General features: G+C 64.8%; 53 protein-coding genes, 1 tRNA gene and 3 pseudogenes. 27 read left to right on the forward strand and 30 right to left on the reverse strand.

Annotated features, from left to right (window positions below; all coding sequences use genetic code 11):
- Positions 1-699: 699 nt before the first annotated feature.
- Both GGR62_RS02185 and GGR62_RS02190 read right to left on the reverse strand, forming a co-directional pair.
- Complete coding sequence (locus GGR62_RS02185) at positions 700-1,599, reverse strand: TniB family NTP-binding protein (RefSeq protein ID WP_039509599.1); 900 nt, start codon at positions 1,597-1,599, stop codon at positions 700-702.
- Positions 1,596-3,500, reverse strand: coding sequence for a Mu transposase C-terminal domain-containing protein (locus tag GGR62_RS02190; RefSeq protein ID WP_184406365.1), 1,905 nt, complete (start codon positions 3,498-3,500; stop codon positions 1,596-1,598). The genes GGR62_RS02185 and GGR62_RS02190 overlap by 4 nt, the downstream gene beginning before the upstream one ends.
- Positions 3,501-4,288: 788 nt before the next feature.
- Between GGR62_RS02190 and GGR62_RS02200 the strand changes: the two are divergent.
- Together GGR62_RS02200 and GGR62_RS02205 are read left to right on the forward strand one after the other, a co-directional pair.
- A pseudogene (locus tag GGR62_RS02200) lies at positions 4,289-4,978 on the forward strand (ATP-binding protein); the annotation flags it as partial.
- A 299-nt stretch (positions 4,979-5,277) separates the two neighbouring features.
- Positions 5,278-5,784 (forward strand): lipocalin family protein, encoded by a 507-nt coding sequence (locus GGR62_RS02205; protein ID WP_221228997.1) that lies wholly within the window; start codon positions 5,278-5,280, stop codon positions 5,782-5,784.
- A 279-nt stretch (positions 5,785-6,063) separates the two neighbouring features.
- On the opposite strand, the gene GGR62_RS02210 is transcribed toward GGR62_RS02205, so the two are convergent.
- Positions 6,064-6,240, reverse strand: coding sequence for a hypothetical protein (locus GGR62_RS02210; protein ID WP_006449000.1), 177 nt, complete (start codon positions 6,238-6,240; stop codon positions 6,064-6,066).
- Positions 6,241-6,636: 396 nt separating this feature from the next.
- Here GGR62_RS02210 and GGR62_RS21035 point away from each other — a divergent pair.
- Positions 6,637-7,103: pseudogene (locus GGR62_RS21035) on the forward strand (CSS-motif domain-containing protein); the annotation flags it as partial.
- A 171-nt stretch (positions 7,104-7,274) separates the two neighbouring features.
- Here the strand turns inward: GGR62_RS21035 and GGR62_RS02220 are convergent.
- Together GGR62_RS02220 and GGR62_RS02225 are read right to left on the reverse strand one after the other, a co-directional pair.
- Positions 7,275-8,396 carry an acyl-CoA desaturase gene (locus GGR62_RS02220; protein ID WP_184406367.1) on the reverse strand — a complete coding sequence of 374 codons (1,122 nt, stop codon included), beginning with the start codon at positions 8,394-8,396 and terminating at the stop codon, positions 7,275-7,277.
- Between the two features lie 9 nt (positions 8,397-8,405).
- A complete protein-coding gene (locus GGR62_RS02225) occupies positions 8,406-9,482 on the reverse strand; it encodes a ferredoxin reductase (protein WP_184406368.1) in 1,077 nt (358 codons plus the stop codon).
- A gap of 93 nt (positions 9,483-9,575) precedes the next feature.
- On the opposite strand from GGR62_RS02225, the gene fabR reads away from it, so the two are divergent.
- The 6 genes from fabR (at position 9,576) to GGR62_RS02255 (ending at position 14,662) form a co-directional block, all read left to right on the forward strand.
- Positions 9,576-10,223 carry an HTH-type transcriptional repressor FabR gene (fabR, locus tag GGR62_RS02230; protein ID WP_184406369.1) on the forward strand — a complete coding sequence of 216 codons (648 nt, stop codon included), beginning with the start codon at positions 9,576-9,578 and terminating at the stop codon, positions 10,221-10,223.
- A 430-nt stretch (positions 10,224-10,653) separates the two neighbouring features.
- Positions 10,654-11,466 (forward strand): hypothetical protein, encoded by an 813-nt coding sequence (locus tag GGR62_RS02235; protein ID WP_184406370.1) that lies wholly within the window; start codon positions 10,654-10,656, stop codon positions 11,464-11,466.
- An 820-nt stretch (positions 11,467-12,286) separates the two neighbouring features.
- Positions 12,287-12,568 (forward strand): hypothetical protein, encoded by a 282-nt coding sequence (locus tag GGR62_RS02240; RefSeq protein ID WP_016902660.1) that lies wholly within the window; start codon positions 12,287-12,289, stop codon positions 12,566-12,568.
- Between the two features lie 43 nt (positions 12,569-12,611).
- On the forward strand, positions 12,612-12,878 hold the full coding sequence (locus GGR62_RS02245) for a hypothetical protein (RefSeq protein WP_184406371.1): 267 nt from the start codon (positions 12,612-12,614) through the stop codon (positions 12,876-12,878).
- Positions 12,879-12,974: 96 nt separating this feature from the next.
- Positions 12,975-13,568, forward strand: coding sequence for a DUF4142 domain-containing protein (locus tag GGR62_RS02250; protein ID WP_184406372.1), 594 nt, complete (start codon positions 12,975-12,977; stop codon positions 13,566-13,568).
- Positions 13,569-13,774: 206 nt separating this feature from the next.
- The gene (locus GGR62_RS02255; protein ID WP_184406373.1) at positions 13,775-14,662 is read left to right on the forward strand and encodes a TIGR01777 family oxidoreductase; all 888 of its coding nucleotides are present in this window, start codon (positions 13,775-13,777) and stop codon (positions 14,660-14,662) included.
- Between the two features lie 285 nt (positions 14,663-14,947).
- On the opposite strand, the gene GGR62_RS02260 is transcribed toward GGR62_RS02255, so the two are convergent.
- Positions 14,948-15,766, reverse strand: coding sequence for a histidine biosynthesis protein HisIE (locus tag GGR62_RS02260; protein ID WP_184406374.1), 819 nt, complete (start codon positions 15,764-15,766; stop codon positions 14,948-14,950).
- A 241-nt stretch (positions 15,767-16,007) separates the two neighbouring features.
- Here GGR62_RS02260 and GGR62_RS02265 point away from each other — a divergent pair, with 241 nt between their 5' ends.
- From GGR62_RS02265 to GGR62_RS02295, 7 genes are all read left to right on the forward strand, one after another.
- Positions 16,008-17,444 (forward strand): Do family serine endopeptidase, encoded by a 1,437-nt coding sequence (locus GGR62_RS02265; RefSeq protein ID WP_184406375.1) that lies wholly within the window; start codon positions 16,008-16,010, stop codon positions 17,442-17,444.
- Between the two features lie 115 nt (positions 17,445-17,559).
- The gene (locus tag GGR62_RS02270) at positions 17,560-17,922 is read left to right on the forward strand and encodes a hypothetical protein (RefSeq protein WP_184406376.1); all 363 of its coding nucleotides are present in this window, start codon (positions 17,560-17,562) and stop codon (positions 17,920-17,922) included.
- 3 nt (positions 17,923-17,925) lie between these two features.
- Entirely contained in the window at positions 17,926-18,411 is a 486-nt protein-coding gene (locus GGR62_RS02275) for a phage holin family protein (protein WP_184406377.1), read from the forward strand.
- The gene (locus tag GGR62_RS02280) at positions 18,408-18,791 is read left to right on the forward strand and encodes a hypothetical protein (protein WP_184406378.1); all 384 of its coding nucleotides are present in this window, start codon (positions 18,408-18,410) and stop codon (positions 18,789-18,791) included. Before GGR62_RS02275 ends, GGR62_RS02280 begins: the two co-directional genes overlap by 4 nt.
- A gap of 174 nt (positions 18,792-18,965) precedes the next feature.
- Positions 18,966-20,072, forward strand: coding sequence for an AI-2E family transporter (locus GGR62_RS02285; protein WP_184406379.1), 1,107 nt, complete (start codon positions 18,966-18,968; stop codon positions 20,070-20,072).
- 100 nt (positions 20,073-20,172) lie between these two features.
- Entirely contained in the window at positions 20,173-20,910 is a 738-nt protein-coding gene (locus GGR62_RS02290) for an HAD-IA family hydrolase (RefSeq protein ID WP_184406380.1), read from the forward strand.
- Positions 20,911-20,953: 43 nt separating this feature from the next.
- Complete coding sequence (locus GGR62_RS02295) at positions 20,954-22,324, forward strand: leucyl aminopeptidase family protein (protein ID WP_184406381.1); 1,371 nt, start codon at positions 20,954-20,956, stop codon at positions 22,322-22,324.
- Positions 22,325-22,494: 170 nt separating this feature from the next.
- Here GGR62_RS02295 and GGR62_RS21040 read toward each other — a convergent pair.
- A pseudogene (locus tag GGR62_RS21040) lies at positions 22,495-22,654 on the reverse strand (RNA polymerase sigma factor); the annotation flags it as partial.
- A 285-nt stretch (positions 22,655-22,939) separates the two neighbouring features.
- Here GGR62_RS21040 and GGR62_RS02300 point away from each other — a divergent pair.
- Together GGR62_RS02300 and GGR62_RS02305 are read left to right on the forward strand one after the other, a co-directional pair.
- Complete coding sequence (locus GGR62_RS02300; RefSeq protein WP_184406382.1) at positions 22,940-24,034, forward strand: catalase family peroxidase; 1,095 nt, start codon at positions 22,940-22,942, stop codon at positions 24,032-24,034.
- Positions 24,031-24,564, forward strand: coding sequence for a cytochrome b (locus tag GGR62_RS02305; protein WP_184406383.1), 534 nt, complete (start codon positions 24,031-24,033; stop codon positions 24,562-24,564). The genes GGR62_RS02300 and GGR62_RS02305 overlap by 4 nt, the downstream gene beginning before the upstream one ends.
- 176 nt (positions 24,565-24,740) lie before the next feature.
- Here GGR62_RS02305 and GGR62_RS02310 read toward each other — a convergent pair whose 3' ends face one another.
- The 4 genes from GGR62_RS02310 to GGR62_RS02325 form a co-directional block, all read right to left on the reverse strand.
- Positions 24,741-25,346 carry a ThuA domain-containing protein gene (locus GGR62_RS02310; RefSeq protein ID WP_184406384.1) on the reverse strand — a complete coding sequence of 202 codons (606 nt, stop codon included), beginning with the start codon at positions 25,344-25,346 and terminating at the stop codon, positions 24,741-24,743.
- A 9-nt stretch (positions 25,347-25,355) separates the two neighbouring features.
- Entirely contained in the window at positions 25,356-25,514 is a 159-nt protein-coding gene (locus tag GGR62_RS02315) for a hypothetical protein (protein ID WP_184406385.1), read from the reverse strand.
- A gap of 189 nt (positions 25,515-25,703) precedes the next feature.
- A complete protein-coding gene (locus GGR62_RS02320; protein WP_184406386.1) occupies positions 25,704-26,306 on the reverse strand; it encodes a response regulator transcription factor in 603 nt (200 codons plus the stop codon).
- 91 nt (positions 26,307-26,397) lie between these two features.
- Positions 26,398-27,585, reverse strand: a complete 1,188-nt coding sequence (locus GGR62_RS02325) for a sensor histidine kinase (RefSeq protein WP_184406387.1) — start codon at positions 27,583-27,585, stop codon at positions 26,398-26,400.
- Positions 27,586-28,007: 422 nt separating this feature from the next.
- Here GGR62_RS02325 and GGR62_RS02330 point away from each other — a divergent pair, with 422 nt between their 5' ends.
- The 5 genes from GGR62_RS02330 to GGR62_RS02350 all read left to right on the forward strand — a co-directional run bounded on the left by GGR62_RS02330 (position 28,008) and on the right by GGR62_RS02350 (position 34,171).
- Positions 28,008-29,255 carry an efflux RND transporter periplasmic adaptor subunit gene (locus tag GGR62_RS02330; RefSeq protein ID WP_184406388.1) on the forward strand — a complete coding sequence of 416 codons (1,248 nt, stop codon included), beginning with the start codon at positions 28,008-28,010 and terminating at the stop codon, positions 29,253-29,255.
- Between the two features lie 436 nt (positions 29,256-29,691).
- Entirely contained in the window at positions 29,692-30,381 is a 690-nt protein-coding gene (locus tag GGR62_RS02335) for an ABC transporter ATP-binding protein (RefSeq protein WP_184406389.1), read from the forward strand.
- Between the two features lie 12 nt (positions 30,382-30,393).
- On the forward strand, positions 30,394-31,554 hold the full coding sequence (locus GGR62_RS02340) for an ABC transporter permease (RefSeq protein WP_184406390.1): 1,161 nt from the start codon (positions 30,394-30,396) through the stop codon (positions 31,552-31,554).
- A 13-nt stretch (positions 31,555-31,567) separates the two neighbouring features.
- Positions 31,568-32,884 carry an ABC transporter permease gene (locus GGR62_RS02345; protein ID WP_184406391.1) on the forward strand — a complete coding sequence of 439 codons (1,317 nt, stop codon included), beginning with the start codon at positions 31,568-31,570 and terminating at the stop codon, positions 32,882-32,884.
- A 171-nt stretch (positions 32,885-33,055) separates the two neighbouring features.
- A complete protein-coding gene (locus GGR62_RS02350; RefSeq protein WP_184406392.1) occupies positions 33,056-34,171 on the forward strand; it encodes an alpha/beta fold hydrolase in 1,116 nt (371 codons plus the stop codon).
- A gap of 100 nt (positions 34,172-34,271) precedes the next feature.
- Here GGR62_RS02350 and rarD read toward each other — a convergent pair whose 3' ends face one another.
- Complete coding sequence (rarD, locus tag GGR62_RS02355; protein WP_184406393.1) at positions 34,272-35,183, reverse strand: EamA family transporter RarD; 912 nt, start codon at positions 35,181-35,183, stop codon at positions 34,272-34,274.
- Positions 35,180-36,076 (reverse strand): drug/metabolite exporter YedA, encoded by an 897-nt coding sequence (yedA, locus tag GGR62_RS02360; protein WP_184406394.1) that lies wholly within the window; start codon positions 36,074-36,076, stop codon positions 35,180-35,182. Before yedA ends, rarD begins: the two co-directional genes overlap by 4 nt.
- Before the next feature lie 87 nt (positions 36,077-36,163).
- On the opposite strand from yedA, the gene GGR62_RS02365 reads away from it, so the two are divergent.
- Complete coding sequence (locus GGR62_RS02365; protein WP_184406395.1) at positions 36,164-36,580, forward strand: Rap1a/Tai family immunity protein; 417 nt, start codon at positions 36,164-36,166, stop codon at positions 36,578-36,580.
- Positions 36,581-36,706: 126 nt separating this feature from the next.
- Here the strand turns inward: GGR62_RS02365 and GGR62_RS02370 are convergent, their stop codons facing one another.
- The 6 genes from GGR62_RS02370 to rocF form a co-directional block, all read right to left on the reverse strand.
- Positions 36,707-38,401 carry a M28 family metallopeptidase gene (locus GGR62_RS02370; protein ID WP_184406608.1) on the reverse strand — a complete coding sequence of 565 codons (1,695 nt, stop codon included), beginning with the start codon at positions 38,399-38,401 and terminating at the stop codon, positions 36,707-36,709.
- A 371-nt stretch (positions 38,402-38,772) separates the two neighbouring features.
- Positions 38,773-39,717 (reverse strand): MBL fold metallo-hydrolase, encoded by a 945-nt coding sequence (locus tag GGR62_RS02375; RefSeq protein WP_184406396.1) that lies wholly within the window; start codon positions 39,715-39,717, stop codon positions 38,773-38,775.
- Between the two features lie 335 nt (positions 39,718-40,052).
- On the reverse strand, positions 40,053-41,342 hold the full coding sequence (locus GGR62_RS02380) for a tryptophan--tRNA ligase (RefSeq protein ID WP_184406397.1): 1,290 nt from the start codon (positions 41,340-41,342) through the stop codon (positions 40,053-40,055).
- Positions 41,343-41,691: 349 nt separating this feature from the next.
- Complete coding sequence (locus GGR62_RS02385) at positions 41,692-41,826, reverse strand: entericidin A/B family lipoprotein (RefSeq protein ID WP_065466806.1); 135 nt, start codon at positions 41,824-41,826, stop codon at positions 41,692-41,694.
- Between the two features lie 78 nt (positions 41,827-41,904).
- The gene (locus GGR62_RS02390) at positions 41,905-42,057 is read right to left on the reverse strand and encodes an entericidin A/B family lipoprotein (protein WP_006451340.1); all 153 of its coding nucleotides are present in this window, start codon (positions 42,055-42,057) and stop codon (positions 41,905-41,907) included.
- 112 nt (positions 42,058-42,169) lie between these two features.
- A complete protein-coding gene (gene rocF, locus GGR62_RS02395) occupies positions 42,170-43,090 on the reverse strand; it encodes an arginase (protein WP_260287078.1) in 921 nt (306 codons plus the stop codon).
- Positions 43,091-43,715: 625 nt separating this feature from the next.
- On the opposite strand from rocF, the gene tmk reads away from it, so the two are divergent.
- Complete coding sequence (gene tmk, locus GGR62_RS02400) at positions 43,716-44,384, forward strand: dTMP kinase (protein ID WP_184406399.1); 669 nt, start codon at positions 43,716-43,718, stop codon at positions 44,382-44,384.
- Positions 44,385-44,915: 531 nt separating this feature from the next.
- On the opposite strand, the gene GGR62_RS02405 is transcribed toward tmk, so the two are convergent.
- From GGR62_RS02405 to birA, 4 genes are all read right to left on the reverse strand, one after another.
- A tRNA-Thr gene (locus GGR62_RS02405) sits at positions 44,916-44,991 on the reverse strand.
- A 32-nt stretch (positions 44,992-45,023) separates the two neighbouring features.
- Complete coding sequence (locus GGR62_RS02410) at positions 45,024-45,914, reverse strand: SPOR domain-containing protein (protein ID WP_184406400.1); 891 nt, start codon at positions 45,912-45,914, stop codon at positions 45,024-45,026.
- A 9-nt stretch (positions 45,915-45,923) separates the two neighbouring features.
- Positions 45,924-46,652, reverse strand: coding sequence for a type III pantothenate kinase (locus GGR62_RS02415; protein WP_184406401.1), 729 nt, complete (start codon positions 46,650-46,652; stop codon positions 45,924-45,926).
- Entirely contained in the window at positions 46,649-47,653 is a 1,005-nt protein-coding gene (birA, locus tag GGR62_RS02420) for a bifunctional biotin--[acetyl-CoA-carboxylase] ligase/biotin operon repressor BirA (RefSeq protein WP_221228998.1), read from the reverse strand. Before birA ends, GGR62_RS02415 begins: the two co-directional genes overlap by 4 nt.
- A 359-nt stretch (positions 47,654-48,012) precedes the next feature.
- Here birA and GGR62_RS02425 point away from each other — a divergent pair, with 359 nt between their 5' ends.
- Together GGR62_RS02425 and GGR62_RS02430 are read left to right on the forward strand one after the other, a co-directional pair.
- On the forward strand, positions 48,013-48,291 hold the full coding sequence (locus GGR62_RS02425) for a hypothetical protein (RefSeq protein ID WP_184406403.1): 279 nt from the start codon (positions 48,013-48,015) through the stop codon (positions 48,289-48,291).
- An 8-nt stretch (positions 48,292-48,299) separates the two neighbouring features.
- Positions 48,300-49,055 (forward strand): M90 family metallopeptidase, encoded by a 756-nt coding sequence (locus GGR62_RS02430; protein WP_184406404.1) that lies wholly within the window; start codon positions 48,300-48,302, stop codon positions 49,053-49,055.
- Positions 49,056-49,189: 134 nt separating this feature from the next.
- Here the strand turns inward: GGR62_RS02430 and GGR62_RS02435 are convergent, their stop codons facing one another.
- The 7 genes from GGR62_RS02435 to GGR62_RS02465 all read right to left on the reverse strand — a co-directional run bounded on the left by GGR62_RS02435 (position 49,190) and on the right by GGR62_RS02465 (position 56,666).
- On the reverse strand, positions 49,190-50,374 hold the full coding sequence (locus GGR62_RS02435; protein WP_184406405.1) for a DUF1501 domain-containing protein: 1,185 nt from the start codon (positions 50,372-50,374) through the stop codon (positions 49,190-49,192).
- Positions 50,375-50,418: 44 nt separating this feature from the next.
- Positions 50,419-51,927: a DUF1800 domain-containing protein gene (locus GGR62_RS02440; RefSeq protein ID WP_326520232.1), complete on the reverse strand. Its 1,509-nt coding sequence runs from the start codon at positions 51,925-51,927 to the stop codon at positions 50,419-50,421.
- Between the two features lie 204 nt (positions 51,928-52,131).
- Complete coding sequence (locus tag GGR62_RS02445) at positions 52,132-53,502, reverse strand: ATP-binding protein (protein WP_184406609.1); 1,371 nt, start codon at positions 53,500-53,502, stop codon at positions 52,132-52,134.
- Between the two features lie 74 nt (positions 53,503-53,576).
- Positions 53,577-54,260 carry a response regulator transcription factor gene (locus GGR62_RS02450; protein WP_002808458.1) on the reverse strand — a complete coding sequence of 228 codons (684 nt, stop codon included), beginning with the start codon at positions 54,258-54,260 and terminating at the stop codon, positions 53,577-53,579.
- A gap of 71 nt (positions 54,261-54,331) precedes the next feature.
- Positions 54,332-54,643, reverse strand: coding sequence for a hypothetical protein (locus GGR62_RS02455; RefSeq protein ID WP_221229009.1), 312 nt, complete (start codon positions 54,641-54,643; stop codon positions 54,332-54,334).
- A 340-nt stretch (positions 54,644-54,983) separates the two neighbouring features.
- Complete coding sequence (gene dusA / locus GGR62_RS02460) at positions 54,984-55,991, reverse strand: tRNA dihydrouridine(20/20a) synthase DusA (protein ID WP_184406408.1); 1,008 nt, start codon at positions 55,989-55,991, stop codon at positions 54,984-54,986.
- 453 nt (positions 55,992-56,444) lie between these two features.
- Entirely contained in the window at positions 56,445-56,666 is a 222-nt protein-coding gene (locus tag GGR62_RS02465) for a hypothetical protein (protein WP_184406409.1), read from the reverse strand.
- Positions 56,667-57,152: the final 486 nt, after the last annotated feature.

Raw genomic sequence — 57,152 nt, forward strand, 5'->3', positions numbered from 1 at the left:
TGTACAGCCCACGGGACAAAGCACGGAGACCATTGAATATCTCCAAAGGAGCATTAGGCGTCCCGTACCAATTCACCCAACGGCTGCCCAAGGCTCGCTCAAGTCGGCGCTGAAATTGCACCTCTGCTTGGGTCGCATGAAGGCCTACACCAGCAAGCCTGTTGCCGCAGTGGCTACATAACAACCCACGCTGTGGGTGTGAGCTGATTCGGTGCAAAATGATAGGCGAACCGCACCTCCTACAAGCATCATGTAGGACGACTTGATGTATCGAACAAACGGTCATCCATGCAAACCTCCACTTAAGCTGGAGCCATGGCTTTTCGGTGGATAGACACACCGGGCAGTACTGCTGACCGAAAGCTTTTCTCTTTCTACTCCTGATGCCAATCGGAAGCACCCATGCAAGCTCACCCCGATCACGATGTTCTTTGAACATCCGCCCCGTAGCGCTCGCAATCACACTGGCTTGGAGCCGTTCGATAGGCTCACCAGTCGCGTTCGCAGCGGCGAGTAACATAGTAGTGTCGGCAAACCGATCAATGTCGCGATTCCACGATGCGCGCTCGCCGAGAGCCTGCCGGCAGAAGCTATGGTCGCCGACACCATTGGCCTGAGCACTTCGGTGTAGCCAAGACGAGAAGCTCTCCCCTTCGTGGAGTCTGGGGTGAGCGCGCCAACTAGCGCCACCCCACGTCATCATGCTTTCGCTGGCCGGCGCTGCTGCCGGCGTTGCGATGGAGGAATGTAATCAAGTGAGCGAAGTAACTGCTCATCGACGCACTCTTTTCCTGTCGCTATCGCCTCTTCCACTGCCTTAGATAGCAAAATATTCATCTCACCAAGCAAACCTTCGCTGAGTTCCAGGATGAGCGCAGCAACGCGCTTGTCTTGCAAAGGTGACTTTTCCCGTAGCGGGAGTGTTGCTTGAAATGCCGCCATTAGGCGGCGGAATTCCATATCGAGTCGCCAGATCGGCATCCACACAGGGTGCAGCCTGTTGGCTAGCTGCTCATCCTTGGAGATCGCCACGTGGGCTTCAGCGGTACCAATGGCGACGATGGGCACCTGCAATGTGTTGCTGAGATGCTTGATGACTTCAAGTACCAGGCGCCTTCGATCGTTTCTCGTGCTGAGGACAGCCTGGAACTCATCAAAAATCAGCATTCGGGTTCCGACGATCTTGAGCGCGGTCTGGACCTGGCGTGCTTTTACGCTGATGGGATCCTTTGTGCGAAATGGCTGCATGAGCTGCAGAAGGATTTCGTCATAGATTCGTGTCTCATCAGGATTTGGTGGCATTTCGATCCGAAGGACAGGCACGCGTACCGCATCTCCTTCCAAGTTCGGATCGATTGGATGTCTGCTCATGAACTCCAAACCGAGCGAGGTCTTTCCGCTATTGGATTCTCCAAGCAGCAAGATGCCTGGCATGCGATGTGTCGGGGGATGATCAAGTAAGGTTTCCATCCGCTGCAGGATCGTTTCAGCAGCGGCATAGTTAAACCACTTGCTTCCCTGCATTTGCCGTAGACGCATCGCAGGCGACTGATCCATCACCGCGCGAACTTCCGGCAGAAGATGCTCTAGGTCGCTCATCTTTTCAACTTGATCTCATAGGGTGACAGCTCACCTGACTCGTCGCCCCACTCCTCTTCAGCAGGCAAAGGCAAGACTTTGCGGGCTTGGGCACCGGACTGTGCTTCTTCAATCGATCGACGCCGGCCGCGCTCGCGCTGCTTTTGCATTGCCATACGGGCTTTCACGGTGCTTGCCTGAGCATCTTCTTTGAGCTTCGTCAGCCGCTCATAGGTCTCGAAGATCAGGTCCTCATCCACCTCCGCGCGACCTTCTCGCTTGAGCTGCACACGGATCTCGCGCAGTTCCCATAGCGTCATGTGCGGCCATGCCAAATTCCTGTAGGGCACCGCGTAGTACTGATCAGTATCCGGATCGAGAAACCAAACCACACTGATATCCCGAGGATCCCGCCGCACTAGAAAACTCAATGGCTTCTTGGTCTTGGCGTCTCGCCGTCCGACCCATGGGTCCAAAACAGGATCGTAGTAACGGATCCCGTCGATCGCGAGGCCGTAGGCTTGCACCGTGCGCTTCAGCACAGGCATAAAGTCGAGGCGCAGTCTTTTGGGGTCCGCAATTGGCGCAGGTAGACCTCGCGCAGGTGTCGTACCGTCACCTAGCACACCAGCCTCAAACTGCTTAATTGGTGGCCGTTTGAGGCTTGAATGGACCGCTTGGTGATAGATGCCACAGATGTATTCGGCGACGTACCGTTCGCACTCAGCGAAGGTCATGATGGCCTCTTCGTGTGGCTTGTACTTGCCTCGCGCGGCAACGTTGGCAAATGTTGTGCCCGGGATTGTTTGGATCTCGGCATTGGTTGTGCCAATTAGGCGCTCGATGTGACCTCCCCAGTGCGGGGTCGCCACCATTCGCCACTCCAGACGGAAGCCGTAGGCAGCCGAAGCGCGACTGATCATCTCACCATGGAATTCCTTGCCGTTGTCGGCGTGCACCGTGTCTGGGCGGCCATAGATAGGCCACGGCGATGGGATTCCCATTTTCGCCAACCAGCCTTCTTTATTGAGCATGCCATGCACCAAGCACATGCCGACCGACACTTCACTGGGCTTGTCGAGCGACAGATGAAAGCCGGCGACGCAACGGGAGTACACGTCTATAGCTACCGTCAGCCAAGGGCGTCCGATATGGCGGCGGTACACGTCGTCGACGATGACCACGTCCATTGGCGTGTGATCAATTTGCCAGACCGCATTAGGCCAATCCGCACCCTCAAAGCGCCCCGGGCGTGCGTCGAATCGGTCCTGGGCTGCTTTGCGACCCATGCGCTTTTCGACAACCTGCTTCTCAGCCAGACTGGCGATACGCCTTCGCAAAGTACTTTCGTTAGGTGGCTCCAGATCCATGCGTCGACACCGCATGCGGACGTCCTGCATCAACCGAGATGGCTTCAGCCGTTGCTGGGTTAAGAACAACTCCTGGATGCTCTGAGCAAGGACGGCCTCGACTTCAGGGCGCAGCCTGCTCTTGCCCCGCCCTCCGTTCGAGGCCTGAGGGGCGAGCGCGCTGATACTGCCTTCACGTCGCCAACGTTTGAGCCACCGATAGACCGTGACCACATCTACGCCCAGGTGGCTGCCAGCCTCAGCAACTAATGTCTTGCTTGGCCTGTTCATGTTGATCAACGGTGCAAGCACGGCCGCACGGCGCTGAGCTTCTGCCCAGGCCTCTTCGCTCAGCTTTTCAAAGCCGGAGCTCTCGACAGATGGCTCGTCAGCCCCATCGTCCCCTCGGCGCATTTCTTCAAGCAACCGACCGACCTCCAAGCGCACAAGTCTCCCGTCGTCCGCCTCTCCCAGCACAGTTCCAAGGTCGACAAAGTGGCGTAGCCGGTACTCGGCGCCATCGAGACGGACCGTTGATCCGACCGTCAAAGGAGTCAGCAGGTTAGCAGTCACACCAAATCACCGAAGTCATTGTCAGCTTGCTTGTGAGATCAGCCGCGATAGTCCTATCCGCAACCAAACGCCAGAGCGTCGTTACAAGTCTTCCGCGAACCCACGGATCCGAGGAACATGCCTCAAGGAGGCTGGCTGGCGTGGCCTCTCCTAGCACTTCAATGGCGTGCAGCAGCTGGAGAGCATCTTGGCTATTGGGCGGATCGCTCAGGTAGGGGAGCAGGAATTTCGCGTTGAACAGAGATTGGGTCCGAATGCGATCCTCGGTGATGAGGCGGAATTGCCAGCCGCGCTCGCGAGCGTATCGAGTCGCCGCACGGTACCGAGGACGCAATTCCTCCCATTTGCGGCGGAGCTCCTCCCGATACTTCACTTCGTAGAGGACCGTTCGACCGCCTGCTAGGGAGCGGTCGTGGCCCAGCCAGTGCACGAGCACATCTGGCACATACGGACGCCCGCCGGGAACGGGAATCCGCACGGGCTGTGGATCCCACCCCGCCACGTCATTGCTGAACTCTAACAGCGCGAAGAAATCCCGCTCCAACGAGGATTCGAAGCGTGCTGACGCCCCTTCGGACAGCTTCCGGCTAGGGATCAGACCGGTAAGTGCACGGCGGCCTAGGCCAATTTTTCGAGCGGGCGGCAAGCGTCTTGGGAACCCAGTGGCGTCACTTGGATCGAATTCGAAGCTAGTGTCACCAACTTTGCCAGTGGGTTGCAATACCTTCGCTCGCATCTTGCAGCCCAAGCCTTTGAGAGTGGGCTGTACGGTTGCAAAGACTCTGCCAATTGTCATCGGTGGTGGCACGCATCCGCGCCCGGGCGAGATTTCATTGGCGCACAACGGTGTGCTGTTTTTGGACGAATTGCCCGAGTGGCAACGGCAGACTTTGGAAGTGTTGCGCGAGCCCCTGGAATCGGGCCTGGTCACGATCTCGCGCGCAGCGCGCAGCGTGGATTTCCCCGCACGATTCCAATTGGTGGCCGCGATGAATCCATGCCCGTGCGGATGGGCCGGCGATGCCAGCGGACGTTGCCGTTGCAGCAGCGACAGCATCCGCCGCTATCGTAGCCGCATCTCCGGCCCGTTGCTGGACCGGATCGACCTGCATGTCGAAGTGCCGCGGTTGCCGCCGCAGGCACTGCGCAGCGGCAACCTCGGCGAAGCCAGCGCCAGCGTGCGAGAACGCGTGGTTACAGCACGCGAACGGCAACTGGCGCGCGCCAGCGCGCCCAACGCGCAACTGGACCAGGCGCAGACCGATCGGCACTGCCGCCTGCAGGACGACGACCAGGTGCTGCTGGAACGCGCGATCGAACACCTGCAGCTGTCCGCACGCTCGATGCATCGCATCCTGCGTGTGGCACGCACCATCGCCGATCTCGACGACAGCGCCATCATTGCCACGCGCCATCTCACCGAAGCGATCGGCTACCGCAAGCTGGATCGTGCGTTGAGTGCAGCAAGCGTGGCATAGCAGCGCTGATCCGCTGGCATGAGTCCCTTGATATTCCCGCAATGGCGCAGCGATTGACGCCACTTTTTCAACACGCCAAGCAATGACGACCGCCGAAAACGCCCTGGTCCAACGGTCGCTGACGCTACGTGCTCGTGGCCAGACCGTGCAGCATTGTGCGCCAGCGCTTTCGGCCACCATCAATGCGCCGCATCAGCCCTTCGGCCACCTATCGCATTCACCCGCGCTCACCACCTCCCGACATCCATTTCATGGCGATGCACGTACAACATCGGCCTCTCCACTGCACCGAGACCGCCATGAGCCGAGCCGACCTCATCACCGTTCCATCGCTGGATTTGCAGCGCTATCTCGGCACCTGGTACGAGATCGCGCGGCTGCCGATCCGTTTCGAAGATGCGGATTGCACCGATGTATCGGCGCACTATTCGCTGCAGGACGACGGCACGGTCCGCGTGCAGAACCGCTGCCTGACTGCCGACGGCGCGTTGGAAGAAGCGGTTGGTGAGGCACGCGCCATCGACGACAGCAACGCGCGACTGGAGGTCACCTTCCTACCCGAAGGTCTGCGCTGGATTCCCTTCACCAAGGGCGATTACTGGGTGATGCGCATCGATGCCGACTACACCGCCGCGCTGGTCGGCGGCCCGGACCGCAAGTATCTATGGCTGCTGGCGCGGCTCCCACACCTGGACGAAAACATCACGCAGGCGTATCTGGCGCATGCGCGCGAGCAGGGCTTCGATCTGGCTGCGCTGATCCACACGCCACACACCGGGCGACTGACCGAGCAGCCACTTCCCTGACTGCTGCGTAGCGCTGGCAGAGCGGCCAGCGACCTCCATGGCGTGAACCCGCACCCTCGAGCAGCGGCGGTGAGGGGACCGCTCACTCGACGGACTCAGCTTTTGACTGCGTACAACAACGCTCGAAGTCAACATCTCGGTGGTCCTGCGCCTCGAAATGATTGGCGTGTGCTGATGGATCAACTGCAGAGCGGATGATGGCACCTCAGGTGTAAGGCCCCTGGCCGCCCACCCTCGCCTGTCTGATAGTCGACGACTGGCGACCGGCTTGCAGCCAGCTCAACCGTTGAGCGTGCTCAGATCCTTGGCCGCAGCCTGCGCACCTTCCAGGCTGTCGAAGGCCACACCGGTGTCGCCGACCACGTATTTGGTCAGCTCGCCATCGCGCGTGGTTTCCTGCATCTTGAAGATCGGCACGGCATCGGTGCCGCCGACGCGTTCTTTCTGCGTTGTCATGGGTGATTCCTCCAGTGAAAGCGCCATGCGTGGGACCGGATTGTCCCGTTACCCGCATGCGGAAGCGCCGACGTTTCGACCCTAGCGCGCGGTCGCGTGCAACCGCGTGAATCCACCGACACGTCGGACGCCCCGCAACGTGGATGATCCTCCACCACCGCCTGGCCGCCAGACGCACGCAAGGCGTCCACGCGGCGTACATCCGCGACGTGCAGCCTGGGCAGCCATGTCTCTGGTCTTTTTCCTGCCCGCGCAGCCTCGCCGTGCGGGCAACCCGGTGGCTGCGCGCCGCCGGCGCATGCTGCGCTCGTACCCGGCCAGCGCTCATTGCGCAGGGTGCCTTGCGTGAACCGGCCTCCCGCAGATGCGGCGCTGACGTGCAGCGTCAACGCTGCCATCAGTGTGACCGTGCTGCTGGTGGTGGCATGCGCAACCCTGCCGATCTGCCTGTCCTACGACCTGGCCTGGCGCCTGTCGCTGGACCGCGAACACAGCAAGCTCAGCCAATTGGCGCGCTGTCGCTGCGGCGCACCGAAACGGCCCTGGACGAAGCCCTTGGCGCGCTGCTCACCATGGCCACCCTGCAACTGCCGGCGTGCTCGACTGCGCACCTGACGCAGATGCGCGCTGGTATTGACCAACCAGTCCATCGCGGAGCTGGGCGATTTCCAGCAGCACCGGCTGCTCTGCACGTCCTGGGGCAACTGCCCGAACGCATTCCGCAACGTGCGCCGGACTTCATGGTCAGACGCGGCATGGTGGTGACCACGCGACGACACCCGCGTGCCAACCCGCAACAACCGTTGATGGTCTTGCAGCTGGGCAGTTACAGCACAGTGATCAACCCGAACACGCTGACCGACACCAGGCCCAGCGGTGGCCGGTGCAAGCAAACGGCATGCGCGAATCGCCGCCGACGTGCTCGCCACTGCCGCAAGCACCGACGACACTCGCGTCCGTTCGTGCGCCACGTCGTGTTGCGACCTGATCGAACTGACACAACAAAAAAGGGCCGCCAACGGCGACCCTTTCAATCAGGCGCTTTGCAGCACGCCTTCGCGCTGGCGCACCGGCTTGGGCCGGCTCGGGAAGGCATGCCGCACGATCCGCCACATCACCTGGCCGAACTGACGCGGCAACGAACCGGTGTTGTAGTGCTGACCGTAGCGCGCACAGACTTGCTTCACTTCCACCGCAATCTGCGCGTAACGGTTGGCCGGCAGGTCCGGGTAGAAGTGATGCTCGATCTGGTGGCTCAGATTGCCCGACAGCACGTTCATCAGCTTGCCGCCGGTCAGATTCGACGAGCCACGCAGCTGACGCAGATACCAATGGCCGCGCGATTCGTTGCGGATCGACTCCTTCGGGAACACTTCCGCATCGGCGGTGAAGTGGCCGCAGAAGATGATCACGAAGGTCCAGATGCTGCGCAGCACGTTGGCGGTGAGATTGCCCAGCAGCACGGTCAGGAAGAACGGGCCGGCCAGCAACGGGAACACGATGTAGTCCTTGAGCATCTGGCGGCCCATCTTGCGGCCGACCGGCAGGAATGAGGCACGCAATTCGGCCGCCTTCATCTTGCCGGCGAACCAACGGCCCAGGCGCAGGTCCTGGATCGCCACGCCCCATTCGAACAGCAGCGCGAACACCACCGCGATGAACGGCTGCAGCAGGTAGAACGGGCGCCAGCGCTGCTCGGGGAAGATCCGCAGCAGGCCATAGCCGATGTCGTCGTCCATGCCGCGCACGTTGGTGTAGGTGTGGTGCTTGAAGTTATGCGTCTTGCGCCAGTTGTCGCCGGTGGCGACGATGTCCCACTCGTAGGTGTTGCCGTTGAGCTGCGGGTCGCCCATCCAGTCGTACTGGCCGTGCATCACGTTGTGGCCCAGCTCCATGTTTTCCAGGATCTTGGACAGCGTCAGCAGCACCACGCCGGCGATCCACGCGGGAATCAGCACGCTGTGCACGAATGCGCCCAGGAACAGCAGCGCACGGCCAGCCACGCCGGTCCAGCGCACGGCGGCCACGATGCGGCGGATGTAGCGCGCGTCGTCGGCGCCGACCTGGGTCTGCACGCGGGCGCGGATGGCATCGAGCTCGTCGCCGAAGGACTGCAGTTCGGCGGCGGACAGGGCACGGTTATGGACTCGGCTCATGGAGATTCCTTACAGATCCAGGATCAGGTCAGTGCTCGGGGCACTGATGCACAGGCGGACCTGTGCGGTGGGTTCGTTGCTGCGCTCACCGGTCAACAGGTGGCGCGTGGTGCCGGACTGGCGGGCGCAGGCGCAGCTGTTGCAGATGCCCATGCGGCAGCCGTGCTTCGGGCGCAGCCCTTGCGCTTCCAGCCCTTCCAACAGCGACTGGCCGCGCGGCAAGGTGAGCGTACGGCCGCTACGTGACAGCTGGACCTGGACGTCGCCGGCTTCGCCGTCGTCCAGCGTCGGCACGCTGAAGGCTTCGGCCTGGAATGCGGCCACGCGACCCTGCAGACGCTCGCGTGCGGCCTGCACAAAACCGCCCGGACCGCACGCCATCACCTGCCGGCGTTGAAGGTCGGCGATGTGCTCCAGCGCATAGGTATCGATACGTGGGGCCGGGGTGTCGCCTTCGCGGGTGGTCAGCACACGTACGCGCAGGCGCGGATGTGCGGCAGCCATCGCCTCGAATTCGTCGACAAAACAGGCTTCGTCGCGCTGGCGCACCCAGTACAGCAGGTCCACGTCCATCGGCATGCCGGCTCGCGCGGCGGCCTGCAGCAGTGCCCGCATCGGGGTGATGCCCGAGCCGGCAGCCAGCAGCAACAGCGGGGTCGGGGTGGTCGGCAGCAGCATGTCGCCGAACGCCGGATCCAGCGACACCACCGTTCCAATGACCGCGTCGCTTGCCAGATAGCGGCTGACCAGCCCGCCCTCGATCGCCTTGACGGTGATCGCCAGGCGACCATCGGCCAGCACGGTGGGGCTGTAGCTGCGCAACAGACGGCGGCCGTCGATCTCCACGCCCAGGCTCACGTGCTGGCCGGCCTGCAAGCCCTGCCAGTGCCCGTTGGGCTGCAACACCAGGGTCACCGCGTCGCGGCTGGCCGGCGTACGCGCGACCAGGCGGGCCATCGGCCGCTCCAGCGTCCACAACGGATTGATCCGGGTCGCCCAGAAATCGAACAACTGCGGCGACACCAGCCGGCGCGCCAGACGCGTCGGCAACGGGGACTTGGACTTGGGAGGAGATGCCAGCTTCATGGATTGCACTATACGCATGCATGCACATCCGTGTATACAGTTGTATATCGGCCAGAAGGGCTATGATTCAGGCCCACGCCCGGCGCTTGCCCCATGACCTTCATCGCCCTGCCTTCCCACGACGCGCCGCCGTCACGCAAGCCGGCGATTTCACGCGAGGATCTGATTGCCGCGGCGCTGTCGTTGATCGGCCCGCACCGCAGCCTGTCCACACTCAGCCTGCGCGAAGTGGCACGCGAAGCCGGCATCGCGCCGAACAGCTTCTACCGCCAGTTCCGCGACATGGACGAGTTGGCGGTGGCCTTGATCGATCTGGCCGGACGCTCGTTGCGCACCATCATCGGCCAGGCCCGCCAGCGCGCCACCTCCACCGATCGCAGCGTCATTCGCGTATCGGTCGAAGCCTTCATGGAACAACTGCGCGCCGACGACAAGCTGCTGCACGTGTTGCTGCGCGAAGGTGCGGTGGGCTCGGATGCCTTCAAGCAAGCGGTGGAACGCGAGCTCAGCTATTTCGAAGACGAGCTGCGCGTGGACCTCATCCGCCTGGCGGCCGCCGACAACGCCAAGCTGCACGCACCGGCGCTGGTGTCCAAGGCGATCACCCGGCTGGTGTTTGCGATGGGCGCAGTGGCGATGGATTCGCCGCCGGAAAAGGACCCCGAACTGGTCGAGCAGATCTCGCAGATGCTGCGCATGATCCTGACCGGCGCGCGCACGTTGGGCACGCACGGCGATTGAGCTTGCCGGTGCATGACTGCGCCAGAGACCCACACCTCAACGCGTGCCTTGTTCGACAGGTGGCCCGTGGTTCGACACGTGACTGATGCCACGCAGCGCGTGCATCGCGCCTCACTGCCGGCAATGCCATCCGCAATCCCGCCACTGCGCGTTCGCGCCGCGTTGCGCGTGGAGGCATCGCTGCGTACATCCTTAGGTCACGCAATGCTGCGTCGAGGATGTGCTTCAACGGCGAGATGACGTTCGTGCAATCGTGCTTGTATGCAGCGAGACACCGCTGACAGCCTCATCCGAGCTGCGAAATGCACAGTTCAGTCTTATCGCGATGACGCTCACATCCCAGCACACCCGTTTCACTCCTGCCTGCCCACTGTGGTCCCACGCTCGCGATCTGTCTCGACAGACGCACCTACAGGCACACGGAGACGACATGACCACTCACGACAGCAACCTCGACAAGCAAGAACGCAACGCCGAAGCAAAGGAGTTGAATCGTGATCCGATCACCGGCGCGCCCGGTTCGCATCCGGTCGGAGTCAGTGTCGGCGGCATCACCGGTGGCGCGGCAGCCGGCGCGATCGCCGGCACGGTGTTCGGTCCGCTTGGCACGTTGATCGGTGCAGCCGTTGGCGTGGTTGCCGGCGCGGCAGCGGGCAAAGGCGTCGCCGAGCGCCTGGACCCGACGGTGGAAACCGAATACTGGCGCCAGGAGCACCAGAACCGCCCGTACTACAAGGAAGGCACCGATTACGATCGCGATTACGCCACCGTCTACGGATTTGGCTTGCAGGCGCGCGAAACGCGCCCGACCAGCACCTGGGAAGAGACCGAAGCGACGTTGGCCGGCGAGTGGCCGCGCAACCGTGGTCAATCGCGCCTTGAATGGGAAGAAGCACGGTTGGCGGCCCGCGATGCCTGGGAACGCGCCGATCGCACGCACAGCGTCTATCGCGAGGGTGACACCCACTACGAAGGCCGTTTCGACAGCGCCAGTTATCGTGATGCCGAATATTCCTACGACGACTATCGCCCCGCTTATCGCTATGGCATGCAGGCGCGGCAACAACATGCCGGCCGCCAGTGGGACGACCATCTGGAACGCGACCTGGGCGATGGCTGGGACCGTTTCAAGTCCAACTCGCGTCTAAGCTGGGAGAAAGCCAAGCATGCGGTACGCGAGGCCTTCGATTCGGAGCGTCCCGATGCAGCCACACGTCGCAATCCCACCGATCCACGCGTGTAATCGCAGTCGCGTAGCACATGCCTGCGCGGTTGGCGGGTAGAAAAAAGAACGGGCCGCTGGGCCCGTTTTTTTTCGTTATTGCGTCTATCACTGCCCAGCGTTCAAATCAGAGCGGCAGCCGATCGAGGTGACATCCCAACGGCGATCGATGCGCTATCTGCATCTTGGCCAAGCCCGCATGTTTATTCATTCGATCGAAGCGCGGACCTGCGCATCGATGACGCTGCGCACGCAACCCCATCTCGTTTCAATGCCAGATTATTTCAAGACCAGATAGACCGCGAACACGATGACCAGCACGGCAATCAGACTGATTGCCACCCGTCCCCCACGCAGTTCTACCAAAGCATGCCACCACACACGCGCTTCGGGTGTTCCACTGGCGTGCTGCTGCTTACGACTATCTTCGCTATCCCGCATCCTGAGTACTCTCTCCTTCACGTCATCACACAGCTTAAGGATCCGACGTTACACAAGTGTGGAGCGGTTCAGAATGTTATGTAAATTTCGCTAAAACACGCAGCTTTTTGGCCGTTGCATCACTGCATCCACGTCATTGCGTACTGCACCCACACAAGGCGTCCATGCCTGCACCGGCATCATGCCAACTCTGTTCGGGAAGATTGGTACGCGGCTGGATCTCACACTGCACGACCGCGATGGCAAGTGCATGCGTAGCGTGTAGAGGCGGAAAACAAATCTGACCAATTAAGCGTGCACGTCGGAAATCCGGCATCACGGTCGGGTTCGATGACCATGCGTTGACGGGTAGATGGTTACTCTGCACATCAAGTTTGTTTAGCCCGGAACACCTCACGTCATGAGCAGAGATCCCTCCGTTATCGATGTACAAGCCGAAATCGCGCATTGGCAGGCGCGGCATGCCCAGGGAAATCTTGGCGCAGGCAAGTTCAGCGAATTGTCCCCGGTGGTGAAGATGGCCTGCGACATCTATCTGCAGGCACCGCGTTCGAGTGACCAAGAGCGTTTGCGCCTGTTCCGAGATCGTCTGGAGCATCACTTCATTTCATCCAGTACCCAGTCCAACTACGAACAGTTGGCAACCGATTGCTGGCAGCGCCTGGGTACGCGCAATAGTTGAGCACGTATCGTCGAGCAAGACCTGTCATTCATTGGAGAACGCCATGAAAACCCCGTATCAAGTGCAGCAGGAGCTGGAACGATTGGAGCGGCTGGTGCCGCACATCATCAGCGACCAGGGCGACCGTGCGGAGGACATCCTGGGCTTCCATGTGGCCAGTCTGCTCGGCAGCGCGCCGGCCAGCGAACATGCGGTGATTCGCGAACGCACTGCACGCATGGCGCGCGTATGCCGCACCGCGCAGGACAAACTCCGCACGCCGGCAAGTCTGCGCGGCGCCGGTCCGCTTTCCCAGGCACAGTTTGCTTGAGCTGTCGGTTTTGAATCGACGCACCACCGGAGCCGCATCGCGGCTCCTTTGCATTTCACCCTTGGCACTACCAGCCGAATTCTTTCCGGGACCTCCATGAAATCCTTTCTCGCTGCGACCTCGTTGTTGACCATGCTGACCCTCACCGCCTGCGATCGCCCCGGTGGCGATGCATCGCGCACCGCACCGTCCGTGTCGCCGGAGCCGACCGCCGCACCGGTCAGCGGCACCGGCGCAGCCGAGCTGGCAAAGGGCGACGGCGGCGCATTGGGCGTGCTGGCAGCAATCGACGAAAACGAGATTGCGCTGGCCAAGCAGGCCATTGCGCAGGATCTGGGCGGTGCCACGGCCGAATTCGCCCAGCAGATGCTGCACGACCACGAAGCCAACCTCGAAAAGACCAAGGCACTCGGTGCCAAGGACAGTTCGCGCGCCGATGCGATGCGCGCCAAGGGCAAGGCGGCGGTGGAGGCGTTGGCGAAGACGCTGACCCTGCCAGACGGCAAGGATGCATACCGCAATGGGTTTCTGAGCACGATGGTCAGCGACCATGGCGACACCCTCAAGATCATCGATTCCGAATTGCTGCCTGCGGCGGAAAGCGCACCGGTCAAGCAGCATCTGGAAGAAACCCGACGCGTGGTGTCGGCGCACTTCGAGCGTGCCCACGCGGTATCGTCGTCGCGCTAAGCGCCCCACCCGCTTCTGCAGTACGCAAACGCGCCGGCTCGTCCGGCGCGTTTGCGTTTGGGCGGGCGCTGGGCGAAGACGTCCGCACCACCCCTTCTTGTAGCGGCGTTCTTGTAGCGGCGTTGGCGGCACGCCGGAGCGGCTTCACTGTGCTTGGGTCGACACTGGCCTATGGTGCCGCATCGCGTCAGCCCAGGAGGTCTTCCATGCGTTTGCTCATCACCGGCGGCACCGGCTTCATCGGTCAGGCGTTGTGCCCGGCACTGCTGCATGCCGGCCATCACGTCACTGTACTGAGCCGCGACCCCCGTCGTGCCAGCCGCCGCCTGCCTGGCATCAGCGCGGTGGAGACACTGGATGGCGTGCAGGCTGATGCGGTCATCAACCTGGCCGGCGAGCCATTGGCTGCCGGCCGCTGGACCGACGCACGCAAGCAGCGCTTCCGCGCGTCGCGCCTGGGCATCACCGGGCAACTGCACGCCTGGATCGCACAGCAGCCGCCCGAGCAGCGCCCGTCGGTGCTGATCTCCGGTTCGGCGGTGGGCTATTACGGCGAACGCGGCGATGCGCCGCTGACCGAAGCCGATGGCGCCGGCAACGATTTCTCCGCACTGCTCTGCCGCGACTGGGAAGCCGAGGCAGACACGATCGCCGCATTGGGCCTGCGCGTGAGCCGGGTTCGCACCGGCATCGTGCTGGACCGCGATGGCGGTGCGCTGGCACGCATGCTGCCCGCGTTCCGCTTCGGCGGTGGCGGGCCGTTCGGCGATGGCCGGCACTGGATGAGCTGGATCCACCGCGCCGACATGGTCGCGCTGTTGCTGTGGTTGCTGCAGCACGGCCAGGCTGGCGCCTACAACGCCACCGCACCGAACCCGGTCACCAACGCCGAGTTCGCGCGCACGCTGGCCAAGGTGTTGCATCGCCCGGCCCTGCTGCCGCTACCGGCCGGCGTGCTGCGGCTGGGCTTCGGCGAAATGGCCGATCTGTTGCTGATCAGTCAGCGCGTACTGCCGCAACGTGCGCTCGATGCCGGCTTCCGCTTCCAGTACGTGCAGTTGGAGGCCGCGCTGCGCGCAATCCTGCAGCGCTGAGCCAATCGGGCACGTTGTCCAAGTGCCTGGCCACGAACTGAAGAAGCACGAGACAGGCCTGTATGCACCTCGCCTTGCGGGCAAGGCACGGAGGCCGTCCAGCGATGGACCAGCGCAGCCTGCGACCGAGCAAGGCGCGCAACGCTGACGGCACTTGAGGCGAGATGTTGCGTGATGGATCGCAGGGTTAGCGATCGATCACGACAAGGGCCGATGCTGTTTGCACAGCATCGGCCCTGATTCACGTCATTGCGGTGTATCAGCTTCGCCGTGTGGCGTTCAGCATCAGCGGGTCACGCGCTTGGCAGCTTTCTTGCCCACTGCCTTACGTGCGGCGGTGGTCTTGGCCACTGCGCGGGTTGCCGGGGTCTTGGTGACCTTCGCCGCCTTCTTCAACGTGGTCTTGGTCACCGCCTTCTTGAGCGGAGCCTTCTTCACTGCGGCCTGCTTGGTTGCAGTCTGCTTGGCCACCGGCGCTTTCTTGGCTGCGGGCTTGGCCAACGTCTTGGCAGTCGACTTGCCGATTGCCGCCGACTTCCCTGCCGATTTCTTCGCTGCCGACCGCGCGCCGACCGCGGCCACCGCCGTCTTGCGCGCTGCGCTCTTGGCGGCCGTCTTGGCACTCAGCGCAGCGGCTTCGGCCTTGGCGTTGGCCTTGGCGGTTTCCAGCTTCTGCTTGGCATTGACCTTGGTGCTGGCCAACTTTTTCTTGGCCGCATCGGTGGTGCTGCTCAGTTTCTGCTTGGCCGCCTCTTTGGTCGTCGTCAGCTTCTGCTTGGCGGCCTCCTTGGTGGCGATCAGCTTGTCCTTGGCGGCCTCTTTGCTCGACACCAACGAGCGCTTGGTCCTGGCCACAGTGCCTTTCACCGCCGTGGCGGCTTCGCCGGCCTTCTTGACGACACGCTTTTCAACCTTCACCACTGCCTTGCGGGCCGTTGCCACACGGGTCTTGACCTCGCCCGCCGCCGCGTCCGCTGCCTCCTTGACGCTGGCAACCGCGTCGCTGGCGGTGCTGGCAATGTTTTCGCCCAACTCGGTGGCCGTGCTCTTGACGCTATCGACGGCGTCGGACAGGGTTGCCGTCACACCATTGCCGTTGCTCATAGACCCTCCTTAAGGGCATCAATCTGGAAAGCGGGCGATGCACGACGGCATTCGGAATGCTGAACAGGCATCGGATCACGCGGACGCTACGCCGGGCCCAAGCAGCTGTCAACGCAACACCGGCAAGGCATGCGCAGCGCTTTCACCAGCAGTTAAATTGTACGCAGGCACTCTCGTTCAGCTTGATTTACGCAGTCAGACGCCCTATCCCTTTTCCACCGCGTAACCCGGACTCCGTTGCATGCGACCGCTCCCCACCTTGCTGACACTTTCACTGGCCGCCGCCTTCGGCGGATTTGCCGCCACCGGCATCAACGCCTGGCTGGACAACCGTGCCGAGGCCACCCCCACCAGCACGGCGGCGTCCAGTTTGCCCGCTGCGGCGGCATTGCCGGCCGCGGTCGGCGGCCAGCCGGTGCCGTCATTGGCGCCGATGCTGCAACAAGCAATGCCTGCGGTGGTGAGTGTCAACACCAAACAGGTGGTGCGTGTGCGCAACCCGTTCTTCAACGACCCGATTTTGCGCCGGCTGTTTCCGCAGGTGCCGCAAGACCGCATCAACGAGTCGTTGGGCTCGGGCGTGATCATCGATGCGCAAAAAGGCTACGTGCTGACCAACCACCACGTCATCGAAAATGCCGACGATGTGCAGGTGACGCTCGGCGACGGGCGCACGGTGAAGGCAGAGTTCATCGGCTCCGATGCCGATACCGATATCGCCCTGATCCGCATCAAGGCCGACAAGCTCACCGATATCAAACTGGCCGACAGCAATGCGCTGCGGGTAGGCGATTTTGTAGTGGCCATCGGCAACCCGTTCGGCTTCACCCAGACGGTCACTTCCGGCATCGTCTCTGCGGTGGGCCGCAGCGGTATTCGCGGCTTGGGCTACCAGAACTTCATCCAGACCGATGCCTCGATCAACCCGGGCAACTCCGGCGGCGCGCTGGTCAATCTGCAGGGCCAGTTGGTGGGCATCAATACAGCCAGCTTCAACCCACAGGGCAGCATGGCCGGCAATATCGGGTTGGGCCTGGCGATTCCGTCCAACCTGGCGCGCAACGTGGTCGAGCAGTTGGTGACCAAGGGCGTGGTGGTGCGCGGCACGCTTGGCCTGGAAGCGCAGAATCTCACGCAGCAGATGCTGCAGGGCCTGGGCGTGGATTCGTTGCGCGGGGCGTTGGTAACGCGCGTGCTACCAGGTTCCGCTGCGGCCGCGGCCGGAGTGCAGCCCGGCGATGTGGTGGTGGCGGCCAACGATCAACGCGTGGACAGTGCCGAAGCGCTACACAACTACGAAGGCCTGCAGGCGGTCGGCAGCGCAGTGACGCTGGATATCCGTCGCGACGGCAAACCGCTCAAGCTCAAGGCAACCTTGAAAGAACAGGATCGCGCCGTCACCGGCGACATGCTGGACCCGCGCCTGGGTGGCGCCACCTTCGTCGATCTGCCCGAATCGCTGCGCCAGTCCGGCATCACCGGGGTGATGGTCAGCGAGGTCAAACGTGGTGGTCGCGCCGCCGCCAATGGGCTGGTGTCCGGCGATGTGATCGTGGCCAGCAGTGTCGGCGACTTTGCGGATCTGGCCAGCTGGCGCGCCAACTTCCAACGCAAGCCGCAGCAATTGGTGGTGCGCATCCTGCGTGGCAACGCGCAGTACGACGCGTTGATGCGTTGATCTGAGGTACACCCGGACACTCCAGCCCTAACACCCCCTACACCCTGCCGATGCTATTGCTACTACACGACCGCACGCTGTGGCGGCTGCCCTCAACGACCGTAGGAGATATCGCATGAGCCCCACCAATACCGAACAGCTGAAAGACAACCTGAGCGAAGCCGGCACCCATCTGAAGTCGGCTGCCAGTGCTGCAGGCGAGGCCGTCAAGGGTGCCACCAGCGCGGCAGGCGATGAACTCAAACTCGGTCGCGCAAACGTCAAGGCCGAATTGTCCGATACCGCGCTTGCCGGCATGGCCGCAGCCGAGTTCGGCGGCGCTGCTGCCAAGGAGCAGATGGACGTGCTGGTCAGCAAGGGCAACGACCTGCTGGAAAGCGCGACCGACCTGATCCGCGAGCGTCCGCTTGCTGCATTCGGCGCAGCATTTGCCGCCGGCTGGATCATTGCCAAGCTGGCACGCAGCAACGACCACTAAGTCGTGAGCGATCAGGCCTCTACAACTGCTGATTCCGGCGCGCCTGATGCGCGTCCGGAAACGCCAGGACTGGAAGAAAGCGTGCGTGCGGTCGGTGCAGCCGGCAGCGCGACGCTGAGTTCGGCCAAGGACACCAGCCGCGCATTGCGTCGGCTGGTGTCTGCCGATCTGCAGTTGGCACGCAGCGCCTTCGGACGCGGCCTGGCATGGGCATGCGTGGCCGTCGTGTTCGGTGCATCAACATGGTTATTGTTGGCTGGCGCAATCATCGCATTGCTGCAGCGTGCCGGCCTGTCGTGGTTCCAGGCGTTGTTTTTTACTGCCGTGGCCAGTCTGCTGGTCACAGGGATCGCTGCGTGGCGGGTGTTCTTTTACTTCGATCACACCGGTTTCAACGCCACCCGTCGTCAACTGGTCAAACTGGGCCTCTTTGACGATGGCAGCGACGACGATGCGGCTGCCTCGTCAACCAGTGGAGCACGCCCATGAAGTTCGGCACCTTGCGTCAACGCGTCGAACGCGCCGAATTGCTGGTGGAAGGACGCGCCCAAGACACGCGCCTGCATTGGAATGACCTGCGCCAGACCTGGCGCGCAGGATGGTCGCCGGTGCGGATCGTGATGGTTGGCTTCGGTCTGGGTTTCGTCACCGGCCGCAACGAACCGCAGGCGGCACTCGGCAGCATCGCCGGCAAGTTGGGCGGTATTCCGAAAATTCTGCAGATGGTCAGCACGATCTCTGCCCTCTTCACTGCGCACCGTGCGCAGGAAGCCTCCGAGCAGGCCGAACGTGCTGCCGACAATGCCGAAGAGGTGGCCGCCGATCCTCCGATGACGGTCGTCCAGGTGCCCACCGATCGCGCGGCGTGATTCGCAGCGCCCCCCGGGGTTCTGATTATCACCAGGCTGGCCGGCGTGCAGTCGCGCCCGTTACCTGGTCTCATTGGTGCTGACATAGCGCGCACAGTCTCTGTGCGCGCTGTTGACGCATTGCGCCGATAATGGCGTACCGCTGGCAGCACGCCAGCCGCATCCTGGCCACGCATGTCTCTTCCCGTCGATTCACTGGATGCTGCCGTTGCGGCAGATTCGCTTCCGCCGCCCCCCGCTCCACGTCCACGCGCCCCGGTGTCGATGGTCGTGCTGGCCACGCTGGCGGTCGGCTATACCTTGTGGGCGGCGCAGACGATCATCTTGCCGATCATGCTGGCGGCATTCTTCGCGCTGATCGGCAATCCGATCCTGCGTGGCCTGCGCAAGCTGTATATCCCCCGCTTCCTGGGCGCATTGCTGGTGCTGTGCCTGGGGCTCTTCGGCACCGTGACGCTCGCCACGCAGCTGGCCGGGCCGGCGGCGGAGTGGGTGCAACAGGCGCCACAGCAGATGCGGTTGATTGCGCGTGACGTGCGTAATTTCACCAAGCCGATGATGCAGGCCAATCAGGCCGCGGAAAATTTCGCACGAGCGGCAGGTGGCGAAGGCCAACGCAGCGTGCAGGTCGTGCGTACGCAGATGGACGATCCCTATAAGGCGTTGGTGCGCACGCCCAAGCTCGCCGCATCGGTGCTGGCGGTGGTGCTGTTGACGTTCTTCTTCATGGTCTACGGCGAAAGCCTGCAACGGCATGCGATTGCGTTGCTACCCAATCGACAGCAGCAGCGCTTTACCACCGAAATCATGTTGGATATCGAGCGCGAGGTGTCGCGTTACGTGCTGACCATCAGCGTCATCAACACGCTGGTCGGGCTGGTGTTCGCAGGCATCTTGTATGCACTGCGCATTCCGCTACCCGAAGCGTTGTTGTGGGGCACGGTGGTGGCATTGCTCAACTTCGCACCGTATGTGGGCCCGTTGATCGGCGTGATGTTGATGTTGCTGATGGGCTTTGTGGAATTCCGCACCACCTTGTCGTCGATGCTGCCGGCGATCCTGTATCTGGCGTTGCATACGATCGAAGGTCAGGTGGTGACGCCGATCGTGCTGGGCCGACGCATGGCGATCTCGCCGTTGATGCTGATCCTGGCGCTGATGCTGTTCGGCTGGCTGTGGGGCATGGTCGGCCTGCTGCTGGCAGTGCCGCTGCTGGTCTGCATCAAGATGGTGCTGAGCCGGGTGGAGGGGATGCAGCGCTGGGCGCGGTTGCTTGAGTAACCGGGAATCGGGAGTTGGGAATCGGGAATCGCAAGAGCAGTGGCTGCGCTCTACCCATTCTCGATTCCCGACTCCCCATTCCCGGCATTACAATCTGGCGATGAGCTTCCACATCAGCGCCATCACCCTCGACCTCGACGATACGTTGTGGCCCTTTGCGCCGATCGGCGCACGGATCGATCAGGTGCTATACGACTGGATGCGCGAGCACAGTCCGGTCACCGCCGAGCGGTTCCCGGTGGAGGCGATGCGCGAACTGCGCGAGCGCAGCTTTGCCGACAACCCCCACCTGCATCACGACCTGAGCGCACTGCGCCGATTGACGCTGGAAATGGCGCTGCGCGAAAGCGGGGGCGATCTGACCTTGCTGGAGCCTGCGTATGAAGTCTTCTACGCCGCGCGCAACCAGGTGGAGTGCTATCCGGATGCGCTCGACGCGCTGGCACGCATCGCCGCGCATGTGCCGGTGGCGGCGCTCAGCAACGGCAATGCGGATCTGCACCGCATCGGGTTGATGCATCATTTTGCGTTTCAGCTGGGCTCGCGCGAACACGGCAGCGCCAAGCCGGATGCGAGCATCTTCCTGGCCGCATGCGCGCGTCTGCAGGTGCCGCCGGCGCAGGTGCTGCATGTGGGCGACCACGTGCGCATGGACGTGCTTGGCGCGCTGGATGCCGGCCTGCGTGCGTGCTGGATCAATCGTGAAGGCGCGCAGTGGTCGCATCCGACCCAGCAACCGGATCTGGAATTCGACTCCATGACCGGGCTGGCCGATTGGCTGGACGCCCAGCAGCCGCACCCGGACGCCGCACACGCTGGCATCCGCCTTCCGGCCTGAGCCACTTTTTGCTCGGCGCATGGCGCCGCCTCCGAGGATTTCCATGTCGCAGCTCACCGGTTTCATCGATCCCCACGCCGCAGCCCTGCCGCTGCATGTGCTCGACCGCGAAGGCTTTGCACATTGGTGCGCCGAGCAGCCCACCCGCGTGCTGTCGTGGGCACAGGCGCAACGTTTCGATGCCGCGCCGGGCAGCGTGCTGTTGCTGCCGGGCGAACACGGGCTGGCCGGCGCGGTGCTTGGCGTCGGCGACCGCGCCGATGCCTATGCCTACGCACATGCGCCGATGGCGCTGCCACCGGCCAGCCGCTGGACGCTGGCCAGTGCGCTGAGCGAGACCGAACAGGCGCTGCTCCACCTGGGCTGGGGCCTGGGCGCCTACCGCTTCTCGCGCTACCGCAAGGTGCCGCGCGCACCGGCCGAACTGGCGGCCACACCGACGCCGCACACACGCGCCTTGATCGAGGCCTGCATCCGCGTGCGCGACTGGGTCAATACGCCAACCGAAGACATGGGCCCGCAGCAGCTGGAAGACGCCACGCGTGCACTGGCGCAACCGCATGGCGCGCAGGTCGAGGCGATAGTCGGCGAGCAGTTGCTGGCGCAGAACTTCCCCACCATCCACGCGGTGGGGCGTGCCTCGCATCGCGCCCCGCGCCTGATCGCGCTGCGCTGGGGCGCGGCCGAGCATCCGCATCTGGTGCTGGTCGGCAAGGGCGTGTGCTTCGACACCGGTGGGCTGGATCTGAAACCGGCCGACGGCATGCGCAACATGAAAAAGGACATGGGCGGCGCGGCACATGCATTGGCACTGGCCGGCCTGGTGATGGCGCAACAGTTGCCGGTGCGGCTGACCTTGCTGATTCCTGCAGTCGAAAACGCGGTCGGTCCGGACGCATTCCGCCCCGGCGAAGTGATCACCACCCGCGCCGGTGTGAGCGTGGAAGTGGACAACACCGATGCCGAAGGCCGGCTGGTGCTGTGCGATGCGCTGAGTTACGCCACCGAACAGCGTCCCGATCTGATCCTGGATTTCGCCACACTCACCGGCGCTGCGCGCATTGCGTTGGGCCCGGACCTGCCGGCGCTGTTCGCCAATGACGATGCCCTGGCCGAGGCCTGGCTCAACGCCGGTGAGCAGACCCGCGACCCGGTCTGGCGCATGCCGCTATGGCGCCCTTACTTGCGCTATCTCAACAGCCATGTGGCCGACATGGCCAACGCCGGCTCGCGCATGGCCGGTGCAGTGACCGCCGCGCTGTATCTGGAGCGCTTTGTCGCACCGGGCCAGCTGTGGGCGCATCTGGACGTGTACGCCTGGAACGACAGCGACCGCCCCGGCCGCCCGGCCGGCGGCGAAGCACTGGCGCTGCGCTCGGCCTTTGCGATGCTGCAGCAGCGCTACGGCAACTGAGCTCCGCTCCCGACGTGGCGCGCCCGCCTGCAACTGCGCTTGATGTGGTGCACGTATGCGCGAACCGGAGTGGCCGATGAACCATGACGCGCCATGGTCGGGCAACGCACCCCGGATCGCCGTGCTCACCGCACGCCACGCCCACCCCGCACTGAGTGCAGGCGTTCGAATGCCTGGGCGGTATGCCGGCGAATACATCGGCACCGCAACGCGCGTTCCAGCAAGGCCCGCACCAGATCGTCAGCGCGTGTGGGCTCGCCGTTGAGCACGCGAAGCGGCGCAGCGCCGGCACGGCATGCTGCGCAACCGCTCGCCGCCCAGCGCATCCATCGGTAGGTTTTGGTGATGGCATCACACCGTAAACGCGCGGGAGCGTGGACTATTCCCAGCACTGGTCCGCGCGGGGCGTTTTTTGGCGATCACGGGAATTAAAAGCGGCGGACAACACGTGGCCGGCGGTCGTCAGGTGGATGCGGATGGCGCGCTCGTAAACGCAATGTCCGCGTGCCGCGCCCCGCCCGACGGCAGCGCAGTCGTGTCTGTTAGCCGCTCACAGCCACCGGCACCGCGTCTCACTGCACCGATCACTCACCGCACCGACTACTGGAGCCAGCCATGACCTTGCCACCTCCCCCGCCGCCGCAGCGCGGAAGCGTTCGCGTGGCGCCACTGCTGGGCATTGCCGCGATTGCTGGTGGCCTCGCGGTTGCGTTCGCCTGGACTGCTGGCTGGATCGGTGGCGACCGGCTCACCGCCGCGCGCATGACCGACACCATCGAAGCCAGCGGGCCGCCGCATCCGGGCTTTCGCCGCGCGCATACCAAAGGCGTGTGTGTGAGCGGGGAATTCAAGGCCAGCGGCAAGGCCACCTGGCTGTCCTCGGCACGCATCTTCAGCCAGGCCAGCACGCCGGTGCTCGGGCGCATGTCGATCGGCGGCGGCGACCCGCATGGCGCCGACGGTGCGGCACGGGTGCGCAGCATGGCGCTGTTGTTGCGCAGCGACGATGGCCAGGAATGGCGGACCGCGATGAATAGTTTCCCATTCTTCGTGGTGGCCACGCCAGCCGGCTTCCAGGCATTGAATGTGGCGTCCAGGCCGGACCCGGCCACCGGCAAGCCCGACCCGGCCAAGCTGGCCGCGTTCGGCAAGCAGTATCCGGAAGCGGCCAAGTTCCAGCAGTGGGCCAAGACCGCGCCATGGTCGGATAGCTGGGCCAATACGCAATACAACGGAGTGAACGCCTTTCGTGCAATTGCGGCCGATGGACGTGAGCGCTACATCCGCTGGTCGATGCGTCCGCATACCCCGTTCAAGGAACTGAGCGCCGAGCAGCGCGCACAAGCCGATGGTGATTTTCTCGCCACCGATCTGGACACGCGCCTGGCGCAGGGACCACTGCGCTGGGACCTGGTGCTGACCGTCGCCGAGCCGGGCGATGCGGTCGACGATCCGTCGCAGCCATGGCCGCAGAGCCGCAAGCAGATCGTGGCCGGCACCGTCTCGATCGATCATGCCGAGCCGCAGGCCAGCGGCCCGTGCCGCGACCTCAATTACGACCCGCTGATCCTGCCCAAGGGCATCGCTGCATCGAACGACCCGATCCTGGCGGCGCGGTCGTCGGTGTATTCGCAATCGTTCAACCGGCGCGAGCATGAGATCGCCAACGGCACAGGCAGCGCCGCCACCGGCCAGGGAGCACACCGATGAGCAGCCACACCCACTTCAATCTGCCCGCACGCGTGCTGCATTGGCTGATGGCCGCGATGATCCTGACCATGCTGTTCGTCGGCGTGGGCATGGTGGCCTCGGTCACGCAACGGCCGTGGTTGATCGATCTGCATCGCCCGCTGGGCATCGCGATCCTGATCCTTGCGGTGCTGCGGTTGATCAACCGCCTGCGCAACAAGCCACCGCCGCTGCCAGCCGATCTGCCGACATGGCAAAAGGCTGCCGCGATCGCCTCCCACTGGTTGTTGTATGCATTGATGCTTGGCATGCCGCTGATCGGCTGGGCGATGCTGTCGGCCGGCGGTTATCCGATCGTGCTGTGGCCCGGCGCGCAATTGCCGTCCATCGCGCCGCACGATCCCGCGCTGTATGCGTGGCTGCGTAGCGCGCATGGCTGGTTGGCGTATCTGCTATTCGCCACGGTGCTGGGGCATTTGAGCGCAGCGCTGTTTCACGCCTGGGTGCGTCGGGATGGTGTGTTTTCCAGCATGGCGCGTGGGGAGCGGTAAGCGCGCTCACCTCTACTACCCCTCTCCCGCAGGCAGGAGAGGGGAACAACCACCGCGCTGCGTGCAAGCGGCACGGAAGTTTCCTTCTCCTGTTTGCGGGGAAGGTGCGTGAAGGGCCGATGGAGCAACACCATCGCGCATCCCTCAGCAACTCCACGTCATCGCGTGTCAATCACTCAAGGTGCGCGCTGTCGCTGGCCTGCAGGCACGGTCTCTCCCACGCCGCGCCCAGTGGCTGCCCAGTAAATACCGCCATCTAGATGATCTAGATAACGCGGATCGTTATAGGCCTCTGCCAGATGACCCAGTGCAGTGGCAAACACGCGGCCACCTTCGAAGTGGCGGTACCACGCCACCGGATGCTGCTTGCCCATCCCCCTGGCGACCTGGCCGGGCGAGATCAGCATGGGGCGTCCACCGTCAGCAGCGTGACCAGAGCGTCGCTGTAGGGCGGATCGTACTCGTACCATTCGTCGGTCCATACCCAACGCCTTGGAGGCCGGAGGTGGCGGGGAGTTGGCGTCCACCACATCCACCATCGCGGTCTGCCTATAGGGATGGGTGCGGAACGAGCGGCCGATCAGATGGTCGTACCACTCCCACTCGCCACGCTTGATCGCAAACGCCTTGTGCACTGCGACCACGCCGCCGCCGTTGCGCACGTACTGCTGAAACTTGGCGCGCCGGGTCGGTTCCAGATCGGTGGCCGGCGTGTTGAGCAGCACGATCGCTGCGTATTGCGACAGATCGCCATCGAAGGCCTTGGCATTCCATGCCCACACCCGTTCGAACTAATGCTTGCGTGCCATCGCTTCGAATTGCGGCTTGGCCACCGGCATATAGTCGTGGTGATACTGGTTGGGAATGGCCGCCACCAGGATCTTGAATTGCTCGGCAGACGCGTTGAACGCGTAGGCCAGCAGCAGGCCCAACAGCCGCAGAGGTTTCATGCAGTTCGCTCGCGGTCAGCACCCGCTCGGCAGTGTACCGGCATGCGCATGGCATGCTTTAAAGGTGATTTGGAATAGCTGTCGGTTGCAGCAGTCAACGTTAACCGCGCGGCTTTTCTTGCAAATGCCATTCTAAGGATGCGTGCGCCGACACCGCCGCCGACACCGCAACGTGTCATCGTCACCGGTTTACAACCAGCCTTTCTGCCGCGCCAGCCGATACGCTTCGATGCGATTGGCCACACCTAATTTGCCGATGCATTCGGACAGATAGTTGCGCACGGTGCCGTGCGAGAGCTGCAGTTGCTGGGCGATCTCGCTGGCCGAGCGGCCCTCGCCGGCCAGCCGCAGCACGGTGCGCTCGCGTTCGCTCAAGGGGTCGGCTTCCACCCAGGCATCCAGCGCCAGTTGCGGGTCGATCACCCGCCCGCCGCGTTGCACCTGACGCAACGCGCTGACCAGTTGTTCGGCCGGCGCGTCCTTGAGCAGATACGCAGCCACGCCAGCATCCAGCGCGCGGCGCAGGAAGCCCGGACGGGCGAAGGTGGTGACGATCATCACCCGCACCGGCAGCGCCTGGCGCTGGATGCGCTGGGCCAGTTCCAGGCCGGTCAGGCCGGGCATTTCGATATCGGTGATCAGCACGTCCGGCTGCAGGCGTTGCAGTTCGCGCCAGGCGCTTTCGCCATCGCCTGCGCTGCCGACCACCTCGATACCGTCTTCCAGTCCAAGCAAGGCGACCAATGCGCCACGCAGCAGCGCCTGGTCTTCGGCCAACAACACCCGGATCATCGTGCGCGCTCGTATGCAGACAACGGTGGCGCACGATAGCAGCGGTTGCGCCTGCCGTGCATGGGTCCAGACGCAGTGGGCATCCCGGCGGTCAGCGCGACGGCGGCATCAGCGGGGCCGGCAATGGCGGCTGCGCCGTTGCCGGCGTGGGCTGCGGCAACGGCACGCTGGCGCGCAGGCGCATGCCACGCGGCAGCGCTTCCACCTCCAAGGCGCCGCCCAGCGCATGCAGCCGCGTGCGCATGCCGTCCAGGCCATTGCCCGGCACGATCGCGCCGCCGCGCCCATCGTCGGCGATGTCCAGCACCGCCTGTTCGCCCTGCGCGCGCAGGCTCACGCGCACGCGTTTGGCCTGCGCATGCCGTTGCACATTGGTGGCCGCCTCGCGCACCACCAGCGCCAGTACGGTTTCGTGTTCCGATGGCAGTGCCAACGTTTCCAGCTCGTGTTCCAGCACGATGCCCTCCATGTCCAGCAACACCCGCGCCGATGCCAGCTCGGCCACCAGACCGGCGGCGCGAATGCCGGTGACCGCGCGCCGCACCTGCGCCAAGGCATCGCGGGAAATCTGCGCGACTGCATCGATTTCGCTGCGCGCCGCCTGCGGGTCGCGTTCGACCAGGCGTGCGGCCAGGTCGGACTTGAGCGCCACCAGCGACAAGGTGTGGCCGAGCAGATCGTGCAGGTCGCGGCCGATGCGTTCGCGCTCGGCGGTGGCCGCCAGCCGGCGGACTTCGTCCTGCGACAGACGCAGCAGAGCGTCCTTGCGTTCGTTGATGCTGTAGACCGCCACCACTGCGGACATGCCCAGCACCGACACCGGAAACCACACCAACCCCTGCCAGGCCATTCCGAGCCAGCGCGCCCAGGCCAGGTACAGCGCGTTCATCAGCAGCAGGATGGCGAAATGCCGCCACAGCGCATGCCGCGTGGAAGGGCGCAAGCTCATACAGGCAAACACGAAGTAGCTGATGCCCGATGCGTACACCGGCAGCAACGCGGCACTGAGCGCCCCCATCGCCCAGGCATAGCGGTACAGCGCGTCGCGCGGCGCCAGCAACATGCGCGCATACAGCAGCAGGAACAGCGGATACGACACCACGGTGCACAGCAACCAGATGCTGTCGTAGCCACGCGCGGAAAACACCGGCACCACGAACACCCAGGCCGACCACAGCAGATGCACGCAGTCCATCCACGGTGACTGGCCCTGTGCCAGCCGCGCGGCAACCTGCGAATTGGCGGCGGGGCGAAACCAGGCGGAAAGCCACAGGCGCATCGGGCGGTGTCCGTATGAGTGGTCGGATTCTGCCACTGCCGGACCCGCCGCAGTGGATGATGCGCCGGCCCGGTCGCGGCGAGCGGTCTCACGCATGTTGGCCATTCCCGGTTGCGGACAGCCTGGCCGCAGGCAGCACGCGCAGACACGATGTGCGCAGGCGGAGCATGGCGGTTCCCGGCAGCGAGGCGATGCGCCAGCCTCGCCCAGCGCGTCGATGCCGACCAGTCGCCGCTGTCATGGCTTGCAGGTGACAGCTGTCACTGGTGGCCGCCGCCACGGTGGTCGCATGCTGCACAACACGTGCTGCAGCGTTGGAACGCCTGACCGTTCGTCGCCGCACCCGCGTTGGTCACTTGCGACAGCTTGCGCCGCCGCCTACGCCCCGTCACATTCTGCGCAGCCTCCCGTCCTGGTCATCGATGAACACTTCCGCCGATCTGCTCAAGCAACTCCGCATCGACCGCCAGCGTCCGGCCACGCCACCACCTGCGCAGCGCCGTGGATGGATCATCGCCGTGGCCGTGGTCATCCTTGTGTTGGCCGCAACCGCCGCGTGGTGGTTCACGCGGCGCCCGGTACTCCAGGTGCAGACCGCGCCGGTGGTGGCAATCAGCGCAGGCGGCAGCAGCGCCTCGGTACTGGATGCGTCCGGCTACGTGGTGGCGCGGCGCATGGCTACGGTGTCGGCGCAGGTCACCGGCAAGGTACGCGAGGTGATGATCGAAGAAGGCATGCGGGTCGAGCAAGGCCAGGTGATGGCCACGCTGGATCCGCTGGATGCCGATGCCCAGCGCACCTTGTCGGCATCGCAACTGTCGGCCGCACGCAGCCAGGTCGACAACATGCAGGCGCAGCTGGCCGTGGCCAATGCCGATGCGACGCGGCTGCAATCGCTGGTCGGCGCGCAACTGGTGTCGCGCTCGCAGTACGAGCAGGCCACCGCGCAACGCGATGCCCTGCGCGCACAGCTGCAGAGCGCCCAGCGCAATGTACGCGTAGCCTCGGACCAGCTGGCAATCTCGGCGATCCGTTCGGACTTCAACGTGGTGCGCGCGCCGTTTGCCGGCGTGGTCACCGCCAAGGCCGCGCAGCCGGGCGAAATCGTCTCGCCGCTGTCGGCCGGCGGCGGTTTCACCCGTACCGGCATCGGCACCATCGTGGACATGGAGTCGCTGGAAATCGAGGTGGAAGTCGGCGAGTCCTATATCGGCCGCGTGCAGCCAAAGATGCCGGTGGAAGCGGTGCTCAATGCCTATCCGGACTGGAAGATTCCCGGCGAGGTGATCGCCATCATTCCCACCGCCGACCGCGGCAAGGCCACGGTCAAGGTGCGCGTGGCGTTCAAGCTCAAGGACCCGCGCATCGTGCCGGAGATGGGCGTGCGGGTGAGCTTTCTGGAACAGGCCAAGCCGCAGGAGGCCAGCAAACCGCAGGGCGTGCGCGTGCCTGCCGCTGCGCTGGTCGAACGCGATGCGCGCACGCTCGCCTTCGTGGTCGGCGAGCACAACACCGTCAGCGCGCATGCGGTCACCACCGGCATGGTGATGGGCGAAGACCGTCAGGTGCTGACCGGCCTGCAGGCGGGCGACAGCGTGGTGCTCGATCCACCGCAGACCCTGAAGGAGGGCGACAGCGTGGCCGAAGCCGAACCGGAGGCGGCCAAGTAAGCGCGACCAGGCACGACATGCGCAGTCATGCAGCTTGCCTGCGTTAGGCGTACCCGTCGCGTCAAGCACGCGTGCATGCGGTCTGCCGTGGTCACGCACAGGTGCGCGCGGGAGCGTGGTGTCCGCATCGGCGCGGCAGGGTCGCTTGCGTGCAGGTGAGGCAAGGATCGCCGACACACTGTCGATTCCGGCCGGCGTCGGACATCGTTTTGCAAGAACCGCTGTAGCGCAGCTGCAACAGCCTCGCCGGCGCCGTAGAGGCGCAGTCGCTGTAGCGCAAGTGGTGGTGGCTTCACCGATCCGGCGCACCCACCGCCGCGATGTCTCAGGGACGCGTCTGTGCTTGTGCATTCGCATTCGCTTTGTTTATCCCGTAGTGCCGCAGTCGCCGTGCCGTATCGCTCCCCTCTTTTTCATTGCATCGCCAGGAGTCGCCATGACCGCTCTCGTCAGCTTGCGCAACATCACCAAGACCTATCAACGCGGCCCCGAGCAGGTGCAGGTGCTGCACGGCATCGATCTGGAGATCGCCAGCGGCGACTTCGTCGCACTGATGGGTCCATCCGGTTCGGGCAAGACCACGCTGCTCAATCTGATCGGCGGGCTGGACAGCCCCAGCGGCGGCGAGATCGAGATCGAAGGCGAGCGCATCGACCGCATGAGCGGCGGCCAGCTCGCCACCTGGCGCAGTCACCATGTCGGCTTCGTGTTCCAGTTCTACAACCTGATGCCGATGCTCACCGCGCAGAAGAACGTGGAGCTGCCATTGCTGCTCACCTCGCTCAACGCGGCGCAGCGCAAACGCAATGCCGAGATCGCCCTGACCCTGGTCGGTCTGCAGGAACGCCGCAGCCACAAGCCCAGCGAACTGTCCGGCGGCCAGCAGCAACGCGTGGCGATCGCGCGCGCGATCGTGTCCGACCCTACTTTCTTGATCTGCGACGAGCCCACCGGCGATCTGGATCGCCACAACGCCGAGGAAATCCTGCGCCTGTTGCAGGAACTCAATCGCGAACACGGCAAGACCATCGTGATGGTCACCCACGACCCCAAGGCAGCCGAATACGCCACCCATACCATCCATCTGGACAAGGGCGAGCTGGCCGACGCGCCGCTTGTGCTCTAAAGGAGTGATGCCATGAAGTATCTCTCGCTGGTATGGGCGCAATTGTTCCGTAGCAAGACCCGCACCTTGTTGACGCTGCTGTCGGTGGTGGCGGCGTTCCTGTTGTTCGGCATGCTCGATTCGGTGCGCGTGGCCTTCACCTCCGGCGGCAACGTCAGTGGCGTAGACCGGCTGGTGGTCGCCTCGCGGCTGTCGATCACCCAATCGCTGCCGATCCGCCTGGAAACCCAGATCCGCAGTGTGCCAGGCGTGCGCAACGTGACCTCGGCGATGTGGTTCGGCGGGATCTATCGCGACCCGAAGAACTTCTTCCCGAATTTCTCGGTGGCGCCCAATTTCTTCGATGTCTACAGCGAGTACGAGCTACCCAAGGACCAGCTCAAGGCGTTCCAGACCACGCGCACCGGCGCGGTGGTCGGCGAGGCACTGGCCAAGCAGTTCGGCTGGAAGATCGGCGACACCATCCCGCTGCAGGCCACCATCTTTCCGCGTGGCGGCAGCAACGATTGGCCGCTGCAACTGGTCGGCATCTTTCGCATGAAAGACCGCACTGTGGCGGCCAACCAGGAACGTCAGCTGATGATGAACTGGAAATACTTCGACGAATCCAACGACTACATCAAGAATCAGGTGAGCTGGTACACCGTGACGCTGCGCAATGCCGACCAGGCCTCGCGGGTGGCACTGGCGATCGACGCGCTGTCGGCCAACTCCGATCACGAAACCAAGTCGCAGACCGAATCGGCCTTCCAGCAGGCCTTCGTCAAACAGTTCGCCGATATCGGGCTGATCGTCACCTCGATCATGGCGGCGGTGTTCTTCACCCTGCTGCTGTTGACCGGCAACACCATGGCCCAGGCGGTGCGCGAGCGCATCCCGGAGCTGGCCACGCTCAAGACGCTGGGCTTTCAGGACCGCACCGTGTTGAGCCTGGTGATGGTCGAATCGGTGCTGTTGATCGGGCTTGGCGGCCTGATCGGGATGGGGCTGGCCACGCTGGTGATCCCGATGGTGGCCGCACGCAGCGGCGGCATGATGCCGGTGCAGACCGTGCCGCTGCAGACCTGGCTGATTGCGCTGGGCCTGATGATCGGCATCGGCATCGTGGTGGGTGTGCTGCCGGCGTTACGCGCGCAGCGCTTGAAGATCGTCGATGCCCTCGCCGGCCGCTGACAGGAGCAGGCACATGCAAAGCAAATGGAAGAATCGTTTCGTCAACCTGCTGTCGGTGGTGTTGCTGGCGATCGGACTGGGCGCCTGGATCGCGTTGCCGTGGATGTGGCTGCTGCCGATCGGGTTACTGCTGGCGGTATGGCTGGTCGCCACCCGTAGCGGCCGGCTGTCGCTGGCGGCTGCGCGCATCGGCATCGCGACATTGCCGCAACGCTGGGGATCGAGTTCGGTGATCGTGGTCGGCATCGCCGGCGTGGTCGGCGTGCTGGTGGCGATGCTGGCGATGGGCCAGGGCTTCCAGGCAACGCTCAACAACACCGGCGACGACACGACCGCCATTGTGCTGCGTGGCGGCTCGCAGGCCGAGAGCAACTCGGTGATCACCCGCGATCTGGTGCCGCTGATCGGCAGCCTGCCCGGGATCGCCGCCATCAACGGACGCCCGCTGCTGTCGCCGGAGCTGGCGCAGGTGGTCAACGTCACCTCCAAGTCCGACGGCACCGACGTCAATGCGCAGCTGCGCGGTGTGGGCGACCAGGCCTGGGCGGTGCATGACAAGGTCAAGGTCGTGCAGGGCCGACGCTTCACTGCCGGCCTGCGCGAGATCGTGGTCGGCAAGGGCGCGTTGAACCAGTTCCGCGGACTGGAGCTGGGCAAGACGCTCATGCTCGGCAACCAGCAATGGACCGTGGTCGGCGTGTTCGCCTCCGGCGATGCGCACGATTCGGAGCTGTGGACCGATGCACAGACGCTGGCCACTACATACAAACGCAGCGCGTATCAGTCGATCAGCGTGCGTACGACGGGCAAGGCCGGATTTACCCAGTTCAAGGCCGCCATGGCCGCCGACCCGCGCCTGAAGCTGGATGTGGAAACCACCCGCGCCTATTACGGCAAGCAGGGCGGTGGCTTGAACAAACTGATCAGTATCCTGGGCACGGTGATCGGCGCCATCATGGCGGTGGGCGCGGTGTTCGGCGCGCTCAACACCATGTACGCGGCGGTAGCCACACGCGCGCGCGAAATCGCCACCATGCGCGCAATCGGCTTTCGCGGCACCCCGGTGATCATGGCGCTGATGCTGGAGACCATGTTGCTGGCCTTGCTCGGTGGCGTGCTCGGCGGGCTGATCGCCTGGGCGGTGTTCAACGGCTATACCGTGTCCACGCTGGGCAACAACTTCAGCCAGGTGGTGTTCCAGTTCAAGGTGTCGCCGGAACTGCTGTGGAGCGGGCTCAAATGGGCGCTGGGCATCGGGCTGGTCGGCGGGCTGTTTCCGGCCTTGCGCGCGGCGCGGCTGCCGATCACCACGGCCCTGCGTGAGGTGTAGGCGGGCTGTTGGCCCGCCGGGAATGGGGAATCGTTGCAGCCAAGGCAGCGGAGCGCGGGTGCTGCGGCTGAACGTATTGCAAGCTGTCATCGTTTTGTCACTGCAGTGCGGTAGATGCGCGGGTCGGGCAGGCCGTAGCCTGCTCGGCCGTTGCATCCATCGATCTTCGCCATGACGCGCCTGATTCTGCTGGCCTGCGCCTGCCTGTGGCTGGCCGGCTGCTCTTCGTCTTCCACCTCGCTCAGCGAGCGCCTGGTTGCGCCCGGTGGCACCTCGCCGTTGCTGGATGAAGAGCGCATTGCCGCCACCATCGCCACGGTGCCCAACCGCAGCGGTCATGTGGTCACGCGCGATCAGGTGCCGATCTTCTGGCGCGCCATCGATCCCGGCCAGTACGCCATGCAATACCGCTATCTCGGCCAGCGCAACGATCCGGCGCATGCGCTGGATGTGGATTTCAGCTTCACGCCGCCCACCGCCGCCCCGCCCGCCCCGCGCGGCACCGTGGTGCTACTGCACGGCTGGATGATGGATGGCGATTCGCTGCTGCCGTGGTCGCTGGAGTTGGCGCAGGCCGGCTACCGGGTGATCACCATCGACCTGCGCAATCACGGCCACTCCGGCGGTGGTCCATCCGGCTACGGCACGCGCGAATCCGACGACGTGATCGATGTGCTCGATGCGCTGCAGCCGCGCGGCGAAATCCGCGGCCCGCTGTACCTGTTCGGCATTTCCTATGGCGCGGCCACCGCGTTGTTCACCGCCGACAAGCTCGGCGACCGGGTGGCCGGGGTGGTGGCGATGGAGTCGTTCGCCAACGCCGGGCGCGGCATCCGCGACATGGTCCCGCACCTGCTCGCCAGCCAACCCAACGGGTGGCGCGGGCAGGCGGTAGCCGCGTATGCACGCTGGCGCTATGCCGACCAGAATATCGACGCGGTGATCGCTGCCGCCGACACCCAGCTCAAGCTGGATCTGGACCACGTCGATGTCGCGCACGCATTGGCCGACACGCGTAGCTGTGTGCTGTTGCTGCATGGCGATGCCGATCAGCACATTCCGGTCGCGCATGGTCGCGCATTGGCGCTGGCAAGTGCGCGTGCGCACTACGTGGAGCTTCCCGGCGAAACCCATCTGAGCCTGCCGCTGCGGCTGGACCTGCTTGGCGGGCCGATCGACCAATGGCTGGCGCAGACGCAACAGGATCCGGGCCATTGCCCCGCACCGCAATCGCCGCCGGCGTCCACACTGGCGGTGGCGACACCGGCACCGGCGCCGCGCGGCTGACACCAGACAGCCGCATCGCGGCGACAGGCTGCCGGAGAACAGACATGCGTGTTGCTGCACAGCGTGCCGCGCGATTACCGGGATCGCGCACGGCCGAAAGCTAGCGGACCATCCCAACCGGCTTGCGCGAGCGCGACACGCTGTCGCCCACAAACAGCAGCAGCCCCAGCCAGATCGCGGCAAATCCGATCACCCGCCCCTGATCGAACGGCTCGTGGAAGAACCACACGCCCAACAGCAGCTGCAGGCTGGGTGCGATGTACTGCAGGATGCCCACCAGCGACAGCGGAATCCGCCGCACCCCATACGCAAATCCGATCAACGGCAGCGCCGTCACCACGCCGCCAACGATCAGCATCAGATCGGTCTGCAGGCTCCAGCCACTCAAAAAGCCGCCACCGTGGCCGTACTCGCTCCATCCCACCAACAACAGCGCCGGCACGAACAGGTACACGCTTTCCACGCCCAGACCGGCCACCGAATCCACCGCCACCAACTTGCGCAGCAAGCCGTAGGCCCCGAACGAAAACGCCAGCCCGAGCGCGATCCACGGCGGCGCGCCGGCATCGATGGTCAGCCACAACACGCCCAGCGCAGCGCAGACCACCGCCACCCACTGGATGCGGCGCAGGCGCTCCTTGAGCACCAGCACGCCCAGCAACACGCTCAGCAATGGGTTGATGAAATACCCCAGGCTGGCCTCGATCACGTGGCCGGCATTGATCGCCCAGATATACAGCCCCCAGTTGAACGCGATCGCCACGCTGCTGCCGGCCAGCATCCATAGCGCGCGCGGCTGTGCGGCGATGGCGCGCCACCAACGCATCCCCGATGTCGCCAACAACCACGCCACCACCATTAACGCGCTCCAGACAATGCGGTGCGCGATGATTTGCAGCGACGGCACCGCCTTCAGCAGATGCCAGTAAAGCGGTACCACGCCCCACAACACGAAGGTCGATGCGGTGATCAGCAGCCCGCGACGCGCCTCGATCGACGAGACCGCGCTCATCGCCGCGCCTTGGCGAAGGTCACCACCAGCACGCCGGCCAGGATCACCGCCATCGCACCGATGTCATGCGCGCTGAAACGCTCATGCCCGAGCCAGGCGCCCAAGGCCACCGCAATCACCGGGTTGACGTAGGCGTAGCTGCCGGCCAACGCCGGGCGCACGTGATGCAGCAGCCATACGTAGGCCGTGAACGCCACGATCGAGCCGAACACGCACAGGTAGGCCACTGCCAGCAGCCCCTGCGGCGTCGGCAGGCTCTGTGGGCGCTCGCCGATCAGCAGGCCGGTGCTGACCAGCAATACGCCGCCGCACAGCATCTGCCCGGCGGCGGTCATGAACGGCGAGGGCAGATCGCGTCCGCGCGACCACACCGACCCGAACGCCCAACCGATCGGCGCGATCAGCAACAACACCAGCCCACCTGGGGTGGCAGTGAGGCTGCTGCCGGCGTTGAGCCAGACCACACCGACAAAACCGATCACGATGCCCAACCACTCGCCACGGCTGGCGTGCTGCCCGCGCAAGGCGCCGAACAACGCCATCCACAATGGCACCGATGCCACTGCGGTGGCCGCCAACCCGGACGACACGCTGCGCTCGGCCAGCACCACCATGCCGTTGCCCAGCAGCAGCAAGGCGGCGCCGATCAAGGCCACGTTCTTCCATTGCGCATGCGTCGGCGCGGCCACACCACGCCAGAGCAGCACCGTATACAACACCGTGCCGGCCACGATGAAGCGGGAGCCCGACACCATGGTCAGTGGCAGTGCGCCGCCCTCCAACGCAAAGCGGATCCCCAGGTAGGTCGATCCCCAAACCACGTAGACCAGCAACAACGCGACAACGACCAACCCGCTGCGCGCAGGCGCAACAGCATCGTATGAAGAGGACATCGAAGATTGCCAAGTGCAGCGGAAGGTTCAATTCTAGATCACCTGCCCACCTCCACGCGGCGCACACCCTCAGCGCCCTGCCGCGTTATGGTGCGCATTGATCCTCACATCGGAGTCTCTATGCAACGTCGCCTCACCTGGTTGACCTTGGCCGCCCTGACCGTGCTATCGGCCAACGCGCTGGCACGCACACTGGAACCGTGGGAACTCAGCGGGCGCAAACTGCTCGAGGCCGGGCTGGATGGTTCCTTGGCACCGGAGATCGCGCCGGAACAAACCGAACTCAAGGTCATGCTCTCGGCGAACCGCGCCGGCGCTTACCTGCTCGGCGTCGCCAGCAGTAGCTACCGCACGCAGTGGTGCATGCCGGCCGGCAAGAGCGGCCCGCCGGATCTGCAGGCGATCATCAGCGATATCGGCGCGCTACCCGATGCACGCCTGGACGAAGCGGCGCCCGCGTTGATCGTCCAGGCGTTGGCCAAGCGCTATCCGTGCCGCAAATAGGCAGCGCGGCCGCAGAAATCCCGCTCCAGGAACCGGGACGCAATGCCGGTATGCGGTGCAACGCGCGCATCGCCGGTCACGCAACGCCCGGGCTTGAAAAACGCCGGGCGTCGAACAGCGCTTGTCCTACTTGCGCGCGGCATCGCTGCTGGCGCGGATCGCCTTGAATTCCGAACCGTCCTGCCAGCTCGGCCACTGCCGGCCGTTGGCCAGCGCCACGCCGACGTCGTAGACCAGCGTGGTATCGGCCGCATGACCGCTGGCATCCCACTGCGGGGTCCAGCGATCGCACGGCTGGTGATAGCACTCGGCGAAGTATTTGTCGCGCAGCGCCTTGCCGGCCGCCACGCCGCCTTCGAGCATGTCCAGCCCGGGGCCGGCGGTGATCGCCGGCACGCCCATGCGCGCGAAGGCGAAATGGTCGGCGCGGTAGAAGAAGCCTGCTTCCAGATTCGGGTCCGGCGAATAGCGGCGACCGCGCGCCTTGGCCGCCGTTTCCAGATCGCCTTCCAGCGACACCCGTCCGCGTCCCCATGAGGCGATATCGCGGGTGGGGCCATCGGGGCTGAACATCTCCATGTTGAGCACCGCCACGGTCTTGTCCAACGGCGCCAGCGGATGCGCGGCGTAATAGTTCGCGCCAAGCAGGCCCTTTTCTTCGGCCGTCAATGCGATGAAGTACAGCGTGCGCTGCGGCTTGGGACCGGCGGCGAATACGCGCGCCAGTTCCAGCACGCTGGCCACGCCGGTGGCGTTGTCCACCGCGCCGCGACGCACCGTATCGCCGCTGGCATCGGCCTTGCCCACACCGAACGCATCCCAGTGCGCGGAGAAGATCACCGTCTCGTCCGGATGCTGGCTGCCGGTGAGCTTGGCCACCACGTTATGGGTGACCACGCGCTCGCGCTTGAGCTTGAAGTCCACTGACAGCGTAGCATCGCCCAACACGATCGGCACGAAATCGCGCTGCTGCGCACGCTGCTTGGCCTGCGCAAAATCCAGCCCGGCGCGCTGGAACAGCGACACCGCCAACGCCTGCTGCATCCAACCGCGCACCGGCACGTGCTGCGCCTTTGCATCGGCATCGCTGCGCTCGATATCGAACAACGGCGACAGGCCCGAACTCTGCACCGTCGCCCAGCCGTACGCGGCCGGTGCGGTCTCATGCACGATCAACACGCCGGCGGCGCCGCGACGCGCGGCCTCTTCGTACTTGTAGGTCCAGCGGCCGTAGTAGGTCACCGCCTTGCCATCGAATGCGCCGGGCTGGCTGGATTCGAAGTCCGCATCGTTGATCAGCACCACTGCGATCTTGCCGTGCAGGTCCACGCCCTTGTAGTCGTCCCACTGTCGCTCCGGCGCGCTGATGCCGTAGCCGACGAACACCAGCGGCGCATTCTTCAAGCTCACCGCATCCTGCGGGCGCAGACTCTGCAAGGTCACATCGGTGCCATTGACCAGCGCCTGCGTCTTGCCAGCGACGCGCAGGCTGGCGCGTACCGGGCCATCCAGCTGCGCGCGCACCAACGGCACCGCCTGGGTCCAGCCGCCCTGCTCGCCGCCCGGCTGCAGGCCGGCAGCCTTGAACTGCTCGACCAGGTAGTCCACGGTGCGCTGCTCGCCGGCGCTGGCCGGCGCGCGGCCTTCGAAGTCGTCCGACGCCAACAGGCGTACATGCCGCGACAACGCCTCGGCATCGATGCCGCCGCCGGGCAGATCGTTGGCGGCCTGCGCCACGCCTCCCACGAACAGGCAGGCGGACAACAACAGGATGCGCATCGGATTCACGGCGTGGCCTTGCAACAGATAGATGACACACAGTTTACAAGCCTGCAGCCAACACCGGCTATGACACGGCTTGGCAGGTGCGATGTCCTCACCGCTTGCACGATCCTGTGGCGGCATGGAGGCGATCACGGAGCCCTATCTGTTCGGACGTTGTCAGGCTCCATGGACGGATGTACGGCGTGTCCCGCAAGAAGTGAGGGCATCGCGCGCTGGACAAGTTCGGTTTTGGAACGTCGAAACGCCGCTGAAGCTCAGGCTCTCCGTCGCCTCGAGGGGTGATTGATTCAGAGCACTGCCACTGCCCGTCCCGATATCACTTCACTGATCGACGAAAGCGAGTGCGGGCAACAGGTTGCCGTCATCGCTACAGCGTTCAAGAGGTTTTGCCGGCCGCTCCAGTAGCGCTAACTCGCGCGCGTCGCGCGATCCAGCCAGCAGGCCAGGCCCTGCGCGTTGAGTTCGATATCGGTGCCCAGCAACTGCGCCACGCTCGCATCGTCCAGCCGGCAGCCGTGCAGGCGGGCGCGCTCCAGATACAGTTCGGTCAACGCCGCCACCATGCAGCGATGGCGGTCCGCACGCTGCGCGCAACCCAGCGCGATGGCGGTCATTGCATGGATCTGCTCGACCAGCGCCTGCGCCAACGGCATTGGCGCTTCGACCCGCCCGTAATGGGTGAGATACATCGCCTGCGGCGCGGCCTCCATCAGCCGCGCGATCGACTGCAGCATCGCCTCCGGTTCGAACTGCACCGGCGAGGACGTCGGCAGGATGAAGGCGCCTTGCGCGCTATCGAGCTGGCGATACGACAAACCAAAGGTGTCGCCGGTGAACCAGCTGCGGCTGCGCGCATCCCATACGCAGAGGTGATGCCGTGCATGTCCTGGTGTGTCGATGGTGCGCAACGTGCGCTTGCCCACCATGACCGTGTGCCCATCGATCGCTTCCACCACCCGCTCGGCGGGCACCGGCACGATCGCGCCATAACTGCGCGCCATTTCCGCCTCGCCGTACACCGCCGTGGCACCGGCGATCAGCCGGGTGGGGTCGATCATGTGCGGCGCGCCACGTGGATGCACCAGCACCCGCGCATTGGGCAACTGCTGCAGCAAGGCGCCGGCACCACCGGCGTGATCCAGGTGCACATGGGTCAGGATCAACCACTCCACCTGCGCAGGCGTCAGCCCGGCAGACTGCAACGCGGCCAGCAGGTGCGGCACCGACAACGACGTGCCGCAATCGACGAAGGCCCCGCGCTGCGCATCGACGATCAAGTAGGCCGCATCGAACTGCGCACCACCAAAACCGGTATCGATGGTGTGGATGCTGGAATCGGCTGGCGCTGTCATTCCCACCTCATGGTTGCCCAACAGGTGGCAGTGTAGGCGCAAGGTTCTTCGCCTGCCTGGGCCGCGATGTCAGCAAGCGACAAGGGCGGCCATCCACTGCCACAGCGCGCCATGCCAATTCAGTGCGCACGCGGGAGCACATCCTGCACGGGCCATGCGCGCTGCACGGCCGACGGCCATCCGACCACTACTCGCTGCATCCGCAAGCCAGACGATCGCCAGTCCGGCATGGTTCTGCAGCACGGTCACGCCTACCGCAGTCCTGCGTCGCCGTGCAGGTCTCCACATGCAACGCGCTGCGCAGACGGCCATCTGCGCACGCAGCATCGCGTCGACTACGCCTCGCGCAGTACCCGCATCGCCGCAAGAATCGCGTCTGCCTCCACCTGCGCATGCACGCCCGGCAGCTGCAGATCGCTGGCCTGCTCGGCCTGCTTCAAGCGCGCAATCAGCTGACCGGCGTCACGCGGCGATGCAAAGCCTTCGCTCTGCAGCAACAGCACACCGGCGCCGTCGTTCAACTTGAAGTAGAACTGCCCGTCGCTCTCGCGATACTGTTTGAACACCGGCGGCGCGCTCTTTTCTTCTGCGGCGACGGCCGTCGCATCGCCTTGGCTGGAGAGATCGCGCAGGCCCACCGCAGCACGCAGCTCGGCCAGAAACGGCGTGGCATAGCGCGCGCGCAGACGTGCGCCACCGGCGCGCAGAATCGTCTCGATCTTGCCCGGCTCGGCCATCAGCGCCGCATAGCGCGTACGCAGCGGCGCAATCTCCTGATCGATGCGCTCGAACAACTGCTGCTTGGCATCGCCCCAGGCGATGCCGTCGGCAAATGCCTGCGCAAATGCAGCCGTTTCCTGTGGCGTGGCAAAGGCCTGATACAGCTGAAACAGCGCCGAACCCTGCGTATCCTTGGCTTCGCCTGGCGCGCGCGAATCGGTGAGGATGGAAAACACCAGCTTGCGCAACTCCTCGCGCGATGCGAACAACGGAATGGTGTTGCCATAGCTCTTGCTCATCTTGCGGCCGTCCAGGCCCGGCAAGGTGGATACCTGCTCGTCGATCACCACCTCGGGCAAGGTGAAAAAGTCGCGCCCGTACACATGGTTGAAGCGTTGCGCGAAATCGCGCGCCATCTCGATATGCTGGATCTGATCGCGCCCCACCGGCACCTTGTGCGCGTTGAAGATCAGGATGTCTGCGGCCATCAGCACCGGATACATGAACAAGCCGGCGGTCACGCCTGCGTCGTCGTCCTCGCCATCGGCACGGTTCTTGTCCACCGCCGCCTTGTAGGCGTGCGCACGGTTGAGGATGCCCTTGCCGGCCACGCAGGTCAGCAGCCACAGCAACTCGTTGGTTTCCGGAACATCGGACTGGCGGTAGAACCACACCGTTTCCGGATCCAGGCCGCAGGCCAGCCAGCTGGCAGCGATTTCCAGCGTGGAGCGCTGGGTGCGCGCCGGGTCCTGCGCCTTGATCAAGCTGTGCAGGTCGGCCAGGAAATAGAAGCTCTCCGTATCGGCCGCCGCACTGGCCTGGATGGCCGGACGGATCGCACCGACGTAGTTGCCCAGATGCGGGGTTCCGGAGGTGGTGATGCCGGTAAGGACGCGAGTGGTCATCTGCATAAGGCCAGGGAATAGCCGCCAAGTTTAGCGTTTCCCTGCGTCAGGCACCGGCGCGTCGCCGCTGCAGGCACCATCGCCCTGGCGCGCACGACAGACCGATCGTCGCTGGCGGCCCCTCACTGCGTCGTCCGGCGCGTGCAGATGCGTGCATCCCACCCCCGATCAAGGCGTGCCGGCACACCGCGCGACGGCAGCAGTGACGGCGCGCCCGTCGGTCCTGGCAGGCTGCGCTGCCTTGAGCTGAAGACGCCGATCGCGCAGGCCGCAGCGCGACGCCACGCCGCCAGCGCCAGGCAAAAAAAACGGGCCTTGCGGCCCGTTTTTTTATGCGTGCAGCGCTAGATTACTTGCGCGCAGCGTCTTCCACTTTCTCGCCAGCGCCCTGCACGTCCTTGCCGGCACCTGCCACGGTGTTGCAACCGGACAGCATTCCAACCGACAACATCGACAGCACCAGCAGCACAATTGCACGCTTCATAACAGACTCCTTCAGGGGTAAGCGGCGATTTGCCGCAGAACAATTCCAGAAACGATGACGCTCAAACACAACCAGGAATCAGCACTTACCGTCGCTGCAGTTATCGGCCTTCTTTTCGACCTTCTCACCTGCACCCTGCATGTCCTTGCCGGCGCCGGCCATCGTGTTGCAGCCAGTCATCACGCCAGCCGAAAACAGGCCCAGTACCATCAGTGTCAGCAGTCGCTTCATTGTGTCTTCCTCAGTTCTGCATTCGGTGCCAACGCACCTTGCTTGGCCCCAAATCTGACTGCGCGGCCGTGGATTTGATGTGAACGCGCGGTGCGCGGTGTTCAGCGATCGATCAATCCCGCATCAATGTCGACTTGCCGAACAGGCTCTCCACCAGATCCACCGCCAGCTCGGCGGTCGCGTTGCGGTTGTCCAGCACCGGGTTGAGTTCGACGATATCCAGCGATCCCATGCGCCCGGTGTCGGCAATCATCTCCATCACCAGCTGCGCCTCGCGGTAGTTGGGACCACCGGGTACGGTGGTGCCTACGCCCGGCGCGATGCTGGGGTCGAGGAAATCCACGTCGAAGCTCACATGCAGGTGGGTGTCGGCGCTCATCCCCTGCAGCGCAGCTTCCATGGTGCGCTTCATGCCGGCCTCGTCGATGTAGCGCATGTCGTAGACGTCGATGCGGTGCTGCTTGATCAGGCGCTTCTCCTCCGGGTCCACCGAGCGGATGCCGATCTGCCGCATCTGCTCGGGCAGCAACGCCGGCGCGCTGCCGCCCAGATGGGTCAGCGCCTGCGGGCCCAGCCCGCACAGGCAGGCGACCGGCATGCCATGCACGTTGCCCGACGGCGTCACCTCGCTGGTATTGAAGTCCGAATGCGCATCCAGCCACAGCACCCGCAACGGGCGTTGCTGCTCGCGGCAGTACCTGGCCACTGCGGTGATCGAACCGATGCCCAGGCAATGGTCGCCACCGAGCATGATCGGCATGCGCCCGGCGTGCAGCTCGCCATAGCTGGCGTCCATCAGCGCCTGATTCCAGGCCACCACTTCGTCCAGATGCCGGTAGCCGGCCTGCGGCGCCTGCCAGGGATTGCGCGGACCATCCAGGTTGCCCAGATCGCGCACCTCCACGCCACGGCCGATCAAGGCCTCCTGCAACCCGGCGATGCGTAACGCCTCCGGTCCCATCCGCGCGCCACGGTGGCCGGCACCGATATCGGTGGGAACGCCAATCAGGGAAACCGGCAGGTACTGCGTCATGCATTGCTCCAGCATCGTCAAAGCCTGGCAGTCTAGTTGCGCGCCGCGACACTGACGCGCGGCAGCGCAGCACGGCGCACGCGTGGGTGCGCTCGGATCAGTCGAAGCTGCCGCATCCTGCCGTCGCAAAAGGATGAGGTGCGTGGTGCACGCTCGACCGGCCGCATCACCTGCGCGGTCAGGCCGCTGCAGTGCTCGCAACGCGCCGGCGACCCATTGCTCGGCAACCCGAATGGCGCATGTCTGCTTGGTGGACGCACCAGACAAAACAAGGAATCCGGTCACGACGGTGCCTGAAAGGGCGTCACGCGGGGGATGCCGCCTCTAGGGTGGCGGCGACGCGTCCATCTTCCTTGATGCCAGCAAAAACGCGACTCACCCGGCATGCGGCTGAGTCTGTTGTCTGACTTGTTCAGTATGCCGCGCAGTCAGAAGCGGAACCATCGGGACATTCCCGACATCGCGCAGGACATCCCGGCGACCCGGCACTCCCAATCGCAGGGACGCTGGGTGCGACAGCCCCCCGATTGATGATCGGTGATCCACACCGCAGCGCGACCGGCACGAGGGCTGCGGGGCGCTGATCCGACACTACGATCGGATGACGATCGGATAAAGTAGCGCGATGACAATCGAACTGAAGCCCGGCGGCTTGTTGATCGCCATCGAAGGCATCGACGGCGCCGGCAAGACCACCCTCGCCCGCAGCCTGGCTGCCACGCTGGACGCGTCCGGCGCCCGCGTCGTGCTGAGCAAGGAGCCGACCAATGGCCCCTGGGGCACGCAACTGCGTCAGTCCGCCGCCACCGGCCGCCTGAGTGCGGACGAGGAAGCCGATCTGCTGATCCGCGACCGCCATGAACATGTGGACAACTTGATCGCACCGGCGCTGGCACGCGGCGACATCGTGATCCTGGACCGCTATTTCCCGTCGATGGTCGCCTATCAGGGTGCCGCCGGCCTGCCGCTGGACGCGCTGCTGGAGCGCAATTCCTTCGCCCCGCGCCCGGACGTGTTGCTGCTGCTCGACCTGCCACCACCCACCGGCCTGGCCCGCATCCGCGCCCGCGGCGACGCACCCAATCACTTCGAAACCCAGGACAACCTGGAACGCTGCCGCTCGATCTTCAACGCACTGCAGTTGCCCGGCAAACACGTCGTGGATGCCAGCGCCGATGCAGACAGCGTGCTGCGCCAGGCCCATGCCATCGTGGTGGCCGCACTGGCCGAACGACTGAGCGGCGACGCCGACAAGGCCGCACTGGAACTGTTATCGGCCGGTCGGCCGGCCTGATCTGCCGCGCGTTCTGACGCGCGCGCAACAAAGGCATTGCGGGTTGCAGGTCGTAGGTCGCGGATTGCAGATTGCAGATTGCAGATTGCAGGCAACTTACCGGTGTGCGATCAGCGCACGCCGATCAAGCCCTTCCCCCACCGCGAGCGCGCGGTCTTGATCAACTGGCCGCGATAGCGCCCCCATCCGCCCTGCGGGCACCTTCCCCCGCACGCGGGAGAAGGGAGGTTGCACGCGAGAGTAAGCATGTCGAGACCGGATGCGCGCCAGTTCCTCTCTCGCGTGCGGCACAGGGGTTGGGCTGGGGCAAGGCCAGCCACAGCAACCGACGGCCCCGTTCACCGACCTCGGGACTTCGCGCCAGACGCGATCATCATCCAGATGGCGATCGCCACGACAGGCGGCGAACTTGGCCCGCATCACCACCGTGCGTGACAATCGGCCGCAATACAAACCCCCGGCCACGGCAAAAAGCGCTTAAACGGCTACACGGCACAAGCGAGTGTGCTCACAGAAGATGTGGATTGAAGATGGTGCCGGCACCCGGATTCGAACTGGGGACCTACCGCTTACAAGGCGGTTGCTCTACCAACTGAGCTATGCCGGCAAAGGCGGGCGCGTTGCGCGCCGGTGCGCATTCTAACGCAGCGCGGCGCAATCTAGCGATCGTTGCCGCGCCGCACCCGCTGCGCCCTGCAACGCGGTCGCCGTCAGCGTGCTGCGCACATCGATCCACCAGCGCGATTGCCCCGTGCCGCTGGACACCAACTGGGCGGGAAATCCTGCACTGACCAGACTTGCCTGGCGCCGCTCGGCACGCTCGCGGCTCTGGTACTGGCCGAGCGCGACAGTGGTGTTATCGCCCTGCGCGATTACGTAGTAATCGCCCATCCCGGCTGCGGTAATGCGCTTGACCAATGCCTGCGCCGCGGCGCGGTCGCCCACGTTGGGCAGCATCACCCGAAACGTGCCGACCCCGGCGTCCTTGTCCTCACGCACGCTGGTGCGCGTGGCCTGACCGCGCACGCGTGCCAGCGCGGCGTCGGCATCGCTGCGCGTGGCATACGGTCCCAGGCTGGCGCAGCGTTCCGGTGCAGGCGTAGGCATAGGTGTCGGCGTCGGCGTCGGCGTCGATGCTGCGGTTGCCGCAGGAACATCGGCGGGTTTGCCGGCAACCTGCGTTGTCGCTGGAGGTTTTTCGGTCGCCGTCGGCAGCGTTTCGGATGGCGCGGTTGTGCCCGCCGTTGTCGATGAGGCTGCCGGCTCCGCGTCTGCCGTTGATGCTGCGGCCGGCGCTTGCGCAGCCGATGTTGGTGGCGCGCCGGCATCTGGCGCAGCTGCTGTCTGCACCGACGTCCCGCGTACCGCAACTGCCGCGGCGGTCTTGCTGTTCGGTAGCAACTCCAACCGTGCCACACCAGCCGGTTGTGCCGGCGCGGCTGGCGCTGCAGGTGCCGCCTGCAACGCCCACCACAGCGCCACACCGGCATTGAGAACGATCAGGACAACGATGAGTGCGCGTACGTACATGCGCCGATTCTACGGCGAGGACGAATGGGTCGCCCAGGTTGCCAAGCCGTCCAGCACCAATGCGGCGCGGTAGGTGGCCTCGGGCAGCAACGGCAGCAACGGCGGTGCCCCGCCACCATGCACCAGCAAGCGCACCGGCACGCCCAGGCGCAGCCGTGCGTGCTGCAGGCTACGCTCGATCAGTGCCACCGCCGCACCATCGCAGCCGGAAGTCAGCGCATCGTCGGTGTCGTTGGCCAGCTCGACATAGTCCCCGCCACGCGGCGGCAATTGCACCGCGCGCGCGTGCAGGGCTTCGCGCATCGTGGTCGGCGACGCGGCGATGCGTCCGCCGTGGTGCTGGCCGTCGGCGCCGAGCACATCGATGGTCAGCGCAGTGCCCACTCCCGCCACCAGCACCGGCGCATCGCCGCGCGCACCGAGCAGCGCCAGGAAGCGATCCACGCCAAAACGGCTCGGGTCTGCATAGGCAATCCGGATCCCGGCGCACTCGGCCGCAGTCTGCACGATCCGCACCTGCTCGAAGCGCTCGCGCAGGCAGGCGATCATCCGCTGCGTCAATGCGGGAGCGGCCACACTCGCCACATGCGCGATCCGCCCGGACGGCAACGCCGACACCGCGGCCGCATCCATCGCCTCGGCACCGTGCGGCCACGCCTGCACCTCGCCGGCGCGATGGCCGTGCAACGGCGCGTACTTGAACCGCGAATTTCCCAGGTCGAACAACCACTCGCTCATGCAGGTCTCACGCTCACTTCTCCTGAGTGGAACAGGCGTTCCGTCTCGCCCAACCGCACCCGCAGCGCGCCATCGCTGGCCAGGCCGCAGGCGACGCCACGGTGCCGGCTGCCGGCCTCTTCAACATCCACCGCGCGGCCGCTCAACACATCCAGCGCCGCATACCGATTCAGAAACGGCGCCAGCCCCTGCGCCTCGAACAAGTCCAATGCCGGCAGCAAGCCGGACACCACCGCGGCCACGACGGTTTCGCGCGACACCGCGCGGCCGGCCAGCGTGTCCAGATCCACCCACGGCTGATCGATCGCAGCGGCCGCTGCAGCCGGCATGTGCACATTCACGCCCAACCCGATCACCGCGCGCGCATTGCCGGCCATTTCGCCGCCACCTTCGATCAACAGGCCGCCCAGCTTGCGCTCGCGCGCCAGCAAGTCGTTGGGCCACTTCAGCCCGACATCGGCAAAGCCGCAATCCCGCAAGGCTTCGGCCACTGCCACGCCAACGGCCAGGCTGAGTCCCGCCAGCTGCCCCAGGCCGCCATTGAACCGGCGCGAGGCCGACAGATAAATGTGCGCACCCAGCGGCGAGGTCCATTGGCGGCCACGCCGGCCGCGCCCGCCGGTCTGGCGCTCGGCCAGCAGCACGGCGACGCCCCGCTCCGGCGCCGGGCGTGCCAGCAGGGTGGTATTGGTGGATTCCAGCGTCCAGGCCACCTCCAATGCGGCCAAGCCCGCGACAGCATCCGCCGCCATGGCCGCGCGGATCCGTGCGGCGTCCAGCAGGTCCAGCGGGGCCGCCAGCCGGTAACCGTCGCCGGCCCGCCCGTCGATCTCGACCCCGGCCGCGCGCAGGTTCTGGATGCGTTTCCACACTGCCGCGCGGGTCAGCCCGGCCTCGCGCGCCAGCGCATCGCCGGATAGCCGGCCGCTTGCAAGTTTGGCCAGCAATGCGCGGTCATCCACGGCTGGTAGCGGGCGTAATGGAGGGCGAGATGCGTGCAAAGCGTCCTGTGCTGGATCGAAACGCGACGTGCCCAGCAGCCCAGGCGGCCTCGCGGGGAAACCCGCGCCAGGCCGTATCGGCATGCCACAGGCCGCTCGCTTCCGGCTTGGCCGGCGGCAGCGCAACGCGCGCACAGGGCCGGGTGCCTTGGCGCCAGCCACGCTGGCGCTTCGCAGCACCGGCTCGGCATCGCTGACGACCGACGCATCTCATCTCAAGGTCCATCACACGCTCGAAGTCCCCACATCCATCCGTGAAAGTATGCGCCAAGCCTTCCCGGGCGCCCAGCGTGGCTTGCGTGAGGGAGTGAAAACCGCGTTATGATCGGGAACTCACGCCGCCTGCCTGGATGTGGACGATGCGCCGAATCACGGTTTGCTTGCTCCTGTTGTTGGTTCCGCTTGCCGCGCTGGCATCGGACCAGCTGGTCGATGGCGACCATGAGAGCTGCGTCAGCTCCAATTCGGCCGCGCGCGGCAGGACCCCGAATGGCGAGGCGGCGGCCCCCGCACGCGCGCCTGCCCACAAGCCCGCACCATCGACCGGTGGTGGCGGTGGTGGCGACGGCGATTCGTTGTTCCCGCGCATGCGCATGATGCCGCGCTGGCACAGTTTCCTGCCGGGCATGTTCCGCTGATCCAGTGGTTGAGCCGCTGGCTGCGCCGGCCGCCCATCGAACTCCCTGATGCGTTGTGGCAGCCGGTACGCACCGGTTGCGCCTGGGTCGCCGCGCTCGACCCACCCCGCCAGCAACGTCTGCGCGCGTTGAGCGCGCAATTTCTGCAGCAAAAAACCATTTCGCCGGTCGATGGGCTGCAGCTGCAACCGCACGATCACGTGTTGCTGGCGGCCATCTGTTGCCTGCCGCTGCTGGAAATCGGTGCGTCGGGCTGGCGCGGTTGGTCGCAGCTGATCGTCTACCCGGACGCGTTTCGCGTCCACCGCACCCATGTGGATGCGGCCGGCGTCATGCATGCCTGGGACGACACGCTGATCGGCGAGGCCTGGGAGCAAGGTCCGCTGATCGTCAGCTGGGCCGATGTGCAGGCCGACCTGGACGATCCGCATGCTGGCTTCAATGTGATCGTGCACGAGATGGCCCACAAGCTCGACGCGCTGGATGGCGCACTCGACGGCACCCCGCCGCTGCCGCGCGATGCGCAGCGCGCATGGGCACGCGATTTCCAGCAGGCCTTCGATGCGTTTTGCAAGCAGATCGATGCCGGCCAAGACACCGAGATCGATCCGTACGCTGCGCAAGCGCCGGAAGAATTTTTCGCGGTCGTGAGCGAATACCACTTCTCCGCACCGCAGGTCCTTGCGCGTGTGATGCCGCAGGTCGCTCAACAATTGACGCGCTTTTATGGGCCTTCGCCATTTGCGGTGCACGCGTCGAGGTGATGCCTCGGCGCGGGCCGGTTGCATTGGCGACATGCGTTTGGGTTCGCAGACAGTTCGCTCGATCGAACGACACACCACACGAGCCCTCGCACCACCTCACGCGGCACTGCAGCCGGCAACCGCATGCCACGCACTCACACCAAACCCAGATCGCGCGGTTTGGCACCGGGAAACACCCGCTCCAGCTGCGCGGGCGACAATCCCCACAACCTGCTCAACACGCCACCGAACAGGCTGCGGTAATTGGTGAGCACCGGGTAATCGCGATTCTGCAGCAGCTGCGCTTGTGCAACGGCGACCTGTTCGCCTGCAATGCGCCCGCCATGCACGCCGCCACCCAAGACCCAGTAGGTGGTGCCGTGTCCGTGATCGGTGCCCTTGCTGCCGTTCTCGCGGAAGGTGCGGCCGAACTCGGAAATCACCACCACCACGGTGTCGTTCCAGGCCGGACCCAACGCGTCGGCATACGCGGCCAGCCCTTCGCCAAGGTTACGCAGATTGTTGGCCAGGCCGCCTTCGATGCTGCCCTGATTGGCATGCGTGTCCCAACCGCCCACATCGACGAAACCCAAGCGATAACGCTCGCGCATCAAGGTCGCCATGCGCCGGGTTTCGTCGGCAAAGGTACGCGCACTTGCAGCGCCACGACCGGCCCGCTCCATCTCATCGCGCAACTGCGCCGTCACCTGCTGACGCAGCGCCAGGCCGTCGCGCGCTGCCGCCGCCAACGGCGTCGCGTCGTACATCTGCGACAGGATCTGCGCCTGGCGTGCATTCACACCGCCCTTGCCGATCCCTTTGAGCGAGACGTTGGGCAGATCGCCGCCGCCTTGAAACGTCAGCGGCAACGAATCGGTGAAAGCGATTGCCGGCACACCGCTCAGCACGCCCGACAAGCGCGCCATGAAACCGGAACGATAATCGCGGCGCGTACCGGCCTGCCCGGATTCGATGTCGTCCTGGGTCTCGAAATGGCTGCGCGACAGATCATCGGTGCCGGCAAACGGCACGAAGGCCAGTTGCTTGCGTTGCCAAAACGGCAGCAACGCATCGCGCATCACCGGGTTGAGCCCCCATTGGGCATCCAATGCCACGGCGCTATGCGGGTTGGATGCATCCGGCCGCGCGATCGCCAGCGTCGGCCGCGCCTGGTAGTAAAAGTCGCTGCCATGCGGCACCAGCAGATTATTGCTGTCATAGCCGCCGCGCAGGAACACCACCAGCATGCGTGCGCTGTCGCGCGGTGCGGCAAACAGGCGGCCGGCCCACGGCATGCTTGCGGCAGCCGCAGAAGCGAGCAGAAATTGACGTCGTTGCATGATGCGTGCACTCCTGCGCCGGCAACCGCACGGCGATCGTTGAATCAGCGATAGTTGAAGTCCGGCGATGCCAGCAGAAACCCGTTCCATTCCGCTGGCGACTGCGCCTGACCCAGTGCCTGGCGCGTACCGCTGGACAGCGTCGGCTCCCACCACCGATAAGCGGGGCGTGCATCGATCCGCAGCAGTGCCGGAATCGGCGTGGCGTTATCGCCGTCCTGGCGGAACAACTGCTTGGGGCCACTGCCCAACGACCGTGCCACTTCGAAACGCCGTGCCAGTTGTCCGGAGCTGGTCCAGGCCTGCGATTGCAATGACCATCCATCTGGTGTGATGCGGCCGAACAACGGCTCGCCCAATTGCTGCATCCAGCTCACCATCGGCGCGGCGTTGACGATGGGTTGCCCCTCATAGCTCAAACGCATCGCCGAGACCACGAAGCGATTGGGGTCCTTGAACCTGCGCGGCTGGACCTGCGCGAACTCCGGCGACTCCAGCATGGTCTGCATCACCTTGGCGATATCGCCATCGCTGCGCCGGAAGGTATTGGCCATGCGCGTGACCAGCGCGGTAGGCGGGGTATCGCTGACGAAGTATTCGGCCAGGCGATGCGAAACGAATTGCGCACAGGCTGGTTGCCGTACCAGCAGTTGCACGGCGCGCTCGATCTCATCCAGGCCACCGCCGGCGATGCGCTGCCCCAGCAAGGTCTTGTCGCCCGGTTGATGCCGCGCCGGATTGAATTCGAACAATCCCTTGCGCACCGCCTGCGGCTGCCCCGGCACTGCAGGCCGCAGCGGGGGAGCGCCTTCGGCCTTGATCGGCACCAGGCCGGCGCCGGTAAGGATCAATGCCAGTTGCTGCACGTCCTGCTGGCTGTAGCCGCCATGCACGCCCAGCGTGTGCAACTCCATCAGCTCGCGGGCATAATTTTCGTTGACCTTGCCCTTGGCGTTTTTGGCGTTGTCCAAAAACTCCAGCATGGCCGGGCTTTCCAGCGTGGCCATCACCAGATCGGCGAACTTGCCGGTGGCATTGGGCCGAATCGCGTTTTCCATGTAATCGGCCGCCATCCACTTCACGCGGCCCTTGTCGGCATACACGCTGAAATGGTTGAGCCAGAACCACACCAACTGCTCGCGCAGCTGATCCGGCGCATACACCGCACGCAGCAATTGCGCCTGACGCGCCTGGGTCAGCATCTGGCCGCCGCGCGCTTGCCACGCCTTGCGCGCAGCCACCTTGTCGTCGCCATCAGGCATGGCCTGCAGCCGGATCTTGTCGGCCTCGTATTGCGTCAGCAGGTCCACCAGCGGTGTGTGCAGCGCGTCGAATTGCTGCAATTGGTCGCGCGCCGGCGCCGGCAATGCGGCATCGCCGCTGGGCTGCAGGAGCAACGCGCCGTAGCGCTTTGGGCCAAGTCGGTGCAGTTGCGCGATGCTGTCGGCGTCCATTCCATAGGTGGCCCGTTGCAACCAGCGCGTTTGTGTCGGCGTCAATGACGCTTCGGCCGCGACGCCCGGCAGCGCGACTGCGCAGCTGGCCACCAGCAGCGCGCTACGCCAACGGCGTTGCCAGTGCGCTTTGGTCAAGCCCGCTTTTACGCGGGCTGCCTGCGCAATGCGCTCGAACATCTGGTTCTCCATCACAACGGCCTCCAACCGACCCAGTATGGTCAAGCGAACGCATGAGGCGTTAAACGGTTGTCGGGCTGTTGCGCCACATTGACCGGGGATTCATCCGGCCGCGCCGGGCCGTCACAAGCCCGGCGGCAGGGTCACATCGAAGCGGGCGCCACCCAGTTCCTGGGAACGCACCACCTGCAGTTCGCCGCGATAGGCCTTGATCAGATCCTGCACGATCGACATGCCGATGCCATGGCCTTGCACGCGTTCATCGCCGCGCACGCCACGCTGCAGGATCTTGGCCACATCCTCCGGCGCGATGCCGGGGCCGTCGTCTTCCACCGACAGGATCAGGCCGGCGCGGCGACTACCGGTGGTGGGCCCGGGCTGTGCGGTCAGCAGCACACGGCTGCGCGCCCACTTGAAGCCGTTCTCCAGCAGGTTGCCGAGCAACTCCTGCAGATCGCCCGGCTCGCCATGGAAGCGTGCATCCGGCGAGATATCGAACTCGCACAGCACGCCCTTGATCGAATATACCTTCTCCAGACCGCGCACGATTTCCTCGGCGGTCGACTCGATCGGCAACGGCGCAGCGAACAACTTGTGGCCACTGGAGGCCGCGCGTGCAAGTTGATAGGACACCAGATCGTTCATGCGCCGCAGCTGCACGTCCATTTCTTCGTGCAGATCGCGCTCGGACGAACCGCTGTCCAGCTGGGTCCGTAGCACGGCGATCGGCGTTTTGAGACTGTGCGCCAGATCGGCCAGCGTGTTGCGCTGCCGATCCAGATTGTCGCGCTCACTTTCGATGAAGGCGTTGATGCTCTCGGTCAGCGGTTCGAGTTCGCGCGGATGCTGTTCGCTCATGCGCTGAATCTCGCCGCGTTGCACCTTGGAGAGCTCATTGATCACCCGCCGCAGCGGGCGCAGGCTCCACTGCAGGATGAAGGCCTGCAGCACCAGCAGCACCACGCCGGCACTGCCGAGATAGAACCACACCGCACTGCGGAACACGCGCAACTGCGCGCCCATCGAGCGCGCATCTTCCATCACGTAGATGGTGTACGGAATCTCACCACCATGTTCGCGCTCGACATAGCTCACGCCCAGGCCGTAGCGGTATAGCTGGCCCAGGCTGCCATCGATCTGCGTCATTTCCAGCGGGCCGATGAACTCTTCCTGGCGCGGCTCGAGCATGCGCCCGTGCGGAATATTCGGGCCTTCGGCCGACATCGATGTCCAGCTTTCGTCCGGACGCACGACTTCGACGTACAAGCCGCCACCGGGCACATCGAAACGCGGGTCGGGCGGCTGACCACCGATATACAACGAGCCATCGCGCACGAAATCGATGTTGGCGGCGTACGCGGAGGCGTAGTTCTTCAGCCGCTCGCGCAGGTTCTTTTCGGCAGTGTCGGCAAACGCCACATCCAGCGCGTAACCGGCCAGGGCCAGGAAGGCCACCAGACTGAGGCTGGCGGCCAGCAGCTGGCGGGCCTGCAGGGAGCGCGGCCGCCAGCGTCTATACCATTTGGAGCGGCCCGGCACCTGATCTTCCTGTTTGCCGACGCGCGGACTCAGCCTTCTGTACGCGGAATGGCGAAGCGGTAACCGCGACCACGCACGGTTTCGATCGGCTTGAGCTCACCATCGGGGTCGAGCTTCTTGCGCAGGCGACCGATGAACACTTCCAGCACGTTCGAATCGCGATCGAAATCCTGCTGATAGATGTGCTCGGTCAAATCGGCCTTGGACACCAGTTCGCCCGCGTGCATCATCAGGTACTCAAGCACCTTGTACTCGTAGCTGGTCAGATCGACATTGGCGCCGTTGACGCTCACCGTCTGCGCAGCCAGATCCAGGGCAACTGGCCCACACTCAAGCGTCGGCTTGCTCCAGCCAGCCGCACGCCGCAGCAGTGCATTGACACGTGCCAGCAACTCTTCGACATGGAACGGCTTGACCAGGTAGTCGTCGGCGCCCTGCTTGAGGCCTTCGACCTTGTCCTGCCAGCTCGAACGCGCGGTCAGGATCAGCACCGGGAACTTCTTGCCTTCGTCGCGCAGCGCCTTGATCAGCTCCATGCCCGACATCTTGGGCAGGCCAAGGTCGATGATGCCGACATCGAATGGGACTTCGCGGCCCATGTACAGGCCTTCCTCGCCGTCTTGTGCAGCGTCGACCGCAAAGCCTTCACGCTTCAGGCGCGCGGCGAGCGTCTCGCGCAGCGGAGCTTCGTCTTCGACCAAAAGGATACGCATGCACTCTCCCTAGTTACGTTATCGGCCATCGGCCTGGGAATTTATGAGACTGAACGTACGACTATCTACGTTCAGTGGTTATCGTTGCGTGGTGGTGGCGCGTCCGGCGGTGCCGGGTTGCGCGGCGGCGGCGCATGCATCTGCTCCGACTCGTACACGGTGTGCACGCGCCCATCCTTCATGTATTTGACCCGATTGAGGTTGCCGCCATCGAACGGCACCCGCTCGGCCCCGAGAATCTGTCCGCCGGTGGACCGCTGCACGTGCCGGATGGTGTCCGATAGCGTACGGCTATTGGCGCCGCCACGCGCGGATGGCGGCAGCGCCTCGCGACCGCCCTGCGACATCGGGTAGCCCTGGCTCCACGCCGACGGCGCGGCCATGGCGACCCAGAGGGCTACCAAGGCGACATGGCGAGTGCGGCAGAGCGGCTGGGTCACAAACGAATCCTAGCGGGTTGTTCAGGAACATTCAAAATTCGTGAATCCGGTCACGCATGATGCGCTGGGCCGGACCTGGAATTGAGCCAAATTCTTGATTTTTCAGGGTGAATCCGATCTGAACTTTTTAGCTAAGCATTAACGCCGTTCAGTGAAATGAATTCCGTGAGCCACTGTGCATCTTGTTGATGGGCTCATCCTGACGTCACCTTGCTGCTCCCGATCGACCGACAACGGCGATCCTGGAAGGCACGTTCAGCTAATGCAAGCTTCGGGCCGAAGCTCAGGCAACCACGCGCCAGGGGCGGTCATCGGTGCGCTGCAAGGCCTGTTCGACCAGATCCCAACCGGCACCCGGGCGGTGCGCGCCCTCGCTCAGCACCTGCCGGAATATCCGTCCGCCCGGCTGTCCATGAAACAGGCCCAGCACGTGCCGGGTGATGTGCTTCAAGGCCAGGCCCTGCTCCAGCTGGGACTGCACGTAGGGCCGCAGCGCACGCAACAAGGATTCGCGCGACTGCACGGCACGCTGATGCAACGCCGCATCCAGCCGGTGCAGCACATACGGGTCGTGATAAGCGGCGCGGCCGAGCATGACGCCGTCGGTGTGCTGCAGGTGGTCCAACGCGGTGTCGACCGCAGCGATGCCTCCGTTGAGGACCACTGGCAGGTCCGGCCGCTCCCGCTTCAGGCGATACGCCCAGTCGTAGCGCAGCGGCGGCACTTCGCGGTTTTCCTTGGGTGAGAGCCCCTTGAGCCAGGCGTTACGGGCATGCACCACCACCATGGCTGCGCCGGCCGCCACCACCTGGTCGACGAAGCTGGCAAACGCCGCATAGTCGTCATCGTCGTCCACGCCAAGGCGGCATTTGATCGTGATCGGCAGCGTGGTGGCCGCGCACATGGCGGCGACGCAGTCGGCCACCAATGCCGGCTCGCGCATCAGGCAGGCGCCGAAGCGTCCGGCCTGGACGCGGTCGGACGGGCAGCCGCAATTGAGGTTGACCTCGTCATAGCCCCATTCCTGCGCGATCGCCGCCGCCTGCGCGAGCAGGGCCGGCTCGCTGCCGCCCAGTTGCAGCGCGAGCGGATGTTCGACCGGATCGAAACCGACCAGCCGCGCACGGTCGCCGTGGATCACCGCGTTGGCATGCACCATCTCGGTATACAGCCGTGCCGAGGGCGCCAGCAGGCGGTGGAACACCCGGCAATGGCGGTCGGTCCAATCCATCATCGGGGCGACGGACAGGCGCAGGGAATCGGCGTACGCAGTGGACGGGGAAAAAGTCATCGACAATGGGCCGCGCACGTGGCGGCCTGGAATGCAGAGCAGGATCAATAGCTTACACGGCAGGCGCTGAATCTGCGGCAGCCCGGCGTGGCAGATGGGCGCCTTGCTGCCGGACCTGCCCGACGATCATCTGCTCGTAGCGCCTGGCGATTGCACCCTACCTGCTGGCCGAGGTCGACCCCTGCACGCTCGGATCCCGCTGGAGCCGCGCTTCGGCGGCCAGCATTACGGCAGCTTACTTACCGTCCAGAGGTGCGAACATCGCGTTGGTGTTGTTTCCGCTTGCTTGGCTTGCCGCATGCGAGCGCTATCGGATCGCGTCGCTGCGGAACGCGCAGTGCCTTGTGGCGTTTGCGTATGCACGGCAAACGCGCTGCATCATCAGTGACGAGCGGAGCTTCTTTCGTCAGCTGCTGGGGCAAGCGCTGTTGCGCTCCCCCAATACCACCCGTCTCAGCTGCGGATGCTGGCGCGCTCTTCAACGCTCAGCGGCTTGCCCAGTGCGTGGTAGGAGGCCAGCAGCGTGATCAGGGCGGTGCCCAGCACGGTGTAGAAGCTCCACGAAGTCGCCAGCACATGCACCTGACCGAACACCAGGGCGACCACGGCAGTGGCGGTGCACAGCACCATGGCCAGCAGGGACATCAGAAAGGGAATGGAGGGATCGAGCTTCATGGGCCGGGGGGTTCCGTGTGCGATAGCGGAAGCATCGGCGCTTACGACGTTTTCTTGAACTGTTTTTTGTGCTTTTCCGAGCCGGATGCCAGGCAAGTCAGCGCACGCTCAGTTTTATGTCAAACCCTTGGCGCACAAGGGTTTGCGCGCCAGCAAAATTCCGCCACTGCGGTCGAAGAACCACCACTTTCGCCAAACTTCCAACGCGGCAGCGGCGGAAAACCGGCAGCGCGGCAAACGTTGTTTTTTGGCAACCGGAAGGCCGAAGCGGCGGCGTGGCGATCGGCCACCCGCATTTCCGAGCCACGGATGCACAGACGCGCTGGCTGGGCGAGCGCCGACGACCAGCAGGAGCGCGGGTGTCCTGGGCGAACAGGGTGTCCTGGGAGAACTGGCCGATACCGATAGACACCGGCTGCACGTGCTGCACGACACCGCGCGCAGGGCGCAGGGCATGGCGGCCGATTCGATCCTCGCCATGCCACC

The sequence above is a fragment of the Xanthomonas sp. 3075 genome (assembly GCF_014197275.1).
GTDB classification, from domain to species: Bacteria; Pseudomonadota; Gammaproteobacteria; order Xanthomonadales; family Xanthomonadaceae; genus Xanthomonas; species Xanthomonas campestris_B.

Coding starts and splice junctions, on each gene's coding strand:
- GGR62_RS02185 (WP_039509599.1), bottom strand. CDS start 1,599: ATGAGCGACCTAGAGCATCTTCTGCCGGAAGTTCGCGCGGTGATGGAT.
- GGR62_RS02205 (WP_221228997.1), top strand. CDS start 5,278: ATGAGCCGAGCCGACCTCATCACCGTTCCATCGCTGGATTTGCAGCGC.
- GGR62_RS02210 (WP_006449000.1), bottom strand. CDS start 6,240: ATGACAACGCAGAAAGAACGCGTCGGCGGCACCGATGCCGTGCCGATC.
- GGR62_RS02220 (WP_184406367.1), bottom strand. CDS start 8,396: ATGAGCCGAGTCCATAACCGTGCCCTGTCCGCCGCCGAACTGCAGTCC.
- GGR62_RS02225 (WP_184406368.1), bottom strand. CDS start 9,482: ATGAAGCTGGCATCTCCTCCCAAGTCCAAGTCCCCGTTGCCGACGCGT.
- fabR (WP_184406369.1), top strand. CDS start 9,576: ATGACCTTCATCGCCCTGCCTTCCCACGACGCGCCGCCGTCACGCAAG.
- GGR62_RS02235 (WP_184406370.1), top strand. CDS start 10,654: ATGACCACTCACGACAGCAACCTCGACAAGCAAGAACGCAACGCCGAA.
- GGR62_RS02240 (WP_016902660.1), top strand. CDS start 12,287: ATGAGCAGAGATCCCTCCGTTATCGATGTACAAGCCGAAATCGCGCAT.
- GGR62_RS02245 (WP_184406371.1), top strand. CDS start 12,612: ATGAAAACCCCGTATCAAGTGCAGCAGGAGCTGGAACGATTGGAGCGG.
- GGR62_RS02250 (WP_184406372.1), top strand. CDS start 12,975: ATGAAATCCTTTCTCGCTGCGACCTCGTTGTTGACCATGCTGACCCTC.
- GGR62_RS02255 (WP_184406373.1), top strand. CDS start 13,775: ATGCGTTTGCTCATCACCGGCGGCACCGGCTTCATCGGTCAGGCGTTG.
- GGR62_RS02260 (WP_184406374.1), bottom strand. CDS start 15,766: ATGAGCAACGGCAATGGTGTGACGGCAACCCTGTCCGACGCCGTCGAT.
- GGR62_RS02265 (WP_184406375.1), top strand. CDS start 16,008: ATGCGACCGCTCCCCACCTTGCTGACACTTTCACTGGCCGCCGCCTTC.
- GGR62_RS02270 (WP_184406376.1), top strand. CDS start 17,560: ATGAGCCCCACCAATACCGAACAGCTGAAAGACAACCTGAGCGAAGCC.
- GGR62_RS02280 (WP_184406378.1), top strand. CDS start 18,408: ATGAAGTTCGGCACCTTGCGTCAACGCGTCGAACGCGCCGAATTGCTG.
- GGR62_RS02285 (WP_184406379.1), top strand. CDS start 18,966: ATGTCTCTTCCCGTCGATTCACTGGATGCTGCCGTTGCGGCAGATTCG.
- GGR62_RS02290 (WP_184406380.1), top strand. CDS start 20,173: ATGAGCTTCCACATCAGCGCCATCACCCTCGACCTCGACGATACGTTG.
- GGR62_RS02295 (WP_184406381.1), top strand. CDS start 20,954: ATGTCGCAGCTCACCGGTTTCATCGATCCCCACGCCGCAGCCCTGCCG.
- GGR62_RS02300 (WP_184406382.1), top strand. CDS start 22,940: ATGACCTTGCCACCTCCCCCGCCGCCGCAGCGCGGAAGCGTTCGCGTG.
- GGR62_RS02305 (WP_184406383.1), top strand. CDS start 24,031: ATGAGCAGCCACACCCACTTCAATCTGCCCGCACGCGTGCTGCATTGG.
- GGR62_RS02315 (WP_184406385.1), bottom strand. CDS start 25,514: ATGAAACCTCTGCGGCTGTTGGGCCTGCTGCTGGCCTACGCGTTCAAC.
- GGR62_RS02320 (WP_184406386.1), bottom strand. CDS start 26,306: ATGATCCGGGTGTTGTTGGCCGAAGACCAGGCGCTGCTGCGTGGCGCA.
- GGR62_RS02325 (WP_184406387.1), bottom strand. CDS start 27,585: ATGCGCCTGTGGCTTTCCGCCTGGTTTCGCCCCGCCGCCAATTCGCAG.
- GGR62_RS02330 (WP_184406388.1), top strand. CDS start 28,008: ATGAACACTTCCGCCGATCTGCTCAAGCAACTCCGCATCGACCGCCAG.
- GGR62_RS02335 (WP_184406389.1), top strand. CDS start 29,692: ATGACCGCTCTCGTCAGCTTGCGCAACATCACCAAGACCTATCAACGC.
- GGR62_RS02340 (WP_184406390.1), top strand. CDS start 30,394: ATGAAGTATCTCTCGCTGGTATGGGCGCAATTGTTCCGTAGCAAGACC.
- GGR62_RS02345 (WP_184406391.1), top strand. CDS start 31,568: ATGCAAAGCAAATGGAAGAATCGTTTCGTCAACCTGCTGTCGGTGGTG.
- GGR62_RS02350 (WP_184406392.1), top strand. CDS start 33,056: ATGACGCGCCTGATTCTGCTGGCCTGCGCCTGCCTGTGGCTGGCCGGC.
- rarD (WP_184406393.1), bottom strand. CDS start 35,183: ATGAGCGCGGTCTCGTCGATCGAGGCGCGTCGCGGGCTGCTGATCACC.
- yedA (WP_184406394.1), bottom strand. CDS start 36,076: ATGTCCTCTTCATACGATGCTGTTGCGCCTGCGCGCAGCGGGTTGGTC.
- GGR62_RS02365 (WP_184406395.1), top strand. CDS start 36,164: ATGGTGCGCATTGATCCTCACATCGGAGTCTCTATGCAACGTCGCCTC.
- GGR62_RS02375 (WP_184406396.1), bottom strand. CDS start 39,717: ATGACAGCGCCAGCCGATTCCAGCATCCACACCATCGATACCGGTTTT.
- GGR62_RS02380 (WP_184406397.1), bottom strand. CDS start 41,342: ATGACCACTCGCGTCCTTACCGGCATCACCACCTCCGGAACCCCGCAT.
- GGR62_RS02385 (WP_065466806.1), bottom strand. CDS start 41,826: ATGAAGCGTGCAATTGTGCTGCTGGTGCTGTCGATGTTGTCGGTTGGA.
- GGR62_RS02390 (WP_006451340.1), bottom strand. CDS start 42,057: ATGAAGCGACTGCTGACACTGATGGTACTGGGCCTGTTTTCGGCTGGC.
- rocF (WP_260287078.1), bottom strand. CDS start 43,090: ATGACGCAGTACCTGCCGGTTTCCCTGATTGGCGTTCCCACCGATATC.
- tmk (WP_184406399.1), top strand. CDS start 43,716: ATGACAATCGAACTGAAGCCCGGCGGCTTGTTGATCGCCATCGAAGGC.
- GGR62_RS02410 (WP_184406400.1), bottom strand. CDS start 45,914: ATGTACGTACGCGCACTCATCGTTGTCCTGATCGTTCTCAATGCCGGT.
- GGR62_RS02415 (WP_184406401.1), bottom strand. CDS start 46,652: ATGAGCGAGTGGTTGTTCGACCTGGGAAATTCGCGGTTCAAGTACGCG.
- GGR62_RS02425 (WP_184406403.1), top strand. CDS start 48,013: ATGCGCCGAATCACGGTTTGCTTGCTCCTGTTGTTGGTTCCGCTTGCC.
- GGR62_RS02435 (WP_184406405.1), bottom strand. CDS start 50,374: ATGCAACGACGTCAATTTCTGCTCGCTTCTGCGGCTGCCGCAAGCATG.
- GGR62_RS02450 (WP_002808458.1), bottom strand. CDS start 54,260: ATGCGTATCCTTTTGGTCGAAGACGAAGCTCCGCTGCGCGAGACGCTC.
- GGR62_RS02455 (WP_221229009.1), bottom strand. CDS start 54,643: ATGGCCGCGCCGTCGGCGTGGAGCCAGGGCTACCCGATGTCGCAGGGC.
- dusA (WP_184406408.1), bottom strand. CDS start 55,991: ATGACTTTTTCCCCGTCCACTGCGTACGCCGATTCCCTGCGCCTGTCC.
- GGR62_RS02465 (WP_184406409.1), bottom strand. CDS start 56,666: ATGAAGCTCGATCCCTCCATTCCCTTTCTGATGTCCCTGCTGGCCATG.